The organism is Sphingomonas profundi (assembly GCF_009739515.1).
In the GTDB taxonomy this organism is placed as follows: Bacteria; Pseudomonadota; Alphaproteobacteria; order Sphingomonadales; family Sphingomonadaceae; genus Alterirhizorhabdus; species Alterirhizorhabdus profundi.
Genome location: NZ_CP046535.1, coordinates 4282501 through 4340171 on the forward strand (window position 1 = coordinate 4282501; position 57671 = coordinate 4340171).

General features: G+C 65.9%; 45 protein-coding genes, 1 tRNA gene and 2 rRNA genes (2 of these 48 only partly in view). 29 read left to right on the forward strand and 19 right to left on the reverse strand.

The annotated features are described in order from the left end of the window. The 3 genes from GNT64_RS20280 to GNT64_RS20290 form a co-directional block, all read left to right on the forward strand. Window positions 1-1885 (forward strand): 23S ribosomal RNA (locus tag GNT64_RS20280); it begins 907 nt to the left of the window's first position. Window positions 1886-1999: 114 nt separating this feature from the next. Then, window positions 2000-2114: ribosomal RNA gene (gene rrf, locus GNT64_RS20285) — 5S ribosomal RNA — on the forward strand. Between the two features lie 72 nt (window positions 2115-2186). Next, a tRNA-Met gene (locus GNT64_RS20290) sits at window positions 2187-2263 on the forward strand. Here the strand turns inward: GNT64_RS20290 and GNT64_RS20295 are convergent. Continuing rightward, a complete protein-coding gene (locus tag GNT64_RS20295; RefSeq protein WP_156681784.1) occupies window positions 2220-3875 on the reverse strand; it encodes a recombinase family protein in 1656 nt (551 codons plus the stop codon). The genes GNT64_RS20290 and GNT64_RS20295 overlap by 44 nt on opposite strands. A gap of 294 nt (window positions 3876-4169) precedes the next feature. Then, complete coding sequence (locus GNT64_RS20300; protein ID WP_156681149.1) at window positions 4170-4655, reverse strand: hypothetical protein; 486 nt, start codon at window positions 4653-4655, stop codon at window positions 4170-4172. A gap of 463 nt (window positions 4656-5118) precedes the next feature. Between GNT64_RS20300 and GNT64_RS20305 the strand changes: the two genes are divergently transcribed. The 22 genes from GNT64_RS20305 to GNT64_RS20410 all read left to right on the forward strand — a co-directional run bounded on the left by GNT64_RS20305 (window position 5119) and on the right by GNT64_RS20410 (window position 33463). Beyond that, window positions 5119-5364, forward strand: a complete 246-nt coding sequence (locus tag GNT64_RS20305) for a hypothetical protein (protein ID WP_231639595.1) — start codon at window positions 5119-5121, stop codon at window positions 5362-5364. Between the two features lie 27 nt (window positions 5365-5391). Beyond that, the gene (gene traL, locus GNT64_RS20310; protein ID WP_156681151.1) at window positions 5392-5679 is read left to right on the forward strand and encodes a type IV conjugative transfer system protein TraL; all 288 of its coding nucleotides are present in this window, start codon (window positions 5392-5394) and stop codon (window positions 5677-5679) included. 13 nt (window positions 5680-5692) lie between these two features. Beyond that, window positions 5693-6259, forward strand: a complete 567-nt coding sequence (locus GNT64_RS20315; protein WP_156681152.1) for a type IV conjugative transfer system protein TraE — start codon at window positions 5693-5695, stop codon at window positions 6257-6259. Next, window positions 6256-7065 (forward strand): type-F conjugative transfer system secretin TraK, encoded by an 810-nt coding sequence (locus GNT64_RS20320; protein WP_231639120.1) that lies wholly within the window; start codon window positions 6256-6258, stop codon window positions 7063-7065. Before GNT64_RS20315 ends, GNT64_RS20320 begins: the two co-directional genes overlap by 4 nt. Further along, window positions 7062-8396 (forward strand): TraB/TrbI/VirB10 family type IV secretion system protein, encoded by a 1335-nt coding sequence (locus GNT64_RS20325; protein WP_156681153.1) that lies wholly within the window; start codon window positions 7062-7064, stop codon window positions 8394-8396. Before GNT64_RS20320 ends, GNT64_RS20325 begins: the two co-directional genes overlap by 4 nt. After that, window positions 8396-9280: a DsbC family protein gene (locus GNT64_RS20330; protein WP_156681786.1), complete on the forward strand. Its 885-nt coding sequence runs from the start codon at window positions 8396-8398 to the stop codon at window positions 9278-9280. The genes GNT64_RS20325 and GNT64_RS20330 overlap by 1 nt, the downstream gene beginning before the upstream one ends. 113 nt (window positions 9281-9393) lie before the next feature. Then, window positions 9394-10083, forward strand: a complete 690-nt coding sequence (locus tag GNT64_RS20335; RefSeq protein ID WP_197277155.1) for a hypothetical protein — start codon at window positions 9394-9396, stop codon at window positions 10081-10083. Next, entirely contained in the window at window positions 10080-12653 is a 2574-nt protein-coding gene (gene traC / locus GNT64_RS20340) for a type IV secretion system protein TraC (RefSeq protein WP_156681154.1), read from the forward strand. The genes GNT64_RS20335 and traC overlap by 4 nt, the downstream gene beginning before the upstream one ends. Beyond that, entirely contained in the window at window positions 12646-13011 is a 366-nt protein-coding gene (locus tag GNT64_RS20345) for a hypothetical protein (protein ID WP_156681155.1), read from the forward strand. The genes traC and GNT64_RS20345 overlap by 8 nt, the downstream gene beginning before the upstream one ends. Next, the gene (locus GNT64_RS20350; protein WP_156681156.1) at window positions 13004-13405 is read left to right on the forward strand and encodes a TrbI F-type domain-containing protein; all 402 of its coding nucleotides are present in this window, start codon (window positions 13004-13006) and stop codon (window positions 13403-13405) included. The genes GNT64_RS20345 and GNT64_RS20350 overlap by 8 nt, the downstream gene beginning before the upstream one ends. Then, window positions 13392-13931, forward strand: a complete 540-nt coding sequence (locus tag GNT64_RS20355) for a S26 family signal peptidase (protein WP_338420396.1) — start codon at window positions 13392-13394, stop codon at window positions 13929-13931. Before GNT64_RS20350 ends, GNT64_RS20355 begins: the two co-directional genes overlap by 14 nt. Beyond that, window positions 13928-14587, forward strand: a complete 660-nt coding sequence (gene traW / locus GNT64_RS20360; RefSeq protein WP_422396607.1) for a type-F conjugative transfer system protein TraW — start codon at window positions 13928-13930, stop codon at window positions 14585-14587. The genes GNT64_RS20355 and traW overlap by 4 nt, the downstream gene beginning before the upstream one ends. Window positions 14588-14697: 110 nt before the next feature. Beyond that, window positions 14698-15669 carry a conjugal transfer pilus assembly protein TraU gene (gene traU, locus GNT64_RS20365; protein WP_156681788.1) on the forward strand — a complete coding sequence of 324 codons (972 nt, stop codon included), beginning with the start codon at window positions 14698-14700 and terminating at the stop codon, window positions 15667-15669. Then, window positions 15654-16424 (forward strand): type-F conjugative transfer system pilin assembly protein TrbC, encoded by a 771-nt coding sequence (gene trbC, locus GNT64_RS20370; RefSeq protein ID WP_231639121.1) that lies wholly within the window; start codon window positions 15654-15656, stop codon window positions 16422-16424. The genes traU and trbC overlap by 16 nt, the downstream gene beginning before the upstream one ends. Next, window positions 16421-18163: a conjugal transfer protein TraN gene (locus GNT64_RS20375; RefSeq protein WP_156681158.1), complete on the forward strand. Its 1743-nt coding sequence runs from the start codon at window positions 16421-16423 to the stop codon at window positions 18161-18163. The genes trbC and GNT64_RS20375 overlap by 4 nt, the downstream gene beginning before the upstream one ends. Before the next feature lie 14 nt (window positions 18164-18177). After that, complete coding sequence (locus GNT64_RS20380; protein WP_156681790.1) at window positions 18178-18990, forward strand: conjugal transfer protein TraF; 813 nt, start codon at window positions 18178-18180, stop codon at window positions 18988-18990. A gap of 124 nt (window positions 18991-19114) precedes the next feature. Beyond that, window positions 19115-20506, forward strand: a complete 1392-nt coding sequence (locus tag GNT64_RS20385; RefSeq protein ID WP_156681791.1) for a conjugal transfer protein TraH — start codon at window positions 19115-19117, stop codon at window positions 20504-20506. Window positions 20507-20524: 18 nt separating this feature from the next. Further along, window positions 20525-22558, forward strand: coding sequence for a conjugal transfer protein TraG N-terminal domain-containing protein (locus tag GNT64_RS20390; protein ID WP_156681159.1), 2034 nt, complete (start codon window positions 20525-20527; stop codon window positions 22556-22558). Between the two features lie 29 nt (window positions 22559-22587). Next, window positions 22588-23759 (forward strand): IS3 family transposase gene (locus GNT64_RS20395; protein WP_156678152.1). Its coding sequence is split into 2 segments (ribosomal slippage): window positions 22588-22843 and window positions 22843-23759, totalling 1173 coding nucleotides; the frame shifts between segments, so codons are not numbered across the junction. A 1882-nt stretch (window positions 23760-25641) separates the two neighbouring features. Then, complete coding sequence (locus tag GNT64_RS20400; protein WP_156681160.1) at window positions 25642-28203, forward strand: SIR2 family protein; 2562 nt, start codon at window positions 25642-25644, stop codon at window positions 28201-28203. Further along, a complete protein-coding gene (locus GNT64_RS20405; protein WP_156681161.1) occupies window positions 28169-29671 on the forward strand; it encodes an argonaute/piwi family protein in 1503 nt (500 codons plus the stop codon). The genes GNT64_RS20400 and GNT64_RS20405 overlap by 35 nt, the downstream gene beginning before the upstream one ends. A 312-nt stretch (window positions 29672-29983) precedes the next feature. Further along, complete coding sequence (locus GNT64_RS20410; RefSeq protein WP_156681162.1) at window positions 29984-33463, forward strand: class I SAM-dependent DNA methyltransferase; 3480 nt, start codon at window positions 29984-29986, stop codon at window positions 33461-33463. Between the two features lie 102 nt (window positions 33464-33565). On the opposite strand, the gene GNT64_RS20415 is transcribed toward GNT64_RS20410, so the two are convergent. From GNT64_RS20415 to GNT64_RS20440, 6 genes are all read right to left on the reverse strand, one after another. Beyond that, window positions 33566-35899 carry a S8 family peptidase gene (locus GNT64_RS20415; RefSeq protein ID WP_197277156.1) on the reverse strand — a complete coding sequence of 778 codons (2334 nt, stop codon included), beginning with the start codon at window positions 35897-35899 and terminating at the stop codon, window positions 33566-33568. A 6-nt stretch (window positions 35900-35905) separates the two neighbouring features. Beyond that, the gene (locus GNT64_RS20420) at window positions 35906-36877 is read right to left on the reverse strand and encodes an AAA family ATPase (RefSeq protein ID WP_231639123.1); all 972 of its coding nucleotides are present in this window, start codon (window positions 36875-36877) and stop codon (window positions 35906-35908) included. A 311-nt stretch (window positions 36878-37188) separates the two neighbouring features. Then, window positions 37189-40122 carry a MobF family relaxase gene (gene mobF, locus GNT64_RS20425; protein ID WP_156681164.1) on the reverse strand — a complete coding sequence of 978 codons (2934 nt, stop codon included), beginning with the start codon at window positions 40120-40122 and terminating at the stop codon, window positions 37189-37191. 6 nt (window positions 40123-40128) lie between these two features. Continuing rightward, window positions 40129-42444 (reverse strand): type IV secretion system DNA-binding domain-containing protein, encoded by a 2316-nt coding sequence (locus tag GNT64_RS20430; RefSeq protein WP_156681165.1) that lies wholly within the window; start codon window positions 42442-42444, stop codon window positions 40129-40131. Further along, a complete protein-coding gene (locus GNT64_RS20435; protein ID WP_231639124.1) occupies window positions 42434-42706 on the reverse strand; it encodes a hypothetical protein in 273 nt (90 codons plus the stop codon). Before GNT64_RS20435 ends, GNT64_RS20430 begins: the two co-directional genes overlap by 11 nt. 500 nt (window positions 42707-43206) lie before the next feature. Further along, window positions 43207-43452, reverse strand: a complete 246-nt coding sequence (locus GNT64_RS20440; RefSeq protein WP_156681167.1) for a hypothetical protein — start codon at window positions 43450-43452, stop codon at window positions 43207-43209. 408 nt (window positions 43453-43860) lie between these two features. On the opposite strand from GNT64_RS20440, the gene GNT64_RS20445 reads away from it, so the two are divergent. Beyond that, complete coding sequence (locus GNT64_RS20445; protein ID WP_156681168.1) at window positions 43861-44145, forward strand: DUF6437 family protein; 285 nt, start codon at window positions 43861-43863, stop codon at window positions 44143-44145. Window positions 44146-44182: 37 nt separating this feature from the next. Next, on the forward strand, window positions 44183-44353 hold the full coding sequence (locus GNT64_RS20450; RefSeq protein ID WP_197277157.1) for a hypothetical protein: 171 nt from the start codon (window positions 44183-44185) through the stop codon (window positions 44351-44353). A 50-nt stretch (window positions 44354-44403) separates the two neighbouring features. Here the strand turns inward: GNT64_RS20450 and GNT64_RS20455 are convergent, their stop codons facing one another. Together GNT64_RS20455 and GNT64_RS20460 are read right to left on the reverse strand one after the other, a co-directional pair. After that, a complete protein-coding gene (locus GNT64_RS20455) occupies window positions 44404-44811 on the reverse strand; it encodes a single-stranded DNA-binding protein (protein ID WP_156681170.1) in 408 nt (135 codons plus the stop codon). Between the two features lie 270 nt (window positions 44812-45081). Beyond that, a complete protein-coding gene (locus tag GNT64_RS20460; protein ID WP_422396608.1) occupies window positions 45082-45531 on the reverse strand; it encodes a thermonuclease family protein in 450 nt (149 codons plus the stop codon). A gap of 221 nt (window positions 45532-45752) precedes the next feature. Here GNT64_RS20460 and GNT64_RS22355 point away from each other — a divergent pair, with 221 nt between their 5' ends. After that, on the forward strand, window positions 45753-45941 hold the full coding sequence (locus GNT64_RS22355) for a DUF6961 family protein (protein WP_422396609.1): 189 nt from the start codon (window positions 45753-45755) through the stop codon (window positions 45939-45941). 167 nt (window positions 45942-46108) lie between these two features. On the opposite strand, the gene GNT64_RS20465 is transcribed toward GNT64_RS22355, so the two are convergent. The 9 genes from GNT64_RS20465 to GNT64_RS22120 form a co-directional block, all read right to left on the reverse strand. After that, the gene (locus GNT64_RS20465; RefSeq protein ID WP_156681171.1) at window positions 46109-47080 is read right to left on the reverse strand and encodes a DUF2493 domain-containing protein; all 972 of its coding nucleotides are present in this window, start codon (window positions 47078-47080) and stop codon (window positions 46109-46111) included. Between the two features lie 227 nt (window positions 47081-47307). After that, window positions 47308-47952 carry a hypothetical protein gene (locus GNT64_RS20470; RefSeq protein WP_156681172.1) on the reverse strand — a complete coding sequence of 215 codons (645 nt, stop codon included), beginning with the start codon at window positions 47950-47952 and terminating at the stop codon, window positions 47308-47310. Window positions 47953-48018: 66 nt separating this feature from the next. Further along, window positions 48019-48936, reverse strand: coding sequence for an ArdC family protein (locus GNT64_RS20475; protein ID WP_156681173.1), 918 nt, complete (start codon window positions 48934-48936; stop codon window positions 48019-48021). A gap of 124 nt (window positions 48937-49060) precedes the next feature. After that, entirely contained in the window at window positions 49061-51046 is a 1986-nt protein-coding gene (locus GNT64_RS20480) for a ParB/RepB/Spo0J family partition protein (protein ID WP_156681174.1), read from the reverse strand. 102 nt (window positions 51047-51148) lie between these two features. Continuing rightward, on the reverse strand, window positions 51149-51607 hold the full coding sequence (locus GNT64_RS20485; protein ID WP_156681175.1) for a PIN domain-containing protein: 459 nt from the start codon (window positions 51605-51607) through the stop codon (window positions 51149-51151). Then, window positions 51604-51837 (reverse strand): type II toxin-antitoxin system Phd/YefM family antitoxin, encoded by a 234-nt coding sequence (locus GNT64_RS20490; protein WP_156681176.1) that lies wholly within the window; start codon window positions 51835-51837, stop codon window positions 51604-51606. Before GNT64_RS20490 ends, GNT64_RS20485 begins: the two co-directional genes overlap by 4 nt. A 68-nt stretch (window positions 51838-51905) precedes the next feature. Then, the gene (locus GNT64_RS20495; protein ID WP_156681177.1) at window positions 51906-56117 is read right to left on the reverse strand and encodes a strawberry notch-like NTP hydrolase domain-containing protein; all 4212 of its coding nucleotides are present in this window, start codon (window positions 56115-56117) and stop codon (window positions 51906-51908) included. 80 nt (window positions 56118-56197) lie between these two features. Beyond that, complete coding sequence (locus tag GNT64_RS20500; protein WP_231639125.1) at window positions 56198-57058, reverse strand: DUF7146 domain-containing protein; 861 nt, start codon at window positions 57056-57058, stop codon at window positions 56198-56200. A gap of 146 nt (window positions 57059-57204) precedes the next feature. Beyond that, on the reverse strand, window positions 57205-57351 hold the full coding sequence (locus tag GNT64_RS22120; RefSeq protein WP_231639126.1) for a hypothetical protein: 147 nt from the start codon (window positions 57349-57351) through the stop codon (window positions 57205-57207). A gap of 105 nt (window positions 57352-57456) precedes the next feature. Between GNT64_RS22120 and GNT64_RS22125 the strand changes: the two genes are divergently transcribed. Next, window positions 57457-57671 carry the 5' portion of a lytic transglycosylase domain-containing protein gene (locus GNT64_RS22125; protein ID WP_422396610.1) on the forward strand. The gene runs 154 nt beyond the window's last position, so only the first 215 of its 369 coding nucleotides appear in the window; it begins with the start codon at window positions 57457-57459; its stop codon lies beyond the right edge, outside the window.

Genomic DNA, 57671 nt, shown 5'->3' on the forward strand with positions numbered 1-57671 from the left:
GGCTAGGGGGTCGCGAGATCTACCAAACCTAACCAAACTCCGAATACCTGTGAATACTATCCGGGAGACAGACGGCGGGTGCTAAGGTCCGTCGTCAAGAGGGAAACAGCCCTGACCTACAGCTAAGGTCCCCAAGTCGTGTCTAAGTGGGAAAGCATGTGGGATCTCCAAAACAACCAGGAGGTTGGCTTAGAAGCAGCCATCCTTTAAAGAAAGCGTAACAGCTCACTGGTCTAAACAAGAGATCCTGCGGCGAAGATGTAACGGGGCTCAAGACACGCACCGAAGCTTAGGGTGTGGATTATTCCACGCGGTAGCGGAGCGTTCCGTACGCCTGCGAAGCGGTCTGGTAATGGGCCGTGGAGGTATCGGAAGTGCGAATGCAGACATGAGTAGCGATAAACAGGGTGAGATGCCCTGTCGCCGAAAGACCAAGGGTTCCTGCGCAAGGCTAATCCGCGCAGGGTGAGCCGGCCCTAAGACGAGCCCGAAGGGGTAGTCGATGGGAACCACGTTAATATTCGTGGGCCTGGTGGTGTGTGACGGATCATGTGTGTTGTCATCCCTTATCGGATTGGGATGGCTTCGAAATGGTTCCAGGAAATAGCCCCACCGTATAGACCGTACCCGAAACCGACACAGGTGGTCTGGTAGAGTATACCAAGGCGCTTGAGAGAAGTGTGCTGAAGGAACTCGGCAAATTGCCTCCGTACCTTCGGAAGAAGGAGGCCCCATGTAAGCGCAAGCTCTCATGGGGGGCACAGGCCAGGGGGTAGCGACTGTTTAGCAAAAACACAGGGCTCTGCTAAGTCGGCTTCAAGACGACGTATAGGGTCTGACGCCTGCCCGGTGCCTGAAGGTTAAGTGGAGATGTGCAAGCATCGAAATGAAGCCCAGGTAAACGGCGGCCGTAACTATAACGGTCCTAAGGTAGCGAAATTCCTTGTCGGGTAAGTTCCGACCTGCACGAATGGCGTAACGACTTCCCCACTGTCTCCAGCACATGCTCAGCGAAATTGAATTCTCCGTGAAGATGCGGAGTACCCGCGGTTAGACGGAAAGACCCCGTGCACCTTTACTGCAACTTCAGAGTGGCATTGGACAAGAACTGTGTAGCATAGGTGGGAGGCTTTGAAGCATCGGCGCCAGCCGGTGTGGAGCCAAAGGTGAAATACCACCCTGTTGTTGTCTAATGTCTAACCTGCGCCCGTGAAACCGGGCGAGGGACCCTCTGTGGTGGGTAGTTTGACTGGGGCGGTCGCCTCCTAAAGAGTAACGGAGGCGCGCGATGGTTGGCTCAGGCCGGTTGGAAACCGGCTGTTAGAGTGCAATGGCATAAGCCAGCCTGACTGCGAGACTGACAAGTCGAGCAGAGACGAAAGTCGGTCATAGTGATCCGGTGGTCCCTCGTGGAAGGGCCATCGCTCAACGGATAAAAGGTACGCCGGGGATAACAGGCTGATAACCCCCAAGAGCTCATATCGACGGGGTTGTTTGGCACCTCGATGTCGGCTCATCACATCCTGGGGCTGGAGCAGGTCCCAAGGGTTTGGCTGTTCGCCAATTAAAGTGGTACGTGAGCTGGGTTCAGAACGTCGCGAGACAGTTTGGTCCCTATCTGCCGTGGGCGTCGAAATTTGAGAGGAGTTGACCCTAGTACGAGAGGACCGGGTTGAACGTACCTCTGGTGGACCTGTCGTCGTGCCAACGGCGCAGCAGGGTAGCTATGTACGGACGGGATAACCGCTGAAAGCATCTAAGCGGGAAGCCTCCCTCGAGATAAGATTTCTCAGAGCGGTCGAAGACCACGACCTTGATAGATCGGATGTGGAAGCGCGGTAACGCGTGGAGCTAACCGATACTAATCGCTCTATTCGCGCTTGAGAGTCCCGCCATCACCGACAGGGCCGATAAACCCCGTCGCCCGTGACAACGGATGAACAGGCTCAGCAGACACCACTCGATTTCCAGAACCCCTGTGCACGCGCCGGCCCCATAGCTTGGTGGCCATAGCGTCAGTGACCCACCCGATCCCATCCCGAACTCGGCCGTGAAACCTGACTGCGCCGATGGTACTATTGCTCAAGCAGTGGAAGAGTAGGGCGCCGCCAGGCTTTGCGGCCGGCGCATGCACAGCACAATGTCATCCATACCCTTCCGCGGGACCACCCCGCACCACACCTCACCGCGGGGTGGAGCAGCCCGGTAGCTCGTCAGGCTCATAACCTGAAGGTCACAGGTTCAAATCCTGTCCCCGCAACCATCTCAACTTGCGAAAGCCCCGCCCGTAAAACGGCGGGGCTTTTCGCGTTTGAGGCAATCGTCAGGATGCCCGCGAGGTCGCCTTGCACGTCCATCTCCAGGCCGCTGTCGCTGGGCGTCAGCACGATCGCTGAGATCAGCGATCGGAGCAGGTCCGCGGCCTTAAGCCGCTCCGCCTCCGGTCCGGAGTTGAGTGCCTCGTGCAAGCTCTCGACCTGGCGGCGATAATAGCCTGCCATCTCGGGGTGAAGCAGCGGTGCCGGCTCCTTGCTTTGGGCGACAACAGTTTCGAACTCGCGCTTGCGCGCTTCCATTCGGACCATGCGCTCGTTGAGCCGATCGGCGGCGCCGCCGCGCAGGATCATGTCGACGAGCCGGTCGAGGTCGCGGTCGATCTTCCTGATCTCGGCCCGCGACGCCTCAAGCGTTTGCGATCCGGCGGAACGGATACGGTTCATCTCACGTGTGAACTCCTCGCAGAATTCGGCGAACAGCGCCGGCTCCATGAGTTGGTGCCGCAGGGCGGAAAGCACGCGAGCCTCGAGCTCATCGCGCCGCAAGTTCGTCCGATTATCGCAGGTGCCTTTGTTACGGGCGGTCGAGCAGCCGAGCATCTCGGATGAGATCATCGAATATCCGCCGCCGCAGCAGCCGCAGCGGGTCAGTCCGGAGAGAAGATAACGTGGCCGCTTCCGGTCTCTCGCCGTGCTGAGCGTCGAAGCGTCGGGCTCGGGCTTCTCAGCCCGCATCGCCGACTGCCGGGCCTTCACCATCGACCATGTCTCGTCGTTGATGATCCGGAGCTCTGGCACCTCCTGCGTGATCCAGTCCTCCGGGGCGTTCAGCCGGGCTTGCCGCTTCCCCGTCGCCGGGTCCTTCACGAACCGCTGCCGGTTCCAGACGAGCTTACCGACATAGAGCTCGTTGTTGAGGATGCCGGTGCCGCGCTTCGGATTGCCGTTGATCGTGCTGAAGCCCCAGTCGCCTCCGCTCGGTGCGGATATCCCCTCGCGGTTGAGTTCCACCGCGATGCGCTTCGCTGATTTGCCGGCGGCGTAGTCGCTGAAGATGCGACGGACGACCGCAGCTTGGTCGGCGTGGATCGTTCGGTCGCCGCGGACAGCTTCACCATGGGCGTCGAACTGCTTCACCACGGCGTAGCCGTAGGAGTTGCCGCCGCCGGACTTTCCCTGCTCGACGCGGCCCCTCAAGCCGCGGCGCGTCTTGTCCGCCAAATCCTTGAGGAAGAGGGCGTTCATCGTGCCCTTCAGGCCGACATGCAGCTGGGTGACCTCGCCCTCGGACAGGGTGATGATCTTCACGTCGCCGTACGCCATGCGCTTGAACAGGCCGGCGATGTCCTCCTGATCGCGCGAGAGCCGGTCCATCGCCTCGGCGAGGACGAGTTGGAAGCGGCCGTTCAGCGCGTCGGCGATCATCGCCTGAATGCCGGGTCGCAGGAGCGACGCGCCCGAGATTGCGTGGTCGGTATACTCCTCGACGATGTGCCAGCCTTGGCGCTCGGCGTGCGCGCGGCAAACGCGGAGCTGATCGGCAATAGAGGCATCGCGCTGCGAGTCGCTCGAGTAGCGCGCGTAGAGGGCTACCTTCATGAGGGTTCTCCTGCTTTCCGTCAGGAGGCGTCGCGTGCGCTCTCCTTCTCAGAATCGGCAATGTATCGGTGGGCTGCGCAGCGTGCCACAGCCCGGACGAACTCGATCAGCCGCTCGTCGGTACCCTCCGCAGAAGGGCGAAGGTGCAATCGATCGTCGATGGTGGGGGCGTGGTCGCTTACAGCAGGTCGGGGTGGGCGCATGGGCTTGCTCGTTGCCTTACGGCGCGCCGCCCGCCCTTCCGGCCAACGCACTCTCTCCTCTACGCTCCCCAGCGTGTGTTTCCGGCCTAGCTTATCCGGAGGATCGGCCAATCACCGGCTTGAATTCGCCCAGGCGCTCCTCCCGCTCGACGAGTTCGGCGATGTGATGGGCGATGCGCTGTGCCACGAACCGAGCGGCCTGCGGCCCCCAACGTGGATCGACGCGATCGCTCGTCTCCCCGATCTCAGCCGCGAGTGCATCCGGTAGCGCGGCGACGAGCGTTTCCAGGAAGGCGGCCATTCCCGAACGAGCCCATTCACCAGCCAGATCTTGGCGTCCGAACAGCGCCAGGGTCAGTGCGCCCCGCGCGGGAAGGCCGGCGGCGGCGAGTATCGCGATGGCCTCCTCTGAGCTCAGATGGCGAGATCCCTTGAGAGCGCGGGATAGCTGGTCCTTACTCAGTCCCGCTCGCGCCAGGAGATCTCGCTGCGCGATACCGGATGTGCCGATGAGGTCTGCCACCACACGGTGCAGGGGAGCGTCCGATCCATCGGCAAAGCTGTTTTCGAGCGGCACATTCCTTCTCCGAGTTCCCGAGTCGCTATCACGCTACGCCGAGACAGCGGCTGTAGGAAAACAAAACAAGAACATCCTAGGCCGACCCCTGGGGGCTCACGCGCTTGGGAGAGGTCGGGGAAGCAACGCAGCTACGAATCACCTTCGATCCAAGGGTCTGCGACGCTCGTCGCGGGAGCGTGATTGAACGCTGCCTTTCACGCGAGACGCGTCGCGGCTTCTAGGAAATCTCACAGGGAAGGGCGCGAGGCGGATCGCTGATTCCGCGATGCGATCGGGTTTCTGTTCCCCAACTGTTCTGAAATGTTGAGCGCCGATCGGGGCGACGTGAAGGTGACTGGGCGGCCGATGTTCGGTCGCATCGCCGTCCACGGAGACCCTCCCGATGCCCACCTTCAAGCTTCCGCTGACCCGTGCCCGCTTGGGCAACGCCAGCGACTATGTCGTGCCAGCTCTCGCCCTGATGCTGTGTGCTAGCGCGGCTTACGCCGGCGCCGACACCACCTTCGGTCCCGCTCTGACGAAGTTCACCGACTTTCTCGAAGGATCGGGGGGCAAGATCATCGCCGTGCTCAGCCTCGCAGGCGGCATCATCGGCATGGCGTCCGGCCGCTTCACGCTCGGCCAGGTGGCGATCCCGGTCGCCGTCGGCATCGGCGTCGGCACCGGCGTGCCGATCGTCACCTCCACCGTCACCGCGATCATCTGATCGCGGCGGGCGGTGGCGGAGCGACCCATGTCGGACAAGTATCTCGTGCCCCGGCGGCTCGACGATCCTGAGCTCATCGGTCTGTGGACCCTTGATGAGTTTCTGGGGCTCGCCGTGCCGTTCGGCTGGGGCATCCTCTCCCAGCATATCCTGCTGGGTCTCGTGGGGGCTGGAGGAGCGTGGTTCGCGCTTCGAAAGGCAAAGAGAGGCCGGGCCAGCTCCTGGGCCATCCACGCGGCCTACTGGTACCTGGGTGCGGGCTTCGTCCGACTGAAGGCCACGCCGCCCTCGCATTGCCGCCTCCTGGCCGGCTGAGAGGGACAAGCACATGCTATCCGATATCGCGCACCAGCGCGCCCAGGCGCTGCTCAGGCAGCGCAAGGTCCTGCTCCTGGCAGGCGGTGCTTCCTTCCTCGTCAACCTTGCGCTCGTCTCGGCGCTCGGGTCGCGAGATCGCGAAGTCATCCTGCAACCGATCTCGACGCGGCCCCTGAGCATCAGCTCCTCGGGCGTGTCGGCCGACTATCTCGAACTCGTCACCCGTGACGTTGCGCTGATGCTGCTCAATCGCTCGCCTCAGGGCCTCGACTATTGGATGGAGCAGATCCTGAAGATAGCGAACCCGGCGGCATACGGGTCGTTGCGCGCCGAACTGGTCAAGATAGTGACCGAGCAGCGCGGTTCGGACCTCAGCCAGGCATTCGTCATCACCGGGCTCGATGTCGATCCGAAGGGGCTCACGTCCACGGTCGACGGCGACCTCAAGACATTCGTCGGCGGACAGGTGATCGCCAGCGAGCAGAAGCGGTTTCGCTTCGGCTGGGATTACACCGGGCTCCGCCTCTCGCTGACCAGTTTCGCGCTCGTCGCGAACTCCAAGGAGGCACTGCGATGATCGCTGCCCTTCCCGCGTGCCTGCTCGGTGCAGGCGCCACCACCTTCGCCGCCGGCTCCGCCCGTCCGCGTGACATCAGCCTCAAGCCGCTCGGCCTCATGCTGCTGGGCGCAGCAGTTGCGCTGACCGCGACGCCGGCGCTCGCCGACCAATATCGTCAAGCCGCTGACAATGCAGAGGTGACCTGCGTCGTCTCGGCGCGCGAGCTCACCCGGATCAGCCTGATCGGCGACGCCTTTGCGAGCGTCAGCAAGATCACGACGGGCTACCCCTATAATGATTTCACGGTCACCAACGAGCCGGTCCGAGGAGACATCTACCTCTCGGTGCCGGAAGGCTTTGCGCCCGGTCGACTGAGCTTCTTCGCGACGACGCGGAAGGGCTTTGTCTACAAGTTCGCGTGCACCGTCGGCGGCAGTGAAGCCGAACAGGTCTTCATCACCAATCCGGCGCTGGCACAGCCACCCGAGCCATCAATCGCGACCGCGACGCCGCAGGATTCCGCGCTTGCCCTCGTTCAGTCGATGGCGACCGGCGGCGTGCCGAAGGGCTATCAGGTCCGACAGACGGCGGCGTCGCCACTGCGCGTCGGCGACTTCAGCGTCCGCCTGATCTCCCAGTACCGGGGCGGGGGGCTTCTCGGGAAAGTCCTTCGCGTCGAAAACCGCGGCAATAAGACGGCATCGCTCGATCCCAAGGTGATCGCTCCGGGCGATGCGCTCGCTGTCAGCATCGGAGCATCCGAACTCGCGCCCCGCGCCGCGACCACGCTCTATGTCGTGCAGACCGATGGAGCGGGCGCATGAGCGCCCCCGCTACTTCCCAGACTGGCCGGCCGGCGGACACCGCCGAAAACGCGATCGGCGCCCTCAATGCCAAGACGCGGCAGCGTCAGCGGATGCTGCTGCTTGGCGGCGGCGGTGCGGTCGCGATGGTCGGGCTCTGGTTCGTGCTGGGAGGCTCGCCGCACCACACCTCCGCGGCTCCTGATGCGCCCCAGCGGATCGAGACTGACGGCATCGTCAATCGCGACCTGAGCCAAAAGGAATTCGTCGCGATCTACGGCAATCGCCTGGACGCGCAAGCGCGTCAGCTGAAGGCCTTGGAAGACTCTCGAGCCGTCAATCCCGATGTCCAATCCAAGCTCGACGCTCTCGCGGCCGAGAACCAGGCGATGCGTACCGATGGCGCGCATACGATCGACGCGCTCACGCAGGAGAACAGCTCGCTGAAGGGCGAACTGGCACGTGCGCAGTCCGCGCCGCCGCCATCCGCCGCGACGTCTTCGCCCGCGCGCGATCCGTCGATCCCGTCGGGTTCGCCGCTGTCGCCGAACCTCGCGACGCCGGATGGCACTGCTGCGCTGCCCACGACGGCGGAGCGGCAGGTGAAGACTCTGTCGTTCGTCGCGAGTACCGAGAGTGCTGGCGCGGTCAAGACCGGTCTGCGCTCATCGAGACCACAAGCGCCGGCGATCGAGATCGAGGACAGCCCCGATTATCTACCGCCCAACAGCTATGCGCCCGCGCGCGTGATCGTCGGCGTCGATGCCTCGGCAGGCGTCGCCAGTCAGACGGACCCGCTACCCGTCGTCCTGCGGATCACCGGCCCCGCCCGCTCGGTGGTCAAGGACGGCAAGCTCCTGACCACGCGGCTCGAGGGCTGCGTCGTCAATGGCGCGGCGCGGGGCGATCTCAGCGCCGAGAAGGTCTACGTCAAGTTGCAGAAGATGACCTGCGACCAACCCGGCGGACGGGTGGCGGTCAGCGAGGTCAAGGGCTTCATCAGCTTCGCCGGCAAGACGGGCGTACGCGGCCGCGTCGTGAGCCGAGAGGGAAGCCTCGTCAGCCAGGCCCTGATCGCCGGCATCGTGGGCGGCTTCGGCCGCGGGTTCTCCGCCAACGCGAACGGCGTGTTCTCGGGGCTCGCCACCGGCGTCGATGGCAAGCGCCAGACGCTTTCCGCCGGCGACATCGTCCAGGGCGGACTGGGTGAGGGCGTCGGCGACGCCGCCGACAGTGTCTCCAAATATCTGATCGAACGCGCCGAGCAATACCAGCCGGTGATCGAGATGCCGACCGGCATCGATGTCGAAATCGTCTTTCTCGACGGCGTCTATGTGAGGAACTCCCAATGATGAATGCTGACTCTCGACTTGGCCGGGAGCTGGCCAGGTTCCGGCGCCTTGAAGGCGTTCCGTTCTGGACGCTGCTTGCCGGCGCCTCGCTCAGTCTCGGTATGGGCGCTGGCGTCGCCGCCAATGCCGTTCATGCCGAAACGCTTGCCGGTGTGGCGATCAATACAAACCTGGTGCGGACCGCGCTCAAGCTCAGGCTGCCGCGAACGGCGATCGGCGCGATCGACTGCCAGCGCCTGCGAGGCCTCTGCGAGGTCGTCGCCGGCACGACATTGTTCTACGTCGATCCGACCGCACGCTATCTGATGATCGGGCGGGTGTATGACATGGAGACGCGCAGCGATGTCACGGCCGCGCGCCTGCTTGAGCTCAACCCCGATCTGATCGCAGCCGGCGCCGCCGGCCGCAAACAGGCCGACGCCGACGAAGAGCAGGCGCCCGCACCCGCCAAGGCCAGCAAGGTCGACCTCGCCGAGCTTCCCAAGGGCGGCGCGATCTACTGGGGCCCCGCCGGCGGTGCCAAGGTCGTCGTGCTCAGCGACTTCTCGTGCGGATACTGCCGCAAGCTCTCCGGCGAGCTCGCCAGCCTCGGCCTGCGGGTCGAAGAGCGGCCGATCTCGATTTTCGGACTGGAGAGCCGGAAGAAGGCCGAGGCGGTGCTTTGCGCGCGAGACCCGGCTGCGGCTTTGCATGCCGCCTATGCCGATCAGCCGGTCCTAAACGCCGCCAAGTGCGACACGTCCGGCCTCGACGGCAACGAGGCATTCGCCAAGCGGCACGGGTTCGGCGGCACGCCGGTCATCATCCGCCGCGACGGCGCGGTGATCGAAGGCTTCCGTCCGGCCGCAACGCTCAAGGCGTTCATCGCCGGAGGTGCGGCATGACCCGCTGTCCGACAGCCTTGCTGCTCCTCGGCTCCCTCTCCGGCTGCGCAACGTTGGGCGGCACCGTCAAAGGTGACTTCGCCTGCCGTGCACCGACCGGGACGTGCGCTCCCATGACGGAGATCGATGCGAAGGCCGTCACCGCCCTGAGCGGCAGTGACGGCGGACCGTCGGCGGTGACGCCGGCCCGGCAGCCTGCAGTGTCGCGCGGCGGCGGCATGGGGCCCCGAACCGGCGAACGACTGCTCGCCGTCCTCCTGCCCGCCCATGTCGATGCGGCCGGGGTCCTCCATGACGCCGCCACGGTCCACGTCGTCGTGGAGGCTCCGGGCTGGCGCCTGGAGCCCAGCCGCCCGGATCCCGACACCCAATCCCTTCCCGAGTTCTCGCGCAGTTCCGCCCCTTCCTCTCTGCGCGAGGCAGTCGCCGGTGCTTCGGCACCGGCGATCGAGGGGCTCGAGATGCTCCCCGCTCGAGCCCCTCACATGAACACGGACGGTCCACCGGTGCCCACGGATGCGGGTCCGGCTCCGACCGCGGCTGCGATCGCTGCCGCGCGCAGCGGGCATCGCATTGCGGACCGATCCACGTCACCGGCAGCCCACGGAGCGGCGCAACCCGGCGCGCCGCCGCGCGGCAAGACGATCGTTCCAACAGGCGACACGGCACCGGCGTTGGCTCGTGTCCGCGGCCTCGCGGCTCCGGTGATGCCAACACCTGCCAAGCCGCCGACCGGGACGCATCCCGACGCCGACCTCGGCGATCCGTTCGGCTCCATCCCAGAGCAGGAGAAACGGCCGTGAAGCTGTCGCTCAAAACCTTCACCGACACGCTCATGCGCGGGCTGTTCGGAGACACGGAAAGCGGCGAGGGCGCGCGACCGGTGCTCGGCCTCGACATGCTGTCGAGCTTTCTGCCCTACCGTGTCTACGAGCCATCGACCCGGCTCTACCTCAATGCACGCTCCACCGGGTTCGTGTTGAACGTGGCGCCGCTCGTCGGCGCCGACGAGCGGGTCGGCGACCTGCTCGGTCAGTTCTTCTCCGAAGGCTTGCCCGCCGGCGCCTGCGTGCAGATCGTCCATTGGGCGTCCCCGCGGATCGGGCGCAATATCGCGCCCTGGTTCCTGCCGCGATATGCGCGGGGCGGCGTGTACGAGCGGCTGGCGCGCGCTCGCGCCCAGTGCCTCTATGACCTCGTCTGGTCGAGCGGCTCTGCCGGCGCGCCGTTCCATGCCCGCCACCACCAGCTCATCGTCTCGGTGGGCGTGCCGGCAGGCAGCAGCACCTCCAAGGAAGAGTTGATCGCCGTCCGCGAGAGCCTGATGGGCGTGCTCCGCTCGCTGGACGTGCCGGCCGTCGATGTCACTCCGGTCGAGCTGATCGCATTCCTCGACGACCTCACGTCGCCGACGACTGCGAGCGGCGACGATGCCATCGACTATAATCCTCTCGATCCGATCGCCGACCAGGCGCTGCGTCGGGATATCGAGCTGGTCGTCGAGGAAAGCCGGATGCTGCTGCGCACCGAGCGGTTCCGCCCGACTGGCGCGACCGATGAGGGCGCGCCCGAGATCGGCGAGGTCTATCCGGACCGCTTCGATGTCCGTCACTTCGGCGTGCGCAACATGCCGACGCGGTGGACCCCGTGGGAGACCGCCCGGCTGATCGGCGACCTGTTCACGGACAAACTGCGCTTCCCTTGTCCCGCGGCCACCATGCTCTGCCTTGTCTATCCCGACCAGGAGGCCGCCTCGACCCGTGCGGGCATGAAGTTCCTTCGCACGACGTCGCTCAGCGAGGGCAAGTCGGCGCGCTATGTGCCGCGCTTACGCGAACAGGCTGCCGAATGGCGTGAGGTGCAGGGGCAGCTGCAGGAAGGGCGCCGCCTCGTCCGCGCCTTCTACGGCGTCACCAGCTTCTCTCCGGAAGGGGATGGCGACCGCAACGAGCGGATGGTGAAATCGCTCTACAAGTCGGCTGGCTGGGACTTGGCTGACGAGCGCTACCTCCAAATCCAGGGTCTCTTGGCGGCTATGCCGTTGACGCTGGCGGACGGGCTTGCGGCAGATTTCGAGCGCTGTCGGCGGATGCGGACGATGCTGTCGACGACCGCAGCCAACATCGCACCCGTGCAGGGCGAGTATCTCGGCGGCGCACTCCCGCACCTGCTTTTCCTCGGTCGCCGCGGACAGCCCTTCTTCTGGTCGCCGTTCGAGAATGGCGCCGGCAACCACAATGTCGCGATCCTCGGCAAGTCGGGATCGGGCAAGTCGGTCCTGCTTCAGGAGATGTGCGCGAGTCTGTGCGGCGCCGGCGCCAAGGTCGTCGTGATCGACGACGGCCGCTCCTTCATGAACAGCTGCCGGCTCCAGGGAGGAAGCTTCATCGAGTTCACGCTCGCCTCCGGCTTCTGTCTCAATCCGTTCTCGATGGTCGACGCCGAGCGCGTCGCGAGCGACGAGGATTACCGGCTTGACTGCATGGCGATGCTGAAAGCGATCGTCGGCCAGATGGCGCGCTTCATCGACCGCCTGACCGACACCGAGCGCGGCCTGATCGACCAGGCGGTGAACCGGGTGTGGGAAGAGCAGGGCAGGGCCGGCTCGGTCGATGCGGTAGCAGCGGCGCTCGAAGCCACCGGGAACATCGACGCCGGCAATCTCGCGATCGCGATGGGGCCATTCCGCTCGGGCGGCACCTACGGTGCCTTTTTCAACGGCGAGGCCAGTCTCAAGCTCGAGGCGGACTTCACGGTCTTCGAGATGTCCGACCTGGCCACTCGCGAGGAACTGCGTTCCGTCGTCCTCACCGCGATCATGTTCATGACCAGCCAGGCGATGACGCGCAGCCCGCGCTCGGTAAAGAAGCTGCTGCTGATCGACGAGGCCTGGGCCATGCTGAAGGGCGGATCGATGTCCGACTTCGTCGAGACCTATGCCCGCACGGCTCGCAAATATGGCGGGGCGCTCTGCACTGCCACCCAGTCGCTCAACGACTTCTACAAGTCCGACGGCGCGACCGCAGCGCTTGAGAACTCCGACTGGATGCTGGTGCTCCAGCAGAAGCCGGAAACGGTCGCCGATCTCCGCAAGTCCGCCCGGCTCGACATGGACGACCGCACCGAGGGGCTGATCCGCTCGCTCAAGCGCTCGGGCGCCGAATATTCCGAAGTCTTCATCCGCGGCCCGGAATGTCAGGCGATTGGCCGGCTGGTGCTCGACCGCTTTTCGGCAACCGTCTTCTCGTCATCGCCCGACACCTATGCGGCGATCGAGCGGCGCCTCGCCGAAGGGGAGAGTCTCGCCGAGGCGATCGATGCCGTCGCTAACGATCTGCCCGAGGCGCGTGGGCGGGAGACCGCCCATGCGTAAGCCCGTGCTCCCAGCCGATCTCTTCGCGCGCCTGGCACGTGTGGGTCGATGTGTGTCCGACGTCTGCCATTTCGTCCTGTGTACGACGCTATGGCTGAGCGGCACGATCGTCGGCGCGCTCGGCCTGCTGCTGGGCTTCGTCATCGTCGCGGCCGACGGTCGACCGCTGCGGTTCTTCGCCCACGTCCAGAATCTGTCGACGCATTACCTGTTCGCGACACACGAGGCCCGCACCCGGTTCGATCATCAGCTGCTCGCTGTCTTCGTCGCGATCCTCGGCATGCTGTTGGTCGCCCGGCTTCCCGGTTTCGTGCTGCGCATGCGGCGCGACTTGCGCGGGAGGCCGTCCGATGTCTGATCTGACGCCTCGCATCCTCGATCGCACCATCGCGGGCTGGTCCCTCCAGACGATCCTGATCGGAATCCTGCTGATGGCCGGGACGCTATGGGGCGCCTGGATCACGCGAACCCTCGTCGAGGTTCGCAGCCGTCACATCGTGACGGTCAGCCTGTCCCGGCTTGTGGAAGACTTCGTTGCCAGCGAAGCGCGCGGCGGCGGGACTTCCGATCAGTCCGCGAAGCGCACCGCAGTCTATCTTGCTGCGATCAACCAGGCGGTCTCGAACCTCGGCGAGGATGGCGCGACGGTGCTGGTCTCGGAGGCGACGCTTGGGCGCTCGGTGCCGGACAGGACGGAGCTCGTCCGCGCCCGTGTTCGCCAGGCAGTGGAGGCCAGCCGTGATCCGCGCTGACGCTGCTCCGCCCGCGGCCTTCTGGTCACCGGCACGCCGGCGCCGCTGGCTGCTGCTCGGCGCCATCGGACTACTCGGTACAGGCTATCTCCAGCTCGATGCGTGGAGCGGACGGCATGCGCTGCTCGTCAATGCCAGCACCAGCCTGCCGAACTGGGCGTTCCTGATCGATCGCCAGCGGATACCGGCGAAAGGCGATCACGTCTTTTTCGATCCGCCGCCAAGCGCGCTGCTCGAGCGGCATTTCGGCCGCGATCACGATCCCTTCGGCAAGATCGTCTATGGCGTGGCCGGCGACACGGTCACGCGGCAGGGTCGCCTGTTCCTTGTCAACGGCCGGCCGGTGGCGCTGGCCAAGCCGAAGACGATGCGCGGCGAGCCGCTGACGCTGGGACCGGTCGGGACGATCCCACGCGGCTGCTACTTCGTGGCCACGCCCAACCCCGACAGCTTCGACAGCCGCTACGCGGTGATCGGCTGGATCTGCCGCCAGCGTGTCCTCGGTGTCGGGGAGCCCATCCTGTGAGCGCTCATTCACTCCGCGGGTTCGTACTTCTCCTCGTGACGGGATCACTGTCGCTGATGCCGGGACCAGCTCCCGCGCGCGATTATGGCCAGCAAGGCGCGACCTTCCCTGTGATCGAAGCTGATCTGCTCAGCGTCATTCATCAACGGCTGACCGGCATGCAGGCATCGGGCGAGATCGACCGAGCCAACCGCGCCCTTGCGGCGAGAACGGCGGAGCGCGTGCGCAGGCCCGCGCCTGTCGTCGGCATCGCGGCGGCGAGCGAGCCTCGCAGCTGGGCGTTCGATCCGACCATCACGGTCGCCGACGATCTGCGCGATGCGCGGGGGCGGGTGATCGTGGCGCGTGGTACGCGGGTCAACCCGCTCGAAACCGTGCCGCTGCGCCAGCGGCTCGTGTTCATCGACGGAGACAGCGAAGACCAGGTCGCATGGGCGATGGCGCGGACGACTGCGCTCAACGCCAAGCTCATTCTCGTGAGCGGTTCGCCCTTCGCTCTGATGAAGGCCGAGCAACGCCGGTTCTACTTTGACCAGTCCGGCACGCTCACGACCAAGCTCGGCATCCGTGCGGTGCCGGCGGTCGTCGAACAGCGTGGCCGCGTCCTCGCCATCCGCGAAATGGTAGTCCAGGGAACAAAAGGAGACCAGAAATGACCGCTGGCGCCAACCGCGCCTGGCTCGAAGCCGCGCACCGCCGACGCCATCGAGCGCGCCGCACGCGAACGTTCGTCGTCGCGGGGTTGCTCGGCATCGTCGCGGCGCTGATGCTCGCGGCGGCACCGGCGCGTGCCGAGGGAACGCCGGGCCGCTGCACAGGGCATTTCGTCAATCCGCTGACCGATGTGTGCTGGAGCTGCCTGTTTCCCATGTCGGTCGGCGGCCTCAACATCTGGCCGTCGATCGCAGGACGTCCCGACACGGACAATCCGGCGCTGCCCGTGTGCAATTGCGGACTGCGGCTCGGGATCGCGATGGGCTTCTGGGAGCCGGTTCGGCTGGCAGATGTCAGCATGAAGCCGTGGTGCTTCGTGAACCTCGGTGGGATGAAGCTCGACCCCGGCTTCGACATCGGATTCAAGACCATCGCCGGCCCAAGCGCGGTCGGCGGCAAGGCGCAGAATACGAGCGGCTGGCACGTCCATTGGTACGCCTATCCGCTGATCTACTGGATGGAGATCGTCACCGACTTCCTCTGCCTCGAGCAGGGTTCGTTCGACATCCTCTACCTGACGGAGATCGACCCGCTCTGGCAGGATTCCGAACTCACCGCGATCATCAACCCGGAAGCGGTGCTGTTCGCCAACCCGCTGGCGCTCGCCGCCTGTGCGGCCGATTGCGTGGCGGCGACTGCGAAACTGCCGACCGATCCCCTGTTCTGGTGCGCCGGCTGCCAGGGCACGATGTATCCGCTCAACGGCAACGTCGCCGCCTCGATCGGCCACGTCCAGGCGTCCCGGCTGGCGCTCGCCCGCTTCGCGTACAAGCTCCACCGTGAGCTCGTCGCCTGGGGCACGATGGGCTCGAAGGGCCTGTGCGGCAAATATCTGATGCCGGTGATGCGCAAGCAGCAATACCGGTTCCAGGCGACCAACCCCAATCCGCAGACGGGCGGGCGCTACGCCTGCGCCCCGATCGGTGCGTCCACGACCTTCATGTCCGCCGGCCAGGTCTATCCTGCGATCGGCGAGGACATGGGCTATCTGGTCTGGCGCAAGCGCAATTGCTGCGTGCTGTGATGCGGCGGCTTCCTCTCTCCATCGCAACCGCCGTCACGCTCGCCGGCTTGGGTCTCGGGGTTGCGAACGCCCTCGGCGCGCAGACCGTCGATGGTCTGGATCTCGGGCAGGTCCGCGCACGTTCCAAACTATCGACACAGGATGCCGAAGCCTTCGCCGGCGTGATCGCCCGGCGCGGCGACGCGCTTCGTGCCGAGGCGGCAGCGAACGCGTCTTCCGCCCGGGCAGCAGCGGCCCGCTATGCCCAGGCGAACCAGCCGAAAGCGTCGAACGCAACCTTCGATTTCGACGCGATGGTCGCCGCCAACGCTAAGCAGCTGGCGCCGGAAGATGCGCCGCGGCTGGTGGCGTTTGCGAGCCTTTCGATGCCTGCCGCCTCGCTCAAGGCGATGATCGACGATGTCGGTCGGGCCGGCGGTGTCGTGGTGTTCCGGGGCTTCCCGGGCAACTCCGCCAAGGCCTTCACGGCGGCGCTCGGGCGTGTCCTGCCGCAGGGCGAGGTCCATGCGAATGTCGGGATCGATCCTCGGTTGTTCCGGGCGTTCGGAATCGACGCCGTTCCCACCTACGTCGTCACCGCGACCGACTTCGACCTCTGCGACGGGTTCGATTGCCGCACGACGCTGCCGCCGCACGACCGGATGGCGGGCAACGTCACGCTTGCCCACGCCCTCGACAGCTTTGCGGGCGGCGGCGGTCCGGCGGCCGCGGTCGCGGCGATCTACGCGAAGCGCCTCGAGGGAGAAGCACGATGAGCGGGAGGAAGACGCGCACATTGGCAGCCGGTCTCGCGCTGTTCGCCAGCGCCGCACTCGGAGGCGTGGCGATCGGTCAATCGACCTCGGCCGCAAAAGACGACGGTAAGAGCTTCGGCGCGGCCATCGTCGGAAAGGCGCAGACCGCTACCAGCCAGGCACCGACCCCGGATACGGTCCCCAACTTCACTACAGCGCCAGCGCAATCCGCGTTGTTCGAGGATCCCGACGCGATCGCCGCCGAAGCCGGCCGCGCCGCGTCCTCGAACGAAGGCTATGCGACAGTGCGGTCGTCGCTCGATCGTCGTCCCCACATCCCCGTCGCTGATATCGAGGCGACGATCGCCCGCGGTCAGGCGGTATCGGCCGATCCCAGTGCTTTCGTCAGCGGCATGAGCGTCGGCGGCACCGGCGGGAACTGCCGTGAGCTTCCGCCAGGCGGTACGGGCACGACCACGTATGAGGCCACCTGCAATCAAGGCGTCGCGCTCGAACAGCGAACAGAGCAATGCGATATCCCGCTGGTCGTCTCGGTCACCCGCACGTCGGCCTACCGCTACTGGTGCAGCGAGTTCAACGCAGGCTTCAATCGCGTCGACGATTGCAGCAAGTTCGAGCAGGCCAGCTGTACCGTCACCGGCTCGCACGAGGGCCGCTGCCTCCAGGGATATAGCCGCCCGCCCTACAATTACTGCACCGAGCCGGGTGAGCCAGTCGAGGAGCTGCTGTGCCCATCGGAGGTGGCAGGGGCCACGCTGAAGGGCACGGAGACCCAGACCAGCACCAGCGAGCGCCGCGACGAATCCGCCTGTTCGGGCGCTGCCGCGGACACGGATTGCACGCTCGAGACGGAGACCTGCACGACCAGCGATCCGGTCACACGGATCGTGGACGGCGTCTCTGTGACCAAGCCCTGCTGGGCCTGGGGGCGGACCTATCAGTGCAACCGCAAGGTAGCGGCCCAGAACTGCGACACGCTCGACAAGGACGAGCATTGTCATTTTGTCCGCGAAGAGTGCCTGACCGACGAGGATCCATGCCCCACTAAGGACCGGATCTACAGCTGCACCGTGCCCGCCGGCGCATCGTCCGAGAAGCAGTATGTCTGTGATGGCGACATCTACTGCATCAACGGCGACTGCGAGACGATCGATCGCCAGCCGAATACCGAGTTCAAAGACGCCGTCGTCGCGCTTAATGCGGCAGCGGATGCGGGTCGGCAGTTCGATCCGAACACACTGACCCTGTTCAAGGGTGAGCGCGAGACGTGCCACTCGAAGGTGTTCGGCCTGCTCAATTGCTGCGCGGGCAAGGCGTTTCCGCTCATTCCCTATTCCAGCCTGCTGGTCGCGCTGGGCTGCTCGCGCGAAGAGGTGCTGCTGCATCAACGCGATAATCAAGGTCTGTGCACTTATGTCGGCAGCTACTGCTCCGACAGCGTGCTCGGCGTCTGCGTCACCAAGAAGAAGGTCTATTGCTGCTTCGAGAGCAAGCTCAGCCGGATCCTGCAGGAGCAGGGCCGAGCGCCGCTGGGCAAGCCATGGGCGAAGCCGAAGAAGGAAAGTTGCCAGGGCTTCACCGTCGATGAGTTCTCCCGCCTCGACCTCAGCAAGATGGATTTTTCGGAGGTCTATGCCGAGTTCCAGGACGCGGCCAAGCTTCCCGAGGAGCTCAGCACCGTCAGCGCGCTTCAGCAAAAGATCAGCGAATATTACGCGCTGAGCGGAGCCGGCAAGTGAGCGCCGCCCGGATCATGCGGGTCGCGCTCGCCGCCCTGGCCCTTGTCACGTCAACGCTCAACGTCGCGGCGGCACAGTCTCCGGCGCCGCGCCCCGCTGCCAGTCCGACCCAGGTCGGCGACCGCTTCTACTGTCAGGACCGGGCGCTTGGCACCTGGTTCTACTGCGATCGCCCAAGCGCCGAGGAGACCGCGCCGGCAACGCCGGCCGCACCCGAACAGAGCGCGGCCGAGAAGCTTGAGGCGATCACTGCCGAACTGCGGGAGCTGAAGGCGCGGGCGATTCTCGAACCCACGCCGGATAATGTCACCGCCTATATCCGCTACCAGCGTGCGCAGCTCGACCGCGCGTCGCTGTTCGGCGATGTCTGGCAGCGCGCGCTGTGGCAGGCGCCCGAACTCGACTATACGCTGGAGCGGCCGGTCGGCACGGTCGCCAAGCAGCAATGGATCGACGCCCGGAAGGTCGAGCGCGACCAGTCGCTCGATCGGCTCGGCGAGCGCTACGGGCTCTTCTACTTCTTCGCGCAGAGCTGCGGCGCGTGCCGGGTCATGTCGCCGATCGTAAAGGCGGTGGCGGACACGCATCACCTGACGGTGCGTGCGATCTCGACCGATGGCGGGCCGTCCGACACGTTCCCGCGCTACACCGTCGAAACCAACCAGCGCGCCACCATGGGCCTGACCGCCAAGGTCACGCCCGCGGTCGTCCTGTTCGACAGCGCCACCCACACCGCCATCCCCGTCGGTTACGGCATCATCGCCGCCGACGAGCTGATGGAACGCATCTTCCTCCTCACCCAGCGAAAGGCCGGCAGTGACTATTGATCTCGCGCGTCTGCGCGCGCTCCCCCGAACCCTCTGCGACCTTGCCAAGAACGTGAGCAGGCGATGCCGCAACTCCGCGATCACGCTCGCCTGCGGCCTGAGCCTGGCCGGGGCCCTGACGCCCATGCTGGTGCCGGCCCCGGCCCTGGCGGACGTCGGCAAGGCGATGGACCAGTTCCTCGCCGACGCGGGGGGCGCCGCCAACGTGACCGGGCCGTCCGCCTTCCAGGGTCAGTCGGCCGGCTATTACAGCCTCGGCAACGTGTGGACGCGCTTCCCGCAGAAGACGACCAACCTTGCCAATCTGCAGCTGCCGTCGGCGCGCGCCGGCTGCGGTGGCATCGACCTGTTCGCCGGCTCCTTCTCGTTCATCAACTCGAGCGAGATCGTGGCGATGCTCAAGGCGGTCGCGAACAACGCCGTCGGGTTCGCCTTCAAGCTCGCGATCGATACCGTCTGCCCGGAATGCTCGAAGGTTATGGATGAGTTCGCCCAGAAAGCGCAGCTCATGAACAACCTCAACATTTCAAGCTGCGAGTCCGCCCAGGCGCTGGTCGGCTCGGTCTGGCCGAAGGGCGATCTTGCCGACAAGGCGATCTGCGAGGCGATCGGCAATTCGGACGGGATCTTCTCGGATTATGCAGCGGCCAAGCATGGCTGTGGCAACAAGGGCGAGCGGACCTCGACGCTGGACGGCGCGGACCCCGCCAAATGGGACGCCGTGAACAGCGCGGTCGCGAGGAACTACACCTGGTACGTGCTGAAGAGCTCGAAGTTGTTCAACGCCGGCGGCACGTTCGACCGCGACCTCGCCGAATATGTCATGACGCTGGTCGGCACGATCATCTACGTGCCGCCGACCGACAGCGATCCCGGCCGCTTCCAGCCCCTGACGGGCGACACGACCTCGACGCTCGTCACCGCGCTGCTCGATGGCACCAGCGGCGGCGCTGTCCAGGTCTATCGCTGCGATACAGAGGATAAGTGCCTCAATCCGACATTGGCGCCGCTGACGGTGCCGACGGTAAAGGCGCTGAGGCCGCGGGTGACCGCGCTGATCGACGGCATGGTCGAGGCGATCCGCACCGACACCGCGATCACCCCCGAGCAGAAGGAGCTGCTCCAGATCGCCTCGGTGCCGCTCTACAAGATTCTAACCGTGCAGGCGGCCTATGCCCGCGGGCTCTCGACCGACGATCGCTCGACACTCGCCGAGATCGCCTCGATCGACCTGCTCTACGCCATCTTGGATCAGCTGGTGAGCGAGGTTGGCAAGTCGAAGGCGAGCTTCATCGCCGCCGACGAAGCGAAGCTCACAGCCTGGAACGCGCAGATCGCGACCGCCCGCACCGCGCTCGCCGATCGGCAACAGACGACCCAGGCGCGCGTCACGGCGATCATGGCGATCATCCAGAAGACGCAGTTCCTCGAGAACGTGCTCGCCACCTCGATGTCGCCGGGCATGGCGGCCTCACTCGACTGGTCGCGCGGCGTCGCCGCGCACGGCCTCAACTGATCGGCCGGGGAGCACAGCATGGGTACGGTCGAGCTCTTCACGATCGGCGGCGGCGAGTACATCGTCAATGTCCTCAACGCCGTCGCGGCCTGGACCGGGGCAGGGGGCTATAAGAGCCTGCTGCAGGTCGTCATGGTCATGGGCCTCGCCTATTCGGTGCTGATCGTCGCGTTCAGCCTCGACTGGCGCGCGTGGCTGCACTGGTTCCTGCAGGCGACGCTCATGTACATGGTGCTGATGGTGCCGCGGCTCGACGTGCACGTCACCGATCGCATCAACCCAAGCCTCGCGCCAGCGCAGGTCGCGAACGTCCCGCTCGGACTGGCGATGATCGCGAGCTTTACCAGCCAAGTCGGCGACTACCTCGTTCGCTCGTCCGAGGTCGTGTTCGGACTGCCCGGCGACCTCGACTACAGCCGCAACGGCATGATCTATGGGTCGCGGTTGTTCGAGGCGACACGATCGCTTCGCATCCACGATCCCGAGTTCGCAGCCAATCTGGATGAGCATTTTCGGCAGTGCGTCTTCTACGACGTGCTCCTCGGCCGCTACTCGATGGAGACGCTCGCCAATGCGCCTGACATCTGGAGCGCGATCGGCCCGGGCAGCCAGGCGAGGGCGCAACGCTTCCTGATGCGCGATGGCGACGGACAGGTGACCTCGTCGATCCAGACCTGCCGGGAGGCGTACACGGCGCTCAGCACGGAATGGAACGGCATGGTCGACGATCTCGGCAAGCTTTTCGGCCGCCAGCTCTATCCGAAGCAGACGGCAGATCTCGCCAAAGCCAAGCTGTTCGCCGACCTACCGGTCGCCTACCGCTATTTGACCGGGGTATCCGCGTCCGCGAGCGACATCCTCAAGCAGTCCCTGGCGATCAACGCGATGAGCCAGGCCATGCACGGCGCGGCAGGCGCCACGGGCACTGGCAGCGTTGACGTTTACGCCCAGACCCGAGCCGACATCCAGACCGAGCGGACCTACGGCTCGATCGCGCACGCGGCGATGAAGTGGGTGCCGATCCTCAACATCGTGCTGACGGTCGTCTTCTATGCCCTGTTTCCGGTGCTCTTCCCGCTTTTCCTGATGCCGAGGAGCGGCCCGGTCGCGCTCAAGGGCTACCTCACCGGCTTCTTCTACCTTGCGGCTTGGGGTCCGCTCTACGTCATCCTTCACATGGTCATGATGCTGAAGGGGGCATCGGAGGTGACCGGCGCAGGCGCTGGCACCGGTCTCACCCTGACGAGCTTCACCGGCATGTCGGAGGCAAACGACGATGTCGGTCTGCTCGCCGGCTACCTCGTCGCTTCCATCCCGTTCCTCGCTGGCGGCATCGCTCGCGGCGCGATGGCGATCTCGAGCCAGGCGACCAGCTACCTCAACCCCTCGCAGAACGCGGCCGAGGAAGCAGCGCGCGAGGCGTCGACCGGTAACATCGCGCTCGGCAACAGCAGCTTTGACAACCAGACGGTGCAGACTCGGCAGCACGACCAGTGGAACCAGGCGCCGAGCTTCACATATGGCGCGGCGCAGACGCGGGCGTTCAACGAAACGGGCACGATGGCGACCAGCTTTGCGGGCAATCAACTGCTCGACGTGCCGGTCTCGAAACTGCCGTTCATGCCGCAGGTCACGCAGTCGGTCGCGGCGGAGGCTGCGAAGGTCGCATCCGAAACGCGAAGCCGTGGCAAAACGCTGTCCAATCAGGCAGTTCAGAGCGTCAGCAACGCCGTCTCCCGCTTCCAGGAGTTCCGCCGTGCGATGAGCACGGACCACTCTGTGTCGGACAGCTATGGAAACGAGGATCGCGCAAACATCTCTTCGACGTTCGCTGAAGTCGACCAAGCTTCTAAGATGCTTCAAACTCGCTTTGGACTACGTGCTGAGGTTGCAGACTCTATCGCCGTCGAAAAGTATCTTAGCGGTTCTGCAAGTCTTAATGCGTCGGCGGGCGGCAGCCTCGGCATTGTTGCTGGTGCCGTTTCGGCCTCCGGAAGCGGCGGGATCGCAAAGCGGTGTGAGGTGGTGCCGGGTATCTGGACAGGAGGCTAAGCTATCCCGGGCGTGAGGGATGGACGGCAATGAGGACGACGCGGAAGCGGTACACGGGCGAGTTCAAGGCCAAGGTGGCGCTGGAGGCGATCCGGGGGGACCTGACGCTGGCCGAGCTGGCAACTAAGCACGGCATCCACCCGACGATGATCGCGACGTGGAAGCGGCAGGCGATCGAGGGCATGGCCGCGACCTTTTCGGGCGCGACCGAAGCGGCCAAGGCCGCGGGCGACACCGAGATCGAGAAGCTGCACGCGAAGATCGGACAGCTGGTGGTGGAGCGGGATTTTTTGTCGAAGGGGTACGCGCGATGAGCATTGCGCGACGGCGGCAGATGATCGAGCGGGAGCATGCCAGCCTGTCGATCGCGGCGCAGTGCCGGCTGGTGTCGATCAGCCGGTCGTCCTTCTACTATGCGCCGGTGCCAGAAACGGGGGAGACGCTGGCGCTGATGGCGGTGATCGACGCCTCGTTCCTCGATCATCCCTGGTATGGCAGCCGCCAGATGGCACGGCACCTTCAGCGGCTCGGCCATGCGGTCGGGCGTCGGCGAGCGCGGCGCCTGATGGCCAGGATGGGGCTTGCGCCCATCTACCAGCGCCCGCGGACGAGCGACCCGCACCCGGAGCATCGCATCTACCCGTATCTGCTGCGCAATCTGGAGATCACCCGGCCGGGTCACGTCTGGTGTGCCGACATCACCTACCTGCCGATGCGGCGGGGCTTCCTCTACCTCGTCGCCGTCATGGATTGGGCATCACGAAAGGTGCTTGCCTGGCGGCTGTCGAACACGATGGACGCGGCGTTTTGTGCCGATGCTTTGCAGGAAGCGCTGATGCGCTTCGGCAGGCCAGAAATCTTCAACACGGACCAGGGCAGCCAGTTCACCAGCACCGACTTCACGGGCGTTCTGCGCGACGCCGAGGTGCGGATTAGCATGGACGGGCGTGGTCGCTGGATGGACAACGTGTTCATCGAGCGGCTCTGGCGGTCGCTGAAGTACGAGTGCGTCTACCTGAACGCCTTCGAAACCGGCTCCGAGCTGCGTACCGGGCTCGGCAGGTGGTTCGACTATTACAACGGGCAGCGGCCTCACTCCCGCCTCGCCGGCCGAACGCCGGACGAGGTGTACGGGCGAGACGGCGCAACGCCATATCCGGGGCATGCCCCGGATATGGCGCTCACCAGAATGGCGGCGTAAACCAACCGGGGTATCGCTTAGCTCAGCCGCCAAACTGTCCAGGAAGGCGGGACCACCTCAGTGGGCCAATAGCGATATCGCGAGCATCTCAAAAGACGGAAACAGGATCCAAGACGCGCTTAAGCAATGGTCAAACAACCGGAGCTGGTCTAAGAACCGTGACACCTTCCAGCAGTCTATCATCTCCGCTTCGCAAAGCAATACATCGAGTACCGCTTCGGGTATTTCATCAAGCCTTACCCAAGCGCAAAGCCTGAGTCGGGAGGCGCGCCAACTCTACGAGACCGCTGACCGGCTTGAACAACGATGGTCGGCACAGGATGGGCGTGGAGTCTCTGGGGCACTGAACACAAGCGATGCCTTCCTATCCTTCGCGCGCTCTGAAATCGCGAACACGCCACTCGTGTTTCGAGCTTTTGATCCAGCTAATGCCACGCACTGGTCAAGCAACGATCGGGAGATTGCAAGCGAGCGGGGCCTTCTCATCGGCCGATACACCGATCAGATCGGGCGAGAGATCCGCGCCGAAGTCAGCGCCCGCCTTGTCTCGCCTGACAGCGAGGGGATTGCCGCGCCTAGCTCGATCATGAGCGGCGGATTAGGAGTTCGTGGGGTCGCAGTCGGTTCCGGCGCTGCCCGGTCTCGGGGCAGGGCTTCACCAGAAACTACCTTGCGGCAAGAGGGCACAGCGATCCGACAGGAAGTGGACGTAAGGCAATCCGGCGGGCGAGGCGTGGTCGAGCAAAAGACACATGACGCGCTTGCTGAAACGCCGGCCTCCTCAGCCCTTTCGAAGCAGGGCGCGGAGCGCGCGCGATTGTGGGGAAAGCTGGATCGGTGAGCCGACGCCTAAGTAGTTAGAAAATCAGAAGGTATGTCCAGATGGCCGCGATGCCAAACACAACGGCACATACAAACACGGGCCTGATGGATAGACTCTGTGCAGTGTTGGTCTTGAACGCCGAAGCAGGATGGTGTCCCCATGACCTGTTTAGCTCCTGCCGACCGGCGAGTCCTTCCAAGTTGCCGGGGCGCCTTTGAGCGAAACGATCATTCTCTAGCGAACGGAGCTGATCACCGCCTCGCACAGGATCAGGAAATTCAGATATCGGCATCGCTAGACTCGTATCTCCTGCACCCATCATAGCTCCGTCTTTCGGGATTGCACACGGCAAACACGCAGCCGGGCTGTCTCTCCTCTCGGCGCGCCCGCTTGCGAAGTGCCTTCGTCGAAAGGCGAGCGTGAAGACCAGCAAACCGCTGGTTTATCTGGCGGTCACCGGCCTGTGTACAGCTCAAATCGTCGGAGTTGGTGGTGCGGACAGGCTGTTTTCGCGGTGATTCTTGGGTGGAGAACGGACCGGCCACTGTCCGGCGGTGGTCGTCGGTAAGCGGACGCTTGTTCATGTGGTGGTTCGAAGGTCCCGCCGCCTGTAGGCGGAGAAACGGCCTGCCCCAAGGGCCACTACCTATAGATATCCCAGTCTCCCCATCCCCAAAGCCACCTTTACTCACGTCCACGCCATCTGCACGGCCAGACGCGGATCATCGAGTCCTTGGCCGACCTCTAAGGTCGCGTGAAGACGGATCAGGCGGCGATCAGCGAGCTCCACTTTTCGGATGAATAGACCGACAGCTGGACCCTTCGACGGTGCCGAGCGAGGCAGTCGGCGGTTCAGCAGGCAACTTGCAGTCGGGAATCACGAACGTCGCGGAACCGCTTTTCGGCCGAGCGTTCCCGTCAGTCGGCCGCCCTCGCGGCCGAGGGTGTAGCCGGGTCGGATGCGAACGCACTCGCAACCCTAACCGCCAAAATCTTTGTTCATATCCTGTTCCTTCCGCGCTATGGTCGGTGGCTCTGGATACAACAGGCGGAGGGGAGATGTCCGCTCATCAGGCGTCCGTGAAAGTCCTGGCGTCGATCATGCGCGCCGAGAACGAGGCTCGACCCGTCCTGCTGCTCGGCGCGGGCGCATCGTTCTCCTCCGGCGTGCCCATGGCGGCGCCGAGCGTCATGAGGCTGGCGAAGCGCGTCTATGCCGATCGGGTCCTTGGGGGCTCCGTGCTGCCCGAGCAGGTCAAGCTGGCCGAGTGGCAGTCGTGGCTCCAAAGCCACTCCTGGTTTATAAGGGGCGACGACAGGCTCGCCGAGAATTTCCCGCTGGTGGTCGAGCATCTGCTCGTTCCCCGCGAGTACCGCGCTAGGCTGCTTCTCGACCTGCTCCGACCGGTCAACGGCGTGGGTCCGGGCTACCGTCGCCTCGCCGAGCTAGTGATGCGGGGGATCGTGCGGACGATCCTCACCCCCAACTTCGACACCTGCCTGCCCGACGCGCTGAACGACCTCCGCCCGCATATCCGTCACGTGGCCGAAGTGAACCAGGTCCCGGGCGACCTGCGGCAGTTCTCGCTCTACAACCGCGCCCAGATTGTCTGGCTCCATGGCAAGGCGGAGCAGTACACCGACCGCAACGAGCAGGGCGAGACTGAGCGCCTCGATCCGAGGCTGGTGAAGCAGCTCGTTCCGCTGCTCGAGAACTCGCCGCTCGTGGTCATCGGGTATCGCGGCTTCGAGCCGTCGATCATGGAAAGCCTGCTCGGGCGCAACGCCAAGGCCGCGCAACGCTACAAGAACGGCATCTACTGGTGCTCCCGGACGGGAGAGGCCCTCCACCCGAACGTCGAGACGCTAAGGCGGGCGATCGGCAGCAACTTCAAGCATCTGGAGATTGCCGGTTTCGACGAGCTGATGGATGATCTCGCCGTTGAGCTTGCAGGCGAGGACCTTTACCCGAGCGCGCGCGTCGCGGAGCTGCCCTCGGCCCCCCTTGCGTTCGACGACCAGCCCGTCGCAGACGCCTCGCTCGACGAGCTCGACCAGGCCCTAACGCTGGCTGTGATGAGGGAATATTGTGCCAAGCTCGGACGCGCTCCGGTGACGAGCGAGACGCTTCCCGCCCTGCTCGCCGAGCAGGGCCTGATCGTCAGGATCGCGGACCGGCACGTTCCGACGACCGGGTGCATCCTCCTCTTTGGCCGCAACCCGCAGGTGCGGTATCCCCACGCGGTGGTCGCGGCGACCGTCGCGGGCAAGAAGCGTCAGGTCATCGGCGGCAACCTGATCGGGCAGCGCCGGGCCCTGCTCGAACGTCTTGAGGATTCAGAGGTTAACTCGACAATCCGAGTTAAAGGCCGGACGCGCCACCAAGACACGCCGGCCTACGCCGGTCGCGCGCTCGTCGAGCTCATGGTCAACCTGCTGGTCCATCGGGACTACGAGGTAGGCGAGCCCGCGACCATCGACGTCAGGCCGGGATCGAGTATAACGTTCCAGAACCCTGGCGGGGTGCCCGAGGCACTGGCGAGGCGCCTTAAGGTGCAGGCGGACGGCCGATTCAGCCCCGAACCGGGTGGAACGGCGCTGCGAAATCGGGCTATCTGCGACGTATTTTTCGGCATGGAGGCGATGGAGCGGGCCGGGACCGGGCTGACGGACGTCGTCGAGCTGACTCGGGACCTTGGCGGTCACTCCACCTTCGCCCTGACCGAAGGCGGCTCCACCTTCCGCGCCACCGTGGCGCAGGCGAACGCGTCGGCGGGAAGCTCGAAGGTGGCGCGCGACGACCGGCCCGTCGGCACGTACGTCCTCAACGTGCTGCCCTTCGCGTCACTTCCGGATCGGGTCTCGATTGTGAAGCTGAGCGCGCCGCTGAGCTCCCGTCCGCGCGACCTGGCGCTGGGCGAGGCCGGGACGTTCATTCATCGCTCTGAGGACGAGCTCTGGTCGCTGGTGCCGCTGCCCGTGCTCAGCGCGGCGCTTGGCCCCTTGGTCGACAGGGGACGGAGTCGGGAGGTGTTACGGACGGCGATCGAGGAGGACGCCGAGGACCGCAAGGTGCTATCCTGGCTGCTACGCAAGCACTTCGAGCGCCATCTCGCGACGCTGGAGGGGTCAGGCCTGATCTTGGAGGGCGGCAAGCGCCGCCGCGCGTACTTCGAGGGCCGCAACGGTGGGCAGCGCCGCTTGGTCTACGACACTCCCAAGCGCCGCGGCGTGGCCCGGGACGTGGTGAAGCAGCGCGCGGAGGGACACCGGGCCTGGTTCGAGAACGAGGGCTTCGGCTACGAGATCACGCAGGTGGCGGGCGACTGGGCAGTGCGGATCAAGCCGTTCTACATGTTTACTGGGCGGGACGCGCGGCGGCCGCTGCCCGCTTTTGCCCGGACGTCCCGTGCTACGCGCCGCATGAAGCTCGATCGCAACAAGAACGTCGACGACGACCTGACCTTTTGGGGACGCTTCCTTTCCGGCGGACAGGCCACCATCGACATCGGCCATGACCATGTCGCCGACCTGATACTGGAGGGTGGGTTTTTGACCGTGGATGTCGCCGAGGAGGGATTGCTGGATGGCGATGAAGATCAAGATCGAGTGTCTGCCTGAGCCCAGGCTGACCTTCGGCGAAGGCGTGTACGGGCTGGAACCGCGCCTGGCCCTTCCGTCGGGCGGCCCGGCAGATGCCGGGCGCATCCCACAGGTCAGCATCGGCTTGATCGGTCCGGTCGACGACGTCCGCGCGGTCCGCGGCTGGCTCGGCCGCCTTGCCGGCTTCCTGCCAGCGACGGAGGGCAACGCACAGCGCTACCGCAACTGGCCTGGGACGGAGAGGGCGCTCGGCATCCGCTTTGTCGTCGAGGAGCGCTTCGTCCGGCCTGTCGACCAAGCCAAGTTGGACCTTGCGCGCGCGAAGGGAGCGACGCCGGACGGTTTCGAGGATCTGCTCGACCTGTTCGACAGCCGCATCCAGGGCATGTTTGGCGATAGCCGTCCCGATTGCATCGTGGTGTGCCTGCCCGACGAGCTCGGCGACCTGCGGGTCGAAAACGCGGGGCTGTCGCCCGCCGAACGCCGAGCACTGGAGTTTCTTCGCCGGGAGGAGGAGAGCGACCAGCTCGCGCTCTTCCAGCCCTCGCCGGAGGAGCTCGCGGCGGCCGAGGACCTGCGGACGCAAGCCGACGACCTGCTCTTCAGGACATTCTACCGGGCCCTCAAGGCGCGGGTGATGACGCACAACAATCCGGTTCCGCTGCAGGTGATCCGCCGGGACACCGTCGAGCGGCCCGGCGACAAGGGCCAGAGTCATGCCACGCGCGCGTGGAACCTGGCCGTGTCGCTTTACTACAAGGCCGGGGGGCTTCCGTGGCGCCCCGCGGACCTGCCCGAGAACGTGTGCTTTGTCGGCGTGTCGTTCCACCATCTCAAGAGGCGCGCCGGCAGCCTCGTCTACGCCAGCGTCGCCCAAGCCTTCTCGACCGACGTGGAGCCGTTCGCGCTGAAGGGCGCCACCATCGAGCACGACCAGCGTCGCGACCGCCAGCCCTACCTCACCGCCGACCAGAGCGCGTCCCTGCTGCGCGATGTGCTGGAGAAGTACGAGAGCCAGACCGGCGTGCTGCCGAGCCGCGTGGTGGTCCATAAGACCACCAAGTACCAGCCGGAGGAAGAGGAAGGGTTCCGCCGCGCCACCGCGGGGCGGGTCCCCGCTTGCGAATTGGTGTGGATCCGGAGCACGTCCTTCCGCCTCGTTCGTAAGGGTCAGCAGGAACCATGGCGCGGCACGCTCTGCACCGTCGGGGCCGAGCATTACCTCTTCACCAGCGGCTATGTGCCGTGGTGGAACGAGTATCCAGGACCGCACATTCCGGCTCCCGTCGAGATCGGAACGGCGGGGTCTTCGGACATGCGCCAGCGCGCCACCGAGATCCTCGCGCTGTCCAAGATGAACTGGAACACTAGCGAGGGCCTCTCCCGCTATCCGATCACACTGTCCTTTGCGAAGAAGGTCGGGCAGCTCATGACCGAGCTGTCGGAGAACCAAGCCCCAAACCCATCCTACCGCTTCTACATGTGAGCCGTGGCCGAAGCGCTTCAGGGCTGGGCTGCGGCGCTCCCTTAGGCGGCTGCCGCGTCCCGCGCGCCTTCGGGCCGGACGACCATGCCCGGGCGTGCCACCCAGAAGTCTTGAGACCCGTCTGCGAAATCCTCTACGTTCTCGCCTCCTTGACTGGGCGCCGAACGAGGTGGCGCCTTCTCAGGGCTTGGCACCGCCGAGAAGCGATCTGTCTGCATCCGGCTCAAATCGGGCCACGACGCTCCGCGTCTCCCGCTCGTGGTGGCCCTTTCCTTTTCGGAAACGGAACTCCAAGGTGCTCGCGGAGGGCACGTGAACGCTGACGAATTTATCGCCAAGTGGCAGGGATCAGGAGGCAACGAGCGCGCCAACACGCAACTGTTCGTGACCGATCTGTGCGCGCTGCTCGGCGTCGAACGGCCGCAGCCGACGCAAAGCGACACCGCACGTAACGATTACGTGTTCGAGCGCCACGTCGTGAAGACCGAGATCGACGGCGCGACCTCGAACGGGTGGATCGATCTCTACAAGCGCGACTGCTTTGTCCTGGAGGCCAAGCAGGGCAGCGCAGCAGACGCCGCCGCCGTCGACGCTGGGAAAGGCGACAGCTTGCGCGACCTGTTCGGCCAAACCGCCGCCGAGCGCTTCAAGCGCGGCATGGCTCGGCGCGGCACCGAGCAGTGGACCGGCGCGATGCTGCGCGCGGCCGGGCAAGCCGACGGCTATGCCCGGGCGCTTCCCGATGGTCACGACTGGCCGCCGTTCCTGTTGGTCAGTGACGTCGGCTACTGCATCGACCTCTATGCCAACTTCGCCCGCGATGGGCGGCCCTACGCACCGTTCCCCGACCGGCGCCGCTACCGGATCACGCTTGAGGAATTGCGCGACGAGGACGTGAGAGCGCGCCTCGCTGCTATCTGGACAGCGCCGATGAGTCTCGACCCATCGGTCGAGGCGGCTCGCGTGACGCGCGAGGTGGCCGATCATCTCGCTGTGCTGGCGAAGGATATCGAGGCGCGCGAGCAGAACGCTGACCGCGTCGCCGCCTTCCTGATGCGGCTGCTGTTCACGATGTTCGCCGAGGACACCGGGCTGATCCCAAAGAAGAGCTTCAGCGCGCTGCTGAAGAAGGTCCGCGACCGGCCGGAGAACCTGCCGCCACAACTCACCGACCTATGGAAAGCAATGGACAAGGGCAACTTCGCCCATTCGCTCGGCGAATCTGGCGAGACTGTGCGGCGGTTTAACGGGTACCTGTTTAAGGACACCACTGCCATCGCGCTGACGGCCGGCGAGATAGACGTGCTGATCAAGGCTGCCAAGGCCGACTGGCGCCAAGTCGAGCCGGCGATCTTCGGCACGCTGCTCGAACGCGCGCTCAACCCGAAGGAGCGCGCCAAGCTCGGCGCGCACTACACGCCGCGCGCCTATGTCGAGCGACTGGTCGGGCCGACGATCATGGAGCCGCTGCGCGAGGACTGGCTCGGCGCGCGCACCTCGGCGATGGAGGCGGCAGAGGCCGGCGACCGCGAGAAGGCGCGGCTGCTGGTCGAAGCCTTCCATACGAAGCTCGCGCAGACCAAGGTGCTCGATCCTGCCTGTGGCACCGGCAACTTCCTCTACGTGGCGATGGCGCGGATGAAGGAGCTTGAGGGCGAGGTGCTGGAGCTACTCGAGGAGTTGGGCGACGCGCGCTACCTCGCGGAGCTGGGCGGACATACGATCACGCCCGAGAACTTCCTTGGCATTGAAATCAACCCGCGCGCGGCGGCAATCGCACAGCTGGTGCTCTGGATCGGCTACCTGCAGTGGCATTTTCGGGTGAATGGAGAGGAGCGGATGCCCGAACCGCCGGTGCTGCGCGACGTGAAGACGATTATGGAGGCTGACGCCCTGCTGGAGTGGGATGACCGAGTTTTAGTGCGAGACGAACGCGGTGCACCCGTTAGCATTTGGGATGGAACCTCCATGAAGAAGCATCCGGTCACAGGACGGCTCGTGCCGGACGAAGCAGGGCGCCGAGAGGTGTATCGCTACGTGAACCCGAAGCGGCGTTCGTGGCCGAAGGCCGACTTCATCGTCGGAAATCCGCCGTTCATCGGAAGCAAGCGAATGCGGAAACGCTTGAGTTCGCCGTATGTCGATGCGGTTCGGACGGCGTACCATGATCTGTCCGGCGAGATCGACTTCGTGACTTATTGGTGGGCTCGGAGTGCTGCACTCGCGGCTAAAGGCCACGTTCGCGCCTTTGGCCTAATCACGACGAAGACGATTGCTCAGTCGAGCAATCGTCCTGTCCTCCGTCAGTATTTAGAAGCAGGTGGTGAGGGACTGCGAATGGCGTTCGCAATCCCCAATCACCCTTGGCACGATCCTGAAACAACGGCGGCGGTCAGGATCGCGATGACCGTGGGAGTGAGGGGTGAAGGCAAAGGCCGGCTGTCCACGATCAAGTTCGAGCGGCGACAAAGACGGGAGGCTATACTTGAATTCGAAGACAAAATCGGCGTCATTAACATCGATCTGACCATAGGCCCAAACGTCGCGGCCGCTAAGGCACTCAAAGCAAATTCGGGGATTTGCTGGATGGGCGTGAAGATGTCAGGCGATGGGTTTAAATTTGGATCTGCGGAGAGAGTGAAATTCCTCCAAGCTGGAATTCCGCCGTTCCGTATGCCCCTGGTGATTGCGGGTACCGACATCACGGAGGCCCAAAGCGAAACGTTCGCATTCGACTTCTTCGATGTCGAAAGCGGAGACGCATTGCTGAGGGATTATCCCGCTGCGTTTCAGCATCTGTATGATCATGTGAAGCCAGAGCGCGATGAAAATGACCGCGAACAATATCGGCTGAATTGGTGGCGTTTCGCCGAAACCCGTCCGCGCCTACGGAGCTCGGTACGCGGCTTAGGGCGCTACATCGTCACCTCGGAAACGTCATCGCATCGATTCTTCAAGTTCAACTCGGCGGACGGTGTCCTCGCAGACGGCTCGGTCATCGTCACTGCCTCGGACGACGCATGCACGCTCGGGCTCGTTTCAAGCCGAGCGCACGTCGTTTGGGCGCTGAGAGCCGGCGGACGGATGGGCGCTGGCGATGACCCTCGGTATCAGAACGAAGTTTGTTTCGATCCCTTCCCCTTCCCGGACTTCTCCGACGAGACCCTCAGAGCCCGCATCCGCGATGCCGCGGAGAAGCTCGACGGCCTGCGCAAGGAGGTGCTCGCGCGCCACGCGGACCTGACGCTGACCAAGCTTTACAACGCGCTCGAAGCGCTCCGCGCGACCGAGGCGGCGGGGGCGGTGCTTGGCGATAGGGAGCGCGATCTGACCGAGCGCGGGTGCGTGTCGCTGATCCGGCATTATCACGACGAAATCGACGCGGCGGTGTCCGAGGCTTACGGGTGGCCAGCCGACGTGTCAGACGACGCAATCCTCGAGCGGCTGGTCGCGCTGAACAAGGAGCGGGCGGCCGAGGAGGCTAAGGGCAAGGTGCGCTGGCTGCGACCTGAGTTCCAGGCGCCCGCTTATGTTGCGCCGGCCGAGCAGGTGGCGCTGGCGCTGCCCGAGGACGAGCGGCCGAGTGCCGAGGTTCTCGAATGGCCGGGCGCGTTGCCCGAACAGGTCGTGGCGGTGGCGGGTGTGGTTGGTCGCGCGGCGAAACCTCTGGGCGCGGGTGAGGTCGCCCGGGCGTTCAGGGGCAAGCGGGCGGCTACGGTGGCGCCAGTGCTCGACGCGTTGGCGGGCATAGGACGTGTGCGCAAACTGGAAGATGGCCGCTACGCGGCGTGAGCCGTTCCGGGCCACATAGCGCTTAGGTGTTTGCGTCGCGAGTTGAACGGGCGAGTGTGGGTCGTACTGATAAACGCGTCTTAGGCGACCGCGAGCGCAGCCCTAGACGCGCACCCGCTGCCTCATTCGCTCGTATAGGCGAACCTCGGCTTCGTGGGCGATCTCGACCACGACGGCGAACGCCTGGTTCGCGACCTCTCCCGCCCATCCTCCGGCACATCGCACCACCAGATGATACGTATCACCGTAGGTACTTACATCCCGCTGGAAGGTTGCCGTCGCCGTCTGCAGGCTGGATTTCTCCCGCAATGTCGGTCCCGGCTCAAGGCCGCAGTTGAAGCGCGCAGCCATGTCGGGGAAACGTCCCTCCGCCGCCGTGCGGCGTCTGAAATGCTCGAAGATCAGATCGGGCTGGCAGCCCCGGATCAGCCGAAAACCCATCGTCAGCCCAGCATAGTCGCGGCGCGTGTGCCGGACCGGGGGATCATAGGCAAGACTGACGCGGATCGTGCGGCGACCACGCTCCGTTTGGAATGCCTCCGGGATCGGGATCTGGTAGACCGCGAAATGATCAACCGCCAGTTCGTCCTCAGCATAGAGAACTACACGGGAGTCGTCAGAAAAGGCTGCACGTTCCAGATCCACGACACCGTGTCCGCATATCGCCTGCTGCGCGTCAGCACCAAGCAATTGAAGCCTGGCGCGCGCTTCGGCCGGAACGGTGGTGCTGCCGGCCAACAGCGCTCTGACAAGGTTGGCGGAGGCTTCCGGAAAACGACCGAGGACCTGCGCCGCCTTGAACGCGACGAGCGGGGCTGAATATGACGTACCCGATCCGGCAGCGAAAAGACGATCAGCGGGGCGGTAATGCAGCGACATGACGCCAGCCTCCGCCAGTTGCTCACCCCCTCTCAGCGCCATTACAACGGGATCGTAGATCAGCGTGCCGCCTATATCCACAACGTCTGGCTTGATCGCACCTCGCAAGCCGGGACCAACGCGGGAGAAGGGCGAGGGCTCGTTGGCAAGCGTGATCGGTCGGACCCCGACATTGTCAGCCACACGAGGCCCAATACCGTCGCCGTGCGATAGCGCGCCGACAGTGACAACGTTCATAGCGCCCGCCGGCTCGCACAATCGATTTGCCGGCTCGGTCAGATACCCCGGATACTCCGTCACCGCCTGCTCGATCCGGTTCCCCGACCGGGGCGGGCGGTTGCCAGCCGACACGATGATGACGACGTCCAGCTCGCGCACCAACTCGTCGAGCGTCGCCGCCCAAGGACCGACCTTGCCACCGTCGTAGATACGTCGCGCATCTCCAAGCGCGATGACAAAGATACGGCAGCCATAGTCCGTGTTGAGCCGGCCGATCGCCTCGCGCATTTGTCGCGGCGTTAATCGACGGTCCGGAAAAGCTCCCCGATTATCGACGACTTTGGCCGAACAGAGCCGAGCACCGCGGTCGAGGGTCGCGGCGGCGAGCTGGCCGCGTAGATCGCCGAATGTCGCGATACCGGCAACCCGGGTGCCATGCCCGAAATCGTCGGCAGTGCCGAGCGTGTCGGGGACGCCGATCGCGCCCACGAGGATATCGGCTATGAGCGGGTGGTCGTTCACACCGCTGTCGATGATCCCGATCAGCGGCGCGTCGTCAGCCACGTCGCCAAGGGGCGGCAACTCGGCAAATTCGAGCGGCATGGCTTGCCCGGTCGCGATGTCCGGCGTCGGCGGAATGTCGATCTCCGCCAGCGCATCGGTGCCCAGCAACGTGCGCACGACGGCACCGTCGCAGCGCAACCGGACCATGCTGATCGAGGGACCGACGTAGCGGTCCAGTTCCTCGCCACCGCGCGCATCGGCATAGGCGACGACATCATCCAGCGCCCGGGTGCGCAACTCGCGCCGACCAAGATCCCACAGCTCGACATCGACCGTGTAGGATTCGCCTGGCTGGAAGTCCTCGGGGGCGGTGAACCCAGCCTCTCGAGCACGTATGCCGATCCGATCGCGCGGTTCGACGGCACCGATGGTTTCGATACCACCGATGAATGCGGCATAGGCCGGCGCCTGACGACCGGGCTGCGCCCCTCGCGAGAAGGCGGCAAGCCGCTCGCGAAACGCGGTCATGTCATCGGTACTGGAGAACAGGACCAGCGTCCGATCCTCGTCGCTGGACAGCACGGTGAGGCCGAGCTGGTTCCAGTCTTCCTCTAGAAGTGCGCCGGTCATTTGCACGCGCAAGATCAGCGAAGGGTCGACGAACTCCGGTGGTCGGCGACGCTGCTGTGTTTGCACCGCATCATCGAGTTCATTGCCGAGACGCTGGCTGTGCCCCGCCGGATCGGGACGCTCGACGGCCCTACCGCCGCCTTGCCGCCGACGCTCGAACCGCTCGGGTAACCGCAGGAGTTGAAGGTGATCGTAGCGGGGCAAGCGCGGTCAGTTTGATCGCATAAGCCGGGCATTGCCTTTGCGTCGGCGTCGCTCCTCGGCAATCGCCGCGCGAAAGTCATTCTCCCTGACTTCCTTCCGATTGTCGATCACAGCCGACTTCATCGCCTGAACGCTGATCCGCTCCAACTCCGCATAGGAGTAGCCATCGAGTTCGGATGCCCGCGATGTCGGATCGAACGAGGCGACAACATTCTTGAACCGCATCCGAAGGAACTTGCGGATCATCGCCGGCTCGGGACGATCGAACCAGATCACTTCGTCAAAGCGACGCCAGATCGCGGGATCGAGGCTCTGGTCAAGGTTCGTGGCGGCAATCAGGAAGCCTTTAGGCTGGATGCGATCGATAAAAATAAGCAGGCTGTTAACGACTCTGCGCAGCTCATTGTGTTCGCCGGCCTCGTCACGCGCGCGCGCCAAGGCGTCGAACTCGTCGAAGAACAACACCGATGGCTGCTTGCGCGCAAACTCGAAGATCTTGCGTACGTTGGTCGCTGTCTCGCCCAGATAGGACGATATCAGCCGATCAAGCTTGACGATGTAGAGGGGCAGCCCCAGCTCAGCAGAGAATACCTCAGCGGTCAGCGTCTTGCCGCAGCCGGGAGGGCCACAAAACAGCATCTTCGAGCGAACTGGGAGCCCGCGGCGCCGGATTTCATCTGCCCGACGGAACTCCTTCAGCAGGCTCGCAAAAACGCGGATGTTATCACTTGCCAGAACGACATCGTGCTTGTCGTGATGCGGCTCGACCAACTCGATGAAGTCGCCGGCCGCCTCAGGAAACGGTATCAGCGGTGCCAGCGCCTTAGGCTTAGCAGGACGAGCCGGACCGGCTTCTAACGTCCGCCGCAGGGACCGAGCGAGCACGCGGTTGTTCTTCTTTTCCTCCTCGTCGATGATAAGCTCCGCTACCGCTCGGAACTCATCATCCCGACCGTGGCTGGCGAACAGCTTCTTCATCAACTCGCCGCGTGCCATTTCGCCTTTGCCGTCGTCCCGTCGTTCAATCGCGCTGCGATTGTACCGGGTTGGGTGCCGGAAATCGATGTCCTCATCAACCGGTATTCGACCGCACCGCCGACAAGGCACACATCACGGCGGCTGCGCTGGCGTACGAGGCTGCCATACCGACTAGCTCTCCGCTGGTCAGTGCCCGTTCTCGCGTTGAGCAGAGGCCCCTCTAATATGGTGAATGAGCGTCCGGAGTCGGGATGCATGCCAAGGGCGCTGAACGGCCAGGGTTGGGTCTCCTTGCCCGTCAAAGCCTCAAATCAGATCCCGATCTCATATGGCTTAGTCCGGCCCTGATCAGCCTCGATCGATCTCTCCGGGGGTTGAGGGACATTGCCAGGACGCGACCGCTCGTCCGTTCCCACCCGCCCGTCTCGAACGTTGCCCGTGGTCTCGAGCGCCGAGGACTTGCCTCCGGCGTTGCGAGATAACTGCCGCTCGAGCTTGCTCGCGCGATCGACAACCAGCGTCAGCGCGTCCCGCAACCGGGTTACCGTCACCAGAAACGTCTGCTGGTTCACGAGCCTCGTGTCGCGCGTCTCCATGACCGCGATGCCCTGATCCGAGGTCAAACCTTGGGCCATGTGCGCGTTCAACGCGTAGGCGAGATCGAGGCGCTGGAGCATCGGATCGTCGCGGAGAAGGGCAACCTTCGTTCCCTGCGACGTCTCCATAGTGACCCGCTTTCCGTCGATCGACACGACCCGCGCCTGGTCGGCGTTGAACAGCCCCCTATCGCGGTCGTTCGCCGTCCAGCGAATACGGTCGCGTTCGTGCAGCTGGAGCGTCTTCGCCTCATAGAGCTGGACCAGGCTCTCGGTCGGGCGGGTGTGCAGCTTCTCCGGCCGAAAAACCCGCTCTTGGCCACGCGACAAGCGGAGCGTTACCGTTCCGCGCGCATGGTCGACCGCCTCGACGACAGCGCGTGCCCGGGGTACCCGCTGCGCCTTCTGCGATCGGGTGATCTCGACCACCATGCCGAGCTCATAATGCTGGGTGTTGCGCAGCTGCTCGTCGGTCAGGCTGACGCGATCGAGCACCGTCAGCGCGATGCTGCCGGGACCGATCTCACCACGCGCGACCAGGCCCTCCTGCACGGCGCTATTGATCTCGCCGCGTAATCTCCGCCCCGATGCGTAGATGGCCGTGCGGGCGCGCTCATCCATTGGCAGCGCCAGCCAACGCTCGGCCGCTTCCGCGCTGGCGCGCCCCGGTGCCTCGATCGTGAACGGTGCTAGCGCCTCCATCGCGCGATCGACCGCGCCGATCTGTGCGGCGGCCGCCGCTGTTCGGACGGCGTCCCCCCGCGCGCGCAGATTCTGGCTCATCTGCGCGGTGGGAGCACCTGCCTGCTGCATCAGCGAGAAGGGCTTGCCTGCATCGACCGCGCCCAGCTGGCGCGCGTCCCCAACGAGCGCCATCCGCCCGACACCGATCAGATTGGCAATTTGGACAAGCTTCAACTGGTCCATGTTCGACAGCATGGACGCTTCGTCGACAAGGATCGCGGCACCACCAAGCGAGCGCCGGGCATCCGCCAGTGCCGAGCGGTCAGGCGAGCTCCCCAGCAGCTTCTCATGGGATTTCAGGAAGCGCGCCACGGTCATCGATGGGATGCCGGTCTCGCGTTCGAGCATCTGGACGAGGGTGTTCTGCACGGCGAGCCCGATGACCTGCTGGCCGGTCTTGCTGATAATTTGGGCGGCAGGTGCAAGCACGCTGCTCTTGCCCGCGCCGGCCACGCCCTGGATGGCGACGATCCGGTCAGGGGAGGCGAGGAGCATGGTGCCTGCCGCGATCTGGCCCGGGTTCAGCGTAATGCCCGACTGTGCTTCGGCCACCTCTTGAAGCCGTCCCGGCGCGCCCGCGCTGGCGACATATTCGCGGCCGCTGCCACGCCCCTGATCGACCTCGCCGAGGATACGGCGCTCGGTCGCCATCGCACCGGCCGTCGTCATCATGTCCTGGTGCCGTCCTGTCCCGCGGATCAGCTGTCCTTCGCGGGTGAGCGCTTCCACTCGTCGCTCGATTGCATCGATGCCGGTGGGCAGCCCAACGTCGAGCGCGGCCTTGTAGATGTCGGTGATCGAGAAGGCCGCCTCACGCTGCTCAAGGTGGCGGAGCGCGGAGGCAACAGCATGCGCCGCGACGACAGCATCGGCTTTCATCTGGTTGAGCGCGCGCGGCAAATACGGGTCGCTCCGCGCTATGCCGAGACGTTCGCCCAAAGTCGTCACGAGGGCGCGGCCGCGCTCCGCAACGGAGCCCACGGCCTCCGCGAGTCGGGACCAGGGCGTAGAGGGAGCGGCTGCCTTGGAATCGGCTCGGCCGATCAGATCGGGAAGGTCCAGCCCGATAGCGGCAGCACTCTCGCGCCAGGCGCCATACAGCGCCGCGCGATCCGCAACCGGGGCCTTGTCAGGCCGGGTCATCAGGGTCGCCGCATCGAAAGCCGCGGGCGTGCTGACGCCCATTTCCGCGACTTTGGCGAGGATCTGCTGGCGCCGCGTGCTGAACGCCATCAGCGCGTTGCGCGTCAGCCCGGCCGCTTCGAAGTTGCCGTGCTTGGAGCGATCGCCGACCTGGTAGCCGAGCGCTTCGACACGCTCACGAAAGCCCGCCATGGCAATCGCATTGAGCAGGGTGTTGAGCTGCCAGAGCTTGCCGTTGTGGAGCGCGCGCCACTTGCCGTCGGGACTCTGGGTGACGTTGGCGACGACGGCATGGAGGTGGGCTTGGGGATCCTGGGCGCGGCTCGTATCATGCTCGAACAGGGCCGCGACGAGATTGCCGGTGGCGACGACCTTATCCTTGCCCTTCACCTCCATGCGGGTTTCGGCGGCGTTACGCTCCGCCCAGGCGAGCGTGTCCTTCACGGCTTGCCGGTAGGCGTCGATGATCCGCCGGTCGCCGCCGACCAGCGCCAGCAGTGACCAGCTCTTGGGCAGCGAGAAGGTGAGATCCACCCCCGCGCTGTGGCGGTCTATGGTTCCGACCTGGGCGCCGTTCGGGAGCGTGCCCTGGAGCAACGCCTTGAACACGTCCTTGTCGACGACACCCTCCAGCCCGAGCGCCGCCGCCCCCTTGCCGACCCACTCGCCCGACGTCTCCGCCTCGCCGGCCGTGTAGTAATTGTCGGAGGCGAAATAGCCGGCCGCGCCCTTGGCGGAGCGCACGCTCGCTACGGACAGCATGGCTGATCACAGACCCAGATCGGGATCGTCAACGGGTTCATGCTCGGACGGCGCGACGCCCTCCTTCAGCTCACGCAAGGAGATGTTCTCCTGGCCCGAAAGAGGTCGGACCGCTCGCGCGGGATCGGCCGTGCCGGGCCGTCCATCCGGCGGCACCGTCGTGCTGCTGGTGGGCTCGTCCTGAGAGCCCGACGACGGCTTCTCAGAGGAAACAGGTTTGGCGAGCGCAGGGGATGCCTTCCCTGCTGGGTGCCGCGGCTCCTTTCCGCCGCGGGTGAACAGGAAGGGGTCCTCCGCAGGCAAGCGCGGGCCGCCGAGCGCAGGGTTGAGCATTCTTGTTGCGCCCTCCGCACTGCCGCGCGGGTCATCTGCGATTGGTGGCTCGCTCATCGGCGAGCCACCGCCGGCCTCTCGTTCGCGCGCATTGCTCGGCCCTGGCCCCTGATCATTGGCACCGGGATTTGCAGTACCGCCCTCGGGCGGACCGTCCGCCGCATCGCCAACCTGCAGCGGAGCCGGTTGTGGCGTCCGGGAGCGCGGGATGAAGGGCTCGGCGATGCTGGGGAAGCCGACATAGCGGAGACGGATCGGTGCGGCCGGAAAGCCGTCCGGATACTTCAGATAGCCCTGCAGTCTCGGCAGGTTCATCAGCTGGTCGGGCAGCAGCAGCGGCTCGATCTGCCGCCTGGGCGTCAGGCTGACGGCATCGCGGGCGTTGTTGTAGCCGTAGCTATAGCCCTCCTCCATCTCGCGAAACTGGCGGTGACCGATGAAGTCAGAGCACCAGGTGGCGGACTCCCGGTCGGCGGTCGCGAGGACCAGCTTGGTGCGGGCGAGCGCGGCCAGTGTCATCGCCATGTTGTCGCCGTAGGTCTCCTTGAGCTTGGCATAGGCATGGACCCCGACCACGATCGCACCGCCATAGTTGCGCGCCGTCTGCAGGCCTTTCTCGAGCGCGGGCAGTCGGTGTAGCGCCCCCAGCTCATCGAACAGGAACCACAGCCGGAGGTCGGAGCTACGCGGCGCCGCCATCAGCGTGTTCATCGCCGTATCCATCCAGACGGTGAGCAGGCGCGAGGCGACCGCCATGTCGACATAGCGGGCGGACACGAACAGGAAGCCGCCCGGTGCGCCTTCGCCTTCCACCCAGTCACGCACCGAGAAAAGCGGCCCAGTGGTCGGCAGCATGCGCAGCGCCTTGGCGTTGGCGTTGAACACGGCGCGGATCGATTCCGCCATGCGCGCAGCCTCCGGAGCGGTCAGCGGGTCGGCGACCGTCCCCTCCATCAGCCGGTGCACATGGGCGAGGCTGGCGGTCATCAATTCGGACGAGAGCGCCTGGTTGGTCGCCCTGCCGTCAGCCTTGAGCTTGAGGCACATCTCCACGAACAGCATGCGGGCGGCGAGCACCCAGAACTGTTCGGAACCGCCGCCGTCATGCGGCACCAACGCTTCGGCGGCGGCTGTGAACGCGGCCTCGTCGGAGCAGTCCTCGAACACCGACCACTGCGGGCATCGCGCGTCCAAGGGGTTCAGGATCACGTCGCGGGCGGGGTCGTAGAACGCCTCAATGAAGGCGCCGGTCAGGTCAAAGATCACCGCGCGATGGCCGCGCGCGCGGACCTGGGCGAGGAGGTCGCGGAGCGCCACGGTCTTGCCTGTGCCGGTCGTGCCGATCAGCATCGCGTGGCTCTGTTCGAGGCGCCACGGGAAGGGCACGCCGGCGAGTGTGTAGGGTTCATACAGGCTCGCGGCGCGACGCTCGGCGGGCGAGGCCAAGCGCCAGCCGCGACCGAGCAGGCGGCGATATTCGCTCGCCCGTTCCGCGCGATTGTGGGTGTCGATCTCGCCGACTAGCGCCGGGTAGGTCGCGAGCGTCGCACCGCGCTCGTGACGGCTTTCCTTGGAGCGCCGGCCGAACCATGCGGCGATCCAGCCAAAGGCCATCGTCGCCGGCACAGTGATAAAGGCGGCGAGGGTCGCGCCGGCCCGGACAGCCCCCATGCACTTGGTCCAGGCGGCAACCATCATCGGGGTCTTGGCCGCAGTTGCGATCGGCACGAGCAATCGGCCGCCATCCGTGGCCAGATTGACCTGCTTCGTCGGATCAAACTCGAACCATGTATACCCTCCGACATAGAGCCGCATCCAGCAAAGGTAGCTCTCATGGTCGTTGAGCGCGGCATTGACCCGCCACCAGATCAGACCACCGAATGTCGCCAGCGCGAGCAGCATCGGGCCTTTCAGGCCGGCTGCGAACATGAAGCCGAAATGCCCGATCAGCTGGCTGCCGCGGGTGAAGTTGACGAGCTTATGCCGCATCGGAACGGCCCTCCTCGGCAAGGCGCTCGCGCCACAAGCGGATCATCGTCGGGCGTAGCTCCGGATCCGGATGAGCATTGAGCAGGCCATCCATCGCAATGGCGATGAACAGGATCTGCTCGCGCTGTTCGGTGACCTGATCCGGCCCGCCGGCGAGCTCACGGCGCACCATCGCGCGCAGCAACTTGCCGGTGTCAGTATTGCGCTCGGCGGCGAGCGCGAGGATGTCGGCGCGCATCTGGTCGCCGACCCTGAAGTTCATGTTGTTACGGTACGACATTCACGTTCTCCGAAGTGTCGGAGGAGCGTGGTCGCGCTTCGAAAGGCAGCATCCGTGTAACAGGCCGCCCAGCCTGTAGGAAAACGCTTTGTTCGGGGTTCCTGCGAAGCTGGTTAAGGAAGATCAGGCACTTAGCTTTGTCTTACGGCGTAAAGCGATCGTGGACTGGCCTTGTTTACGGAAATTGGCACTGGCAATCAGCTGCTTATCCCCGGCGGCGCGCCGCATAGGGTGTGCTCCCTTTGCCCCAGATGGTCCGAGTGTTGCGGGTGATGATGTGTGACGAGGATCCGGCAATCTGACCGGTGTTTCCGGCGGGACGCCGTAGCGTCGGCGGGAATTGCCAAATGGCGCTGCGAGGGGGTGACGACCGGGTCTTCGATGGGCTGGCCCGCGCTATGAGATCGGCCTCAGGCAATCAGGTGGTGGTTATCGCTCTGGACGAGCAAACGAGAGGGAGCGTCGTCGCTTCTCTCGCGCCGTCATCCTTCGTCGCTGCGGCCGGCGTTGACGGTATGGACGATCCGGTCGACCAGGTCCTGCATCAGGGTCTCATAGTCCCCTTCGTCGGCAACCCAGTAGCACCCGTCGTCAGTGCGGATGATGTGCTGGTCGAAGTAGCTGTAGCGGGCCCGTGTGGCGGCCTTGGCGTAGGCGGCCATGTAGGCCTCGTGGTCGGCCTGGGCTCCGGTGTCCTGCGCCGCAGTGATCGTGCTGAAGTAAGTCATCGTCCGTCTCCTGACCGTCGTGAAAGACGGCGTTCGAGGGACAGCGGGAGGGATCGGGGGTCAGGGACCGCGCGCTTCAGCGCGCGGCCGCGCAGCGGCGATGGGGGTCACGATTTTTTCGGCCGCGCGCAGGTGCCGGAGGTGATGGACCGCGCTCGATCGGCCGGAAAAATGGTGGGGCCCCGTCGTCCTTGAGGCCCGATCTCTCCCGCTGTCATCCTTCCCCATGTCGAGCGAGTAGAAGAGCTCGCCCGGCGCGGGCTCGATGCCCGCGACGGGCGATTGTCAGCGGAACGGTAGTGGCGTGCACCATCCCCGACACGGTGGCCAAGAAAGCACTTTCCTACACCCCGGGCGGTATCCGATGATCGGCATCGGAAGGGGCTTCGACCGACAAGGAGACTGGTCGTGCCCAAGAAGAAGCCGAGCGCGCTCGATGCGCTCACACGCCTGAATGAAGAGCGGCGGATGCTCGAAACCCGCGGTGCCGATGTCCGGCGCGCAGCAGCATTGGAGCTGGGGCTCGCAGTGCTCGATGCCGGCGGTGCGAGTCTCGGCATGGCGCGGTTGCGCGAGCTGGTGATCGATGCGGTCGCCGGTGACAAGCCTGCGCCGGGGAAGGGCGATCGAGACCCGGCCCATGAGCAAAAGGCTGCGGCTCCGGCACGAAGCGGGGAGGGTAGCCATGGCTGATCCGACTGCGGCTGTTGCCGGCGATGGCGTAATCGAGGTGATCGGCATCCTCGCCGATCCCGCGACCAGCTACTGGCTCCGCGACGCGATCGTCAGCGCGATCGAGCGCGATCCGTTCGACGCGGAACGCGACGCGCTGGTTCTCGCCGGTTTGTTGACCAAGCGGCTCGACGCGCTGGTCGCACGCCATTTTCCTCTCGCGCGCTGACAAGAGAAAGCCCCGGTGGCTGGTTCGCCACCGGGGCTGATCCGACTCCGTCAGAAGGGCAGGTCGTCGTCGGAATCCGGCTGGTCGCCGCTCTCACCGCCGGTCGACTTGCCGCGGCTGAGAAACTGCACGTCATCCGCGATGATCTCGCAGCCGTAGCGCTCGACGCCCTCGCGGTCGGTCCACTTGCTGTAGTGGATGCGCCCGCGCACCGCGACGAGCATGCCCTTGGTGGCGAACTGGGCGACCGTCTTGCCGAGGCCGTTGAAGCAGGTGATGCGATGCCATTCGGTTTCCTTGGCGGTGAAGCCGCTCGCATCCTTGAAGGTCTTGCCCTCGCTGTCGCGCTTGGGCCGGCTGGTGCCGAGGCTGATCGTCGTGACGCGGGTGTCGTTGCGGGTGGAGCGGGTGTCGGGATCGGCGCCGAGGTTGCCGACGAGGAGAACGGTGTTGGTCATGGCTTGCTTCCCAAGTTCGTCGCCGGGACCGTCCCGATCGACTGAACCCCGGCCATGGCGAGGCAAGCGACGCCGGCGCACCGAGGGCCGACAGGCTTGAGGGGAACCTGCGGACCAAGGCTGGCGCGGGCAGCGAGGGGCGAAGCCGCGAGCAACTCGGGCCTTGGGGAGCGGGTTGCGGCGGATCGCGCCCGCCATAGGGGAGATAGGTCGATGGGAACGGCTCCGGCTTACATGGGAGCCGCCTGACCGATCCGTCCTGTTGAAGGGTCAGTCCTGCGGCCGTTCCGATCCACAGAGACCGTCGCCGCCATAACGCCGCCAGCGGAGGGCATAGCCACTCCTGACCATCGCGCAGGAGAGGTCGCCGACACCGGCTGCGCGGCAGAGCGCCCCGGTTCGATCGCCCTTCGCAGACCCGTTCGACACACACGAAAGACGGGGCCCGCGCACGATGACATGGCCGGTCGATCGCGTGCCACGGGCGCCCCCGAGCAAGGCGACGAGATGGTCGCGTGCGGCACGGCCGCCAGCCTGCGGGCAGGGATGACCGGGCCGGCAGCTCTCGTCGATCTCGCGCGCGGCGATGCCGGCCAGCCTGATCTTCGGACCTTCCGCGCACCAGATCGGCCCGTCACCGTCCCAGACCGCTACCGGGGTGCAGGTGAAGCGCGTGCCGGGGGCGATCACGGCTGCAGCCAGAAACATGAAAGGCAGCAAAGAAGAACCTATTCGTTGCGGGAGGGGGTGCTGATATCCTCCCTCGACAGGAGGTCGTGGCGCTCAAGATGGTCGATGATCGCTCGTCGCCCGGTTTGAGGCGGCTACGCAAGCATGGTGGTCAAACCGCGCGTCAGGATGTCTCGAGGCTCCGCTGTTCGGAAGGGATGCCGACGCGAGGCGTGTTGTTCGACGTCGGAGGTTCGGTTTAGCATGCGAGCGTGACGCACGAGCAGGAACGATGGGCGGAGGCGCTCGCCATTCACAGGATGCACGGGGATGGTGCCGCCCGGTGGATCGCGGAGCGGATCGCAGCGCTTGTGCTTGCTCGCGAGTGGCAGGGCGTAGCGCGGTTCCGGGCAATTGCGGCCCGGCTGAATCATCTGCTGCGGCCCGGCCGCGTGCAATGACGGACAACAAGCGGACGAGCGTCGGCCTCTATGTCGAGGCAGCTCTGATCGGCATTCTCACGGTCTATGCTATCGGCACCGCGATCGGGAGCCTGGTTCGACGGTTGCTCTGAAAGCCGCGCGGCCGGCATGAGGAATTGGCGCCGCCGAAGCGGCGCCGAGGCAGGTCAGCCTGTCGCTTCCAGTGTCCGCGTCAGGGCATCACGCTTCGGGTTCGTGCCCAGCGGTCCGCGCCGATCAACGACCGCAATGCCGCGCTCCTTCGCCTGAATGACGAGCCGCTCGAGCACGCCGTTCCCGGCAAAAGCGACGACGTAGCGGGGCTTTAACCCGAGCATCTGCTCGTTCCGACGGAAGCCCGCGCGCGCACCCAGACGGGTATCCAGGCTGAAGCTGATCTGCGGTACCTTGTGACGCTCGGCCCAGGAGGCGGCGAGGCGGTCGGCCCCCTTGCCGTCGCCGCCATGGACGAGGACCATGTCGGCGACGTTGGCCCGCACCCGGTCCAGCGTGTGCCAGATCGCGTCGCCATAGGTCTTGGCGTCATCGGTCGAGAGGAAGCCCTGGCGCCCGCCAGCGAAGACCACCGGCGTTCCCTGCGGCATGGTAGCGCGCCGCTTGCCTTCGGCCCGTGCTTTCAGGAACTCGCGCCCCTGGACCACCGCGGATGTGGTCAGCGCATCGTGGCTGAGCCGCGACCCGCCGGCCGGTTTCCAGGAGGAGCCGGTCTCCGCGAGGTACAGCGCGGCTGCGGTCTCCCGAAGGTTCTCGAGGGCGAGCATTTCCGCCTCGGCGGCCTGGGCGCGCTCGACCTGTTGCTCAAGCTCGCTGGTATGTACCTCTGATCCGTCGTTGGTCGCGAGCAGCAGCCGGATTTCGTCGGTCGCACGGTCGATCCGGGTCGAGGACTTGGTGGCGGCACGATGAAAGAGGTTCACGAACCCCCAGCCGAGCTCCTCGGCCTGATCCTTCAGGATCGTGTCGGTGAACAGTGCGAACAAGTCCGACCAGACCGCAGCGAGCGTCTGATCGATCGCCTCCGGTTCCGGACGGGCAAGGGTGCCGGTGCCGGCTTCGGCGCTGATCGAAAGGTGCCCGAGTTCGAGGGCGGCAAGTTGGGCAGCAAGGGTTGTCGGCATGAGAGGTCTCCTGTGCGACGCCGGATGATTGCGGCGACGCAAGCCCTCCTCCCGGCGGCATCAGGAACGCGGCGCCACCCCCCGGCAAGGCTGGCGCGGGCAGCCTCGCGGGGAACCACGCGAGGCAACACGGGCCGCAGGCGGGCGGGTTGCGCGCGGACCGCCGGCGGGTAGAGGGCCTCTGCCGCGCCGCCTGTCCGGGTCGCTTTGACCTCCCGACCGATGTCTCACGCGACGAGCCGCGGCTGGACCTCGGGCAGGAGCGCCAGACGGAGTTCGTGCGCCATCCGGCGGGCCAGCAAGGTCGGTTCGAGCAGCTCTGCAATGCGGGCCCAGTGGTTGCGCTCACCGGCATAATCGGAGCGGCCGCGGCAGCGGCGGAACAGGATCTCGCCCCGGCCGTAGCCGCCGATCGAGACCTGCACGTAAAACTCGTCGGCGTGCAGGATGACTTCGCCCGAGACGGCGGGGCCACCGGCGCAGACGCGAACCTCGTACGTACCAGGCGCGAGCTGCAGCGCTTCCGCCAGCCGCTTCAGCGCACGACGCGCTTCGGTGTGGAAGGTTCGCTTGGCGTCGGCGTCATGAGCGACGCCGCGCGTGGCGAGAAGCGTCAGCAGCGGCGTCCGCGCGATTTCGGCGAGCGCCGCGCCGCACAGCGCGCGCAGTCCGGTTCGGTCCGGCATGCTGTCGGTCGCGATACGGCCGAGATGTTGCGCGAGCAGGACCACGGCAGGATCGGTTTCGAATGGCTTGCCGGCGTTGCGGCAATCCTTTGCAGCTGCCTGGATGGCGTGAAGGCAGGCAGCGATGGTGTCGAGGCCGCTCGGATCGAGCGCCTGTGCAAAGCGGTAGCCGACATCATAGGTCATTGGGGTGTCTCCCGGGGCAGGCCGGCGGCGACGCGGTTCGGTCGTCTGCACGCCGGCAATGGCGCTTCAGGCGGCGAGCAGCGCGGGTTCGGCGATGTTGGGACGGCCGAGACCCAGCAGGTAGGTGGAGGCTTCTTCCGCCTTGGCAGCCGCCGTGAGGATCGCGCGGCTGTCCGCCTTCAGCACCTTGAGCCAGGAGGCGAGATAGCTCGCATGATCGTCGAGGTGGTCGACCGGCAGCCCGAGTTCGGCACCGACCATGGCGGATGCCAGCTCGGCGACCAGTTCTTCCATGGCGTAGGCGTCGCTGCCGAACCGTCCGCTTAAGGTTCGTGCGAGCCTCCGCTCGTGCCCGGTCCAATGCGCGAGCTCATGGGCGAGCGTCGACCGATAGAGGTCGCGGGTGCGAAACGCCGCGATCTCGGGCATCGTGATCTCGTCGGCGCTCGGCAGGTAATAGGCTTCGCCTCCGCCATGACGGACGGCGGCGGGGATGGCGGCGAAGAACGCGTCGAGCGCATCGTCGCGCGCGGTCGGTTCGGGCAGCTCGACTGGCTCGGGACGGAACCGCTCGGGCAATCCGTCGATCTGGTTGACGTTGAAGACCGTGAAGCTCTTCAACACGCGGCGGCTTTCATCCTCGGTTTCGCCCGAAGCGGCGTCCTCCACGGTCTTGGTGTAGCTTTTGTAGAAAATTGCGATGGTGCCGCGCTCGCCCTTGCGTACCTGGCCGCCGAGCAACTGCGACTGGTGATAAGTCATCCAGGTTGGCGAGGCGAAGCCGCGCGCCTGGGCGGCCATCCACAGCCAGATGACGTTGATCCCGCGATAGGGCGTCCCGCAAACCCGCAGCGGTCGGGACACGGACCCTCCGGTCCAGGGTTGGCGCCAGGGTCTCACTCCCGCCTCCAGACGCTCGATGATGGTCTTGGTAATCGTCTCGGCGGGGCTGGTCGGGGCACTGGCGGATCGGACTTGGCGCATCGCGCATCTCCTTTTCGGAACGAGCCGGATCGGCTCGCCCCGGCGACAGCCGTCTCCCCTCTCCCGCGAACGCGCAGACAAAGGGGCGACCCCTGTCGAGGCCGCCCCAGGTCAGACGATCCGGTCAGGCAGCGTAGCGCTCAGGAAGCTCCTTATGATCTGCGGCGATGTCGCCCTGGTCCGGCACGGCGGCGTCGACGCAGGTGACCGCCGATGCCGCGACGGCATCGAAGCGCATCGCAGCCGGCAGCCAGGTGCGCGCTGCCGCCTTGGTGCCGACCTCGCCGATGAAGTCGCCCGCGCAGATCCTCTCGCAAGCGGCGGCGAGGTCGGCCTTTTTGGCGTTTCCGTAGCGCGCCTCGAGCGCCGGACCGTCGATCTCGGTCAGGGTCTGAAACATCACGGGCTTGGTGACCTTGTCGAAGAAGTTGGCCGCGGTCGGCCGCCACCAGGCCGCGACGTCGATCCCGAGCAGGTTGCCGAGATGGTCATGGAAGCGGCAGGTGCTTGCGCCCGTACCGGCGATCGTGGCTTCGAGCGACGCCGCCACCGCTTGGCCGAGCCAAGCTGCCCGCTGCTCGGGACCGAGCGCCCGGAAGGCGTCGAAGCGAGCTTCCACGGTATCCATGGCCGTCCAGCTGCGGTCGAGCGCCTCGGCGGCCTCGACCCGGGCGAGGGTCGCCGCCGCCCCCGGAGTCTTGAAGCCGACGACCGGATCTTGCGGCGGCCGCGCGCTGAGCGAGGAGGCGTATCGCTCGACGCCGTGTCCGGGCTTGCGGTCGACCATGAGGAAGATGGCGAGGTCGAGCGCGAAATCAGGGTCGGCGGCGACATGGACGGCCAGGATGTCGCGGCGCTGGATAGCCAGTTCGTCCGTCAGGCGCTGCGATAGGCCAAGCGCGCGGGGTCCGGGTTCCGGCTCCTCGCCCGCGTCAATGTCGCCGTCGGGCTGATCCACCCGCTCGGCGTAGAGGGTCTGGTGCAGGCGGGGCTGACCGTCGGCCCCAAGGACGAGAAACGCGCCGACCGTCGGTCGTAGGTCCTCGCCGAGGACCGGCGGCTTGTCGGTGATCGCCTCGATCGCCTGTTCGAGCTTTTCGAGGTCGGCTTCGGCGCGGTCACGTTCTTCCTCGCTGCTCTCCTCGTCTTCCAGCAGTGCGACCTTGGACGCGGCCTCGGCTTCGAGCACTGCGACCTGTTCCTGCTCGGCATCGGTTAGTGCTGGCGCTTCGAGCTCGACTCGCTGCAGACCGTCGGTCTGTTGCCAGTCGACATACCGGTCGAGGGTCGGGCGGACCCAGGCGAAGCCGGTCTCGGCAGCGAGCGCCGATGCTGCGGCGTCCATCTTCTCGTTGGCGAGCCGTTCGAGGATGGCGATGTCGAGCCAGCGTGTCGAGCTATCGTCGGCGAACAGGTCGCGATCGATGCGCCCGCCCGCCGCGAGATAGGTGTCCTCGCCGACCAGCCGCGCGCGCGGATCGGCCGCGGAGACGGTTGCCTGCGTCATCATGCGGCGGATGCTGTCGGGATGCGCGCCGCCATAGCCGCGGCTCAGCTGGTCGAAGACATGCGCCTGCCGCTCGCGATCAGGGGTGGACGCATAGGCCTTGGCGATGTCGAGCGTGATCTCGCCGTCGGCGAGCGCCTGGAACACGACCGGCGTGAGACTGGCGAGGCGCAGCCGGCCTTCGACGAACCGTACTGTGACGCCGAAACGCCGGGCCACACCGTCGACGTCCGAGCCGAGCTCGACAAAGTGCTGGAAGGCGAGGCATTCGTCGGCGGGGTTGAGCGCGAGCTTCTGGAAGTTCTCCGCGAGGCTCGCCTCCGAGACGGCGCTGCCGAGGTCGTCCAGCACGAGACAGGGGACGTCGAAGTCGGGGGCGATCTTGCCCTCGTCGGCAAGCGTCTTCAGCGCCGCATGGCGTCGGCCGCCTGCTTCGACCGCGAACGTGCCGCGTGGCTTCTTGTTGGCGGTGACGATCAGGTTCTGCAGCAGCCCGCGCGCCTCGATGTCGGCGCGGAGCTGAGCATCGGCCGCGGCGTCGCTGCGGCGACGGACATTCCGCTTCGACGGCACGAGTTGCGAGAGCTTTATGGTCTGGATCATCGTCGGACTCCTTGGGTGACGAGCCTCGGGCGCAGCTGCGCCGGCTCGCGTCCCCCGACGCCTCCTTTCCTCTTGTCGACGATGGGTTCGGAGATGTCCGCGTCAGGCGGTGAGGCGGGTCAGACGCTCATCGATCGCGGCAGCGAACGGGTTCACCACAGCCGTTCCGCGCCAAGTGAAGCCATCGGCCATGTCCTCCGACAGGAGGAGGGTGCAGCCCGCCTCGGCCGCCGCGTTGAGGATCAGCGCGTCCCACATCTGGAGCTTGTGCGTGGTAGCGAGATCGAGCGCCGACAGAAAGGCCGACCTGCTGCTGTCGAGGCTTGCCAACGCCTGCGCCATGCGCAGCACGGTGTCGCGCGCCTCCTCGCGGGATGCGCCCGAGCGGGTCAGGACGACGTAGAGCTCGCCCAACGCCTGGACCGGAACGAGCAGGGTCGCCCGGCCGCGCAGCTGCCTGAGCAGCGCCCGGCTTGCCTCGATCTTGGCGGCATCGTCGGCGTGGCGGTCAACTCCGGCGATGTAGGCGAGAACGTTCGTGTCGAACGCGACGCGGGTCACTCGTAGAGATCCTCGCGCCGCCAGGCGCCCGCATGCCGGCGGGGCAGGGTCTCGACAAAGTCGAGCAGCGCATCGACGGCCGGACCCTGCTGCTCGAGAGCGTCGACGGGGGTGACCTTTGCCACGGGCCGACCGCGCGAGGTCACGACGAAGGTCTCGCCGTCCTGGACCTCGCGCAGCATCTCGGAGAAACGCTGGTTGGCGTCGCTGGCGGTGATCGCGCGTTCCATGCTTCGATCCTTCTAGTGCTAACACCTAAATAGCGGATGAAGCTCGGCCTGTCGAGCGTCGCGCCGGCTCACATCGCCAGCGTGGCCATGATCTCCGCTGCGTGCGGCACCGGCACGAAGAGCCGGGTCTGGTAGCGGATGATCTCGACGAAGCAGCCCAACGCCTTCAGCTCCGGCAGGCGGGCCGGCTCGAAGCCCGTGAGCTCGAGCCGCTGCGAACCGCCGACGAGAGAGCGTTTGAGCGTAAGCGGCTGCCCGGCCCGAACCGGCATGGCTCGGCCGCCGTCCAGCACGGCGCGGACGAGGTCCTCGGAGCCGATCACCGGTGCGTCGAAGCCGAAACGACTGGCAAGCTCGGGAAGCGCGAGCGTCGGGACTTGGCGGCCGAGCAGCGACTGCCCGCCATCGTCGACCACGCGCACCACCTGCGCGAGCTCATCGGGAAGCGCGTCCCAGATCGGCAGCAACAGCCCCGTGACCAGGTGGATGGTCTCGGTCGAGGTCGAAGCAACCAGCTCGTCAACCTCGGCTTGCCAGGCGCACGTGAACACAGCGGCGGTGGTGACAGTCCAACGCGTGTCCGCGAAGGCGTCGCGGTCGATGCGCTGGCGGCGCAGCGGCCGGAGGATCTCGTAGCGCGGGCAGGCGATGCCATCCTCGTTGAGCACGCTTCGTCCGTCGAGGCGGAGTGCGCAGCGGCCTGACCGATGATTGATCAGGAAGCAGGCATCGCGGCGCTCGGCTAAGCGCAGCACGTCGTCGACCAGCATCGGTCGCGGCCGACGCTCCAACGCGAGGTCAAGCAGGTGGGTCGTGGCGCCGCTCGCCGGATCGGTCCGTATCACCCGATCCTGTTCGACAGTCAGCCGTTCGACCGCCAGCGTCTCGACGCCGAGGTCGAGCGTCCCGGCTTTTCGCGCCGCCTCGACCCGTGCCTCGATCAGTCCGAGATATTCGTCGAAGATCGCATTCTGGAGCGCGATCGGAAAGGCGAGCAGGCGGTTCAGCCAGCGCTGGATGGGCGGCAGGTCCTCACGCAGGCCGCCGCCTTCGGCCTGTAGCCGCAGGCCGGCCCGGTCCTCGAAATCGTCCAGCGTCGTCGACTGGAGCTTGCCGGCGTAGAGCAGGCGGTACCAGGCGGTGAGCGCGTCCTTGGCATGATCGCTTTCGAGATTGTCGGCGGGATCGAAAAGGTTCTGGCCGCCCGTCTGCCGCTGCCCTCTGGTCAGCGCCCCCAACGTGTCGAGACGGCGAGCGATGGTCGAGATGAACCGCCGCTCACCGCGGACATCGGTGGTGACCGGTCGGAACAGGGGTGCCGAGGCCTGCGCGGAGCGGTGCGTTCGACCCAGGCCCTGGATGGCGGCATCGGCGCGCCATCCCGGCTCGAGCAGATAGTGTATCCGCCGGGCCTGGTTCGGGGCCTTGAGGCAGGCATGGTAGCTGCGCCCGGTGCCACCGGCATCGCTGAACACCAGCAGCTTCTTGGTGCCGTCCATGAAGGCCTGTGACTCGGTGAGGTTCGATCTGGGCGTGCGGCGTTCGAGGCGCTGTACGCCATTATTGTCCGAGACCAGCCGGCGGGTCCGGCCGGTCACCTCGGCCACATTGCGCGCGCCGAAGCGCTCCAGAATTGCATCGAGCGCGGTCGCGATCGGCGGGAGCGCGCAGAGCTGCTCGACGAGCGTCTCGCGTGCGGCGATCGCTGTCTGGCTGTGGACCGGACGGCCGTCGTCATCGACCATGGGTTCCGAGCGCGTGATTCCCTCCGCATCGGTGAAGACGCGCATCTGTCGGGTCGGGAAGGCACCGAGCAGATAGTCGATCACATATTCGCGGGGACTGAGGTCGATCTCGAGAGCCTCCCGCTCATCGGGCAAGAGTTCGGCCAGCCGCCGTGCGAGCATGGCTTCGGCGGTAGAGACCAGCTGCACGACGACAGCGTCGCCGCGTGCGAGGTCGGCCTCGATCGACGGCAGCAGGCTCGGGAGCTTCGCGGACAGCAGCAGCTGCGCGAAGAAGCGCTGCTTCACGCTCTCGAAGCGGGACAGCGCAGCCGACGTGGCATTGGCGTTCAGCGTGGCGCCGGAGACGCTGTCGATCACGCGCGTCTGTTCCAGCGCGGCGGTGAGGTTGCGATGGATGATCGCCCAGGCCTCGGCATAGGCGTCGTAGGTCTGGACCTGCTCGGGGCTGAGCTTGTGCTCGAGCAGATCATATTCGACGCCGGCGAAGGACAGCGCGCGGGCAGTGTAGAGGCCGAGCGCCTTCAAGTCGCGCGCGACCAGCTCCATCGCCGCGATCCCGCCCTTGCGGACGCCCGTGATGAATGCCTCGCGGTCGGCGAAGGCCGTACCGGGACCCCAGAGGCCGAGCCGGGTCGCGTAGCTGAGGTTCGCGACGTCGGAAGCGCCGGTTGCCGAGACGTAGAGGATGCGGGCTCGAGGCAGGTGGTTCTGCAGGCGCAGCCCCGCGACGCCCTGCTCCGAGCCCTTCACACGTCCACGCGAGCCTTCGCCGCCGGCCGCGTTCGCCAGCGCGTGCGCTTCGTCGAAGGCGATCACCCCGTCGTAATCCTCACCGGCCCAGCCGAGGATCTGCTGGAGGCGGGTGGCGTTCTCGCGGCCCGATCGGAGCGTCGGGTAGGTCACGAAGAGGATGCCGGCATCCAAGGTCACGGGCGTGCCGAGCTTCCACTGGGACAAGGGCTGCACGTCGAGTGCCATGCCGCCGAGCGCGCTCCAGTCGCGTCGGGCATCCTCGAGCAGCGCCTCGTTCTTGCTCAGCCAGATGTGGCGGCGGCGTCCGCGCTCCCACTGGTCGAGGATGATCCCGGCGACCTGCCGACCTTTGCCGGCGCCCGTGCCGTCGCCGAGGAAAAAGCCCGCTGCATAGGCCGCGCCATCGTCGGCTATCTCCAGCGTAGCGCCCTCCTGCGCAGGCCGAAACCGGCCGGGCAGGTCGCGCTCGAAGGCAGCGCCCGCATAGACCAGGGTCTCGAGCTGTGCGGCCGACAGCTCGCCGCCGGTTATGATCGCGTCGGCGAGCAGCGGGGCGTAGGCTGGCTGCGGCGCGGCGATCGAGCCCATTGCCAGCGATTCGACGAGCGGGGTCGGATGGTCCTGCGCATCGGGCAGGCGAAGCCGGCTGGGCCGCCACGGCAGGTAGATGCCGACAGGATTTCCGGTCGGGCACGGCTCGTCGAGCGGGATCACGCGCAGCGGTCGAGCGGCGCGGTCGAGCTGCTCGGGTCGCGGCGACGGCGCGGCACGGGGGTGCGGCGAGCTGCTGCGGAACAGCGACGCGCGAGGAGGACGAGCCGGGGCGGGCGGCGTGGGTGGCGATGTCCCGCGAACGGCGCGGGGCACCACCCGATCGATCAGCGACAGGGCCATGGCGAGGGTATCCGCCTCCGCGACGATCGGGGTCGCGGCACAGGCGACCTTGTCCCAGACGAACAAGCGGACGGCGATGCCCGTGCCATGCTTGGCATAGAGACCGCGGGCCAGCGTGAGGTCGAGCCGGCAGGTCCAGGCTGGGCCGAGAACGTCACGGCTGGATCCGGTAGGCATCAGCGCGACCATCCTGCCGCCGGCCGTTAGGCGCTTGGCGCCGCCGATGAGGTGGCGATCGGCCGCGTGGCGATCCTCGCCGCGACCTTCGGAACGCGCAAACGGAGGATTCATGATGATGATCGTCGGGCGGAGGTCGGGAGGCAGCAGGTCGTCGATCAACTCGCCGTCGTGGCCGGTCACGAGCGCCTGCGGGTACGCCTCGATCAGGCAGAGCCGCCGCACCGGATCAATTTCGTTGAGGAGGAGCCGAGCGCCGGCGCGCGCTGCCGGCCAGGCCAGCATCCCCGTTCCCGCCGAAGGCTCGAGCAGCGTGTCGTCGGGAGTCAGCGCGGCGGCCTGTCCGAGCAGCCAGGCGATCGGTGCCGGCGTTGAGAATTGCTGGAGCGCGAGCTGCTCTTCGGTGCGGACGCTCTGAGTAGGCAGGCGCTTGGTGAAGCCGACAAGATCGGCGAGCACGTCGGCAGGCGCGGGAGGCGGCGACCGATCGGGCGCAGCGAGCACAAGGATCTGCGCAAGCTCGAGCGCGTCATAGGCGTGGCGGATCGTTCGACGCTGCGCAGCGCCAGCGCTGCAGGCCGCTTCGAACAGCTGCCGGACCAGCCGGTTGTCGATCGGCTCGTCGGCGCGCAGGTAGCGAGCGAGCGCATGGGCCACCTTGATCACCGGCTCCGGGACGGGCGGGGAAATAGACGCGAGTGCGGGCATGAGGACTCTCCGGCCCCGCCGGCCCAATCGCCGGCACCAGGGCGCTGCCGCCCCGCTGCCTTTCCTCTTCGCCACGCCGATCAGCGCCGCAGAACGTCATTCCAGTCGTCGCCCTCGACAGGGGGATAGCGCGCTTCGATGACGCGCTCGCCAAAGCGCTCGCGTGCCAGCCTCTCCGCGCGCCGCCCGCCGGCATCATGATCGAGGAAGAGGACGATCTGTTCGACGCACGACGGCAGGTCGATGCGGGCGAAGCGCTCGGTGCCCAGCGTCGCCCAGCACGGCACGTCGAACAGGCGGCTGGCGGAGAGAGCCGTCTCGATGCCCTCGGCGAGACCGAGCCGCTTCGCTGGGGGAACAAGCCGAACCAAGCCGGCACCGAGTCGTCCCAGCGCTGCGCGCCGCAGTTCGAGGTTCGTCAGCCCGCAGCCATCATCGGACAGGAACGAGCGGTGAACCGCGATCAGCCCCGTCGCATCCGTGACGGACGCGATCATCGCGGGCACGAAGCGGGTGAGCGGCTTCTGCCCGAGCGGCGTCCTGGGGTGAAACCGCAGGGCGGAGGTCGGCGCGAGACCGCGCGCAGCCAGATAGCGTGCAACGGGCGATCCTTCGCCAGCTTGCGACGCCGACCAGAGCCGCTGAGCTGCCTCGCGGCTTCGATCATCGGCGCTGCGATCGATCTCGACCGGCGTCCAGCTCGCCGATCCCGACAATCGCAATGCGTGCAGCGCATCGAGGATCGCCCGCGTCTCGCATCCGGCGAAACAGTGCAGCAACAGCCGCTTGCGGCCGAGCCGTACGCTCAGCGACGGGGTACGATCACCATGCGCGGGGCAGCGGCACATGCCGCGATCGTTGCGCCATATTCCGCCGAGCGCCTCGACGATGGCGCGCCCGCTCTCGCGCGCTGAAGAAAAGTGATGGTCGTGGAAGGTCATCGGCGTCTCGCAGGTCCAATTGCGAGCCCGGGCCGCCGCCTCCTCTCCCGAGCCGCATCTGCCGCTTTCCTACAGCAGATTGTTCGCACTATGTTCTGATTCGAGGAGGAAGGGAAGAGCCATGCGAGGACCGGATGATCCACCCCTTATCCCTGCCGTTGAGCGCGATCGCGCTCCTTTGTGTCATGCCGTGTGCAGCCGCTGCCCAGACGGCGCCGGCTGCCGATGATGTCGATCCCGGCGGAGCCGGTCGCGATGTCGAGATGCCACCGAGCTTCCAGCTTGTCGAACATCGGACCGGCGGTCCGACGTTGTCCGCACCAACCAGGACCGCGCGGTCGCTCCCTCAGGCGCCCCTTTTAAAGCAGTCTTACCGCTTGGCGGACGCTCGCGCTCGCGTGCTGGCGTTCATCCGCGCGGCCGAGATGCGTCACGCGCTTCCGAGCGGCTTGCTCGAGGCGCTTGTCGAGGTGGAGTCGGCCTATCAGCCGTTCGTGGTCAGCCGGGCTGGAGCGATCGGGCTGGCGCAGCTAATGCCTGCCACAGCCAAGGCGCTCGGAGTCCTGAACCCGTTCGACGCGCGAGCCAATGTCGAGGGGGGCGCCCGCTTCCT

What these genes read in the sequence shown, in the direction of transcription:
- GNT64_RS20320 (WP_231639120.1), top strand. Translation starts at nt 6,256, where the DNA reads ATGATCGCTGCCCTTCCCGCGTGCCTGCTCGGTGCAGGCGCCACCACC.
- GNT64_RS20315 (WP_156681152.1), top strand. Translation starts at nt 5,693, where the DNA reads ATGCTATCCGATATCGCGCACCAGCGCGCCCAGGCGCTGCTCAGGCAG.
- GNT64_RS20405 (WP_156681161.1), top strand. Translation starts at nt 28,169, where the DNA reads ATGGCGATGAAGATCAAGATCGAGTGTCTGCCTGAGCCCAGGCTGACC.
- GNT64_RS20335 (WP_197277155.1), top strand. Translation starts at nt 9,394, where the DNA reads ATGACGGAGATCGATGCGAAGGCCGTCACCGCCCTGAGCGGCAGTGAC.
- GNT64_RS20305 (WP_231639595.1), top strand. Translation starts at nt 5,119, where the DNA reads ATGCTGTGTGCTAGCGCGGCTTACGCCGGCGCCGACACCACCTTCGGT.
- GNT64_RS20420 (WP_231639123.1), bottom strand. Translation starts at nt 36,877, where the DNA reads ATGAAGAAGCTGTTCGCCAGCCACGGTCGGGATGATGAGTTCCGAGCG.
- GNT64_RS20455 (WP_156681170.1), bottom strand. Translation starts at nt 44,811, where the DNA reads ATGACCAACACCGTTCTCCTCGTCGGCAACCTCGGCGCCGATCCCGAC.
- GNT64_RS20430 (WP_156681165.1), bottom strand. Translation starts at nt 42,444, where the DNA reads ATGCGGCATAAGCTCGTCAACTTCACCCGCGGCAGCCAGCTGATCGGG.
- GNT64_RS20295 (WP_156681784.1), bottom strand. Translation starts at nt 3,875, where the DNA reads ATGAAGGTAGCCCTCTACGCGCGCTACTCGAGCGACTCGCAGCGCGAT.
- GNT64_RS22120 (WP_231639126.1), bottom strand. Translation starts at nt 57,351, where the DNA reads ATGTTCGACAAGCTGGAAGCTCGGTGGCATCTCGACATCGCGACCGGC.
- GNT64_RS20330 (WP_156681786.1), top strand. Translation starts at nt 8,396, where the DNA reads ATGAATGCTGACTCTCGACTTGGCCGGGAGCTGGCCAGGTTCCGGCGC.
- traL (WP_156681151.1), top strand. Translation starts at nt 5,392, where the DNA reads ATGTCGGACAAGTATCTCGTGCCCCGGCGGCTCGACGATCCTGAGCTC.
- GNT64_RS20400 (WP_156681160.1), top strand. Translation starts at nt 25,642, where the DNA reads ATGTCCGCTCATCAGGCGTCCGTGAAAGTCCTGGCGTCGATCATGCGC.
- GNT64_RS20480 (WP_156681174.1), bottom strand. Translation starts at nt 51,046, where the DNA reads ATGATCCAGACCATAAAGCTCTCGCAACTCGTGCCGTCGAAGCGGAAT.
- GNT64_RS20350 (WP_156681156.1), top strand. Translation starts at nt 13,004, where the DNA reads ATGTCTGATCTGACGCCTCGCATCCTCGATCGCACCATCGCGGGCTGG.
- GNT64_RS20500 (WP_231639125.1), bottom strand. Translation starts at nt 57,058, where the DNA reads ATGACCTTCCACGACCATCACTTTTCTTCAGCGCGCGAGAGCGGGCGC.
- GNT64_RS20375 (WP_156681158.1), top strand. Translation starts at nt 16,421, where the DNA reads ATGAGCGGGAGGAAGACGCGCACATTGGCAGCCGGTCTCGCGCTGTTC.
- GNT64_RS20440 (WP_156681167.1), bottom strand. Translation starts at nt 43,452, where the DNA reads ATGACTTACTTCAGCACGATCACTGCGGCGCAGGACACCGGAGCCCAG.
- GNT64_RS20385 (WP_156681791.1), top strand. Translation starts at nt 19,115, where the DNA reads ATGCTGGTGCCGGCCCCGGCCCTGGCGGACGTCGGCAAGGCGATGGAC.
- GNT64_RS20435 (WP_231639124.1), bottom strand. Translation starts at nt 42,706, where the DNA reads ATGAACTTCAGGGTCGGCGACCAGATGCGCGCCGACATCCTCGCGCTC.
- GNT64_RS20465 (WP_156681171.1), bottom strand. Translation starts at nt 47,080, where the DNA reads ATGCCGACAACCCTTGCTGCCCAACTTGCCGCCCTCGAACTCGGGCAC.
- GNT64_RS20380 (WP_156681790.1), top strand. Translation starts at nt 18,178, where the DNA reads ATGCGGGTCGCGCTCGCCGCCCTGGCCCTTGTCACGTCAACGCTCAAC.
- GNT64_RS20475 (WP_156681173.1), bottom strand. Translation starts at nt 48,936, where the DNA reads ATGCGCCAAGTCCGATCCGCCAGTGCCCCGACCAGCCCCGCCGAGACG.
- GNT64_RS20390 (WP_156681159.1), top strand. Translation starts at nt 20,525, where the DNA reads ATGGGTACGGTCGAGCTCTTCACGATCGGCGGCGGCGAGTACATCGTC.
- GNT64_RS20490 (WP_156681176.1), bottom strand. Translation starts at nt 51,837, where the DNA reads ATGGAACGCGCGATCACCGCCAGCGACGCCAACCAGCGTTTCTCCGAG.
- GNT64_RS20325 (WP_156681153.1), top strand. Translation starts at nt 7,062, where the DNA reads ATGAGCGCCCCCGCTACTTCCCAGACTGGCCGGCCGGCGGACACCGCC.
- traU (WP_156681788.1), top strand. Translation starts at nt 14,698, where the DNA reads ATGCTCGCGGCGGCACCGGCGCGTGCCGAGGGAACGCCGGGCCGCTGC.
- GNT64_RS20495 (WP_156681177.1), bottom strand. Translation starts at nt 56,117, where the DNA reads ATGCCCGCACTCGCGTCTATTTCCCCGCCCGTCCCGGAGCCGGTGATC.
- GNT64_RS20345 (WP_156681155.1), top strand. Translation starts at nt 12,646, where the DNA reads ATGCGTAAGCCCGTGCTCCCAGCCGATCTCTTCGCGCGCCTGGCACGT.
- GNT64_RS20470 (WP_156681172.1), bottom strand. Translation starts at nt 47,952, where the DNA reads ATGACCTATGATGTCGGCTACCGCTTTGCACAGGCGCTCGATCCGAGC.
- mobF (WP_156681164.1), bottom strand. Translation starts at nt 40,122, where the DNA reads ATGCTGTCCGTAGCGAGCGTGCGCTCCGCCAAGGGCGCGGCCGGCTAT.